Here is a 54,845-nt window from a genome sequence, read left to right as displayed (position 1 = left end):
CCTGGCTCCGCAGAAGGACTGGGAAGCCAACCAGCCGGCGCAGCTCGCCAAGGTGCTCGGTGTTCTCGAAGGCATCCAGAAGGACTTCAACGCAGCCCAGACGGGGGCTAAGAAGATCTCGCTCGCCGATCTGATCGTGCTTGCCGGTGCTGCCGGCGTCGAAAAGGCCGCGGCAGCGGGCGGCAACGCCGTCAGCGTGCCCTTCACGCCGGGCCGCATGGACGCGTCCGAAGCCCAGACCGACGCGCATTCCTTCGCGCCGCTCGAGCCCCGCATCGACGGCTTCCGCAACTATGTGAACGACAAGCGCCATCAGTTCATGAAGCCGGAAGAAGCGCTCGTCGACCGCGCCCAGCTTTTGACGCTGACCGGGCCTGAGATGACCGTCCTCGTCGGCGGCCTGCGCGTGTTGAAGGCAGGCAATCCCGAGCACGGCGTCTTCACCTCGCGCCCCGAGACACTGACGAACGACTTCTTCGTCAACCTGCTCGACATGGCCACGCAGTGGGTTCCGGCCGCCGGCAAGGACGGCGTCTATGAAGGCCGCGACCGCAAGACGGGTGCGCCTAAGTGGACCGGTACCCGCGTCGACCTGATCTTCGGCTCGCACTCGCAGCTGCGCGCCTTCGCCGAAGTCTACGGCCAGGCCGACGCCAAGCAGAAGTTCGTCAAGGACTTCGTCGCCGCCTGGAACAAGGTCATGAACGCCGACCGCTTCGACCTCGTCTGATCGGTTCAGCGAGTTTTGCCCGGGCGCGGCTTTCGGCCGCGCCCGTTTTTTTTGTGAATGTCCTGGGGCGGCTACAACCGTCCAAGCTTCCGATCCTCGCCGCACGTGATGGTTGGTGGGGCGCGGGCACCACCTATCCTTCCCTCATCCCTGTGACCTCAGGCTTAGCCCGAGGGATGTCACAGGGATCCAGCGCGCCCAAGTCCTTGGGCGCAGGAAACTCCCTTGTTTTCAAAATAGTCATTCAGCGCGCGGACGCGCGGTGGCTGGATTCCTGTGACAGGCACAGGAATGAGGAGTGTGGGGTGGGCCTCCGGCCACTTTTCCGCAGCCGTTTTCATTTTTACTCGGCGTCGTCTTCGGCCTTGTGCCGAGGATCTGCTGCCCTATCGACCGGAAGCAAGTGCTCGGGACGAGCCCGAGCATGACGGAAGAGAGTTCAGAGGCACCACCGCCCAATCGCCCAGATCATCCCCGCCACGCCGCGAACTTCTAGCCATGACCGACCCCGCATGCGATAGATGATCGACACATTTGGAGGAGTGGATATGAACGGTTTGCAAGGTAAAGTCGCGGCCATTACTGGAGCTGCCTCGGGCATTGGATTGGCGACGACCGAGGCGATCATCGCGGCGGGCGGCACGGTCGTGATGATCGATCGGGACGAGGCGGCGCTGAGTGCGGCCTGCGGCAGGCTCGGCGAGAGGGCGATCGCGCTGCCGCTCGACCTTCTGAAACCCGAGGATTGCGCCGGCCTGCTGGACGGCATTCTCTCGAAGGCCGGCCAGCTCGACATCTTCCATGCCAATGCCGGCACCTATATTGGCGGGGATCTGGCGGATGCCGACCTCGATGCGATCGACCGCATGCTCAATCTGAACGTCAACGTGGTCATCAAGAACGTCCGGACGGTCATGCCGCACATGATCGAGAGAGGGACGGGAGACATCATCGTCACCAGTTCGGTCGCGGGCCATGCCCCGGTCCCGTGGGAGCCGGTCTATTCGCCTTCGAAATGGGCGATGCATTGCTTCGTCCAGACCATGCGGCGGCAGCTCCTCAAGAACGGCATCCGCGTCGGATCCGTCTCGCCCGGCCCTGTCAGCAGCGCTCTGCTGAAAGACTGGCCTGCGGAAAACCTGCGCAAGGCAAAAGAGGCGGGCGCGCTGATCGAACCCCGCGACGTCGCCGAAGCCGTGCTCTTCATGCTGACCCGGCCGCGCAACGTGACGATCCGCGACGTGGTGATCCTGCCGAGCGCCTTCGACATCTGATGTGAGTGAAGGCAGGGTGGATTCCTCTCCGTATAAACCGGCTGCGTGAAGAGGCGGATAGTGCGTGCCGAAACGCCGGCTGAAGCTCTCCGGGGCTACCGCCCGGTCGTCCAATCCTCGACGCGCAGGCCATCCACGCGCCGGAACTCCTCGAAGTTGTTCGTAATAAGAACAAGATCCCGCGTCTTCGCCTGCGCGGCTATCAGCACATCATAAGGACCGATCGGTGTTCCCTTTGCCGCCAACGCCGCGCGGATCTCTCCAGCGGCCAGCGCATCCTCGCGCTCGAAACCGACGGTCGGGAAATCCGCCATGAACAGGCGCAGGGTTTCGAGATTGTAGGAAATTTTCGCGCTCTTGTAGGCGCCGTAATAGAGCTCGTGCATGACGATGCTCGACAGGCCGATCGATCCCTCGTCGCTGTCCATGACGTGGGCGAGCAGCATGTCGGACTTCCGGCCGATCAGAGCGATCACCGCATTGGTATCGATGAGATGAGTGATCACTTGAACAAGTCCTGAAGGCCAGTTCTCTCCTGATCTTCTGGCTGCTCACGTCCCTCCGCCATGAAATCGTCGCTGAGGCCGCGCTCCAGGGCGCTGCGCAACGAGGCCCAGCGGCCGCCGTGATCGGTCCGCGGCCGCAGAATGATCGCATCGCCTTCCCGTGTCACTTCCACCTGATCGACGTCGAAGCGAAACTCCTTCGGCAGCCGGACGGCCTGCGAATTGCCGGATTGAAAGACGCGCGCATATTGCGGCATAGAGAACGCTCCACAGATCGTATATATAGTTATGTATATACGCGGCTGGCGGCACTCGTGCAAGAAGTCGTTCCGTTAGCGAGGCAGGATGCCGAAAGGCGAGAGCGTCAGCAGATCGGGATCATCGCTCGCCGTCGCTTTCGCCACTTGGGCATGGCTCATGCTGTAGCCGTAGGAAAGGACGCGGACGCCGTCGATCATGAAGAACTGCGCCTGGTCCAAGCCGGGCCGCAGGCTGCCCGTTACGGTGACGGTCTCGTACATTCTTTCGAGGTGCAGAGGCTCCTGCGGAACGACGCGGACCAGCTGATTGGGCGGAGGGGAGGGCATGTGGCTGCAGGCTCCGGCCCAGGGGACCAGCATGAATTCGTAGACGAGATCACCATCCTGGTCGACCGGCAGCACGAAGCCCGTCAATTCTACGGGCTGGCCTTCGTCATGCCAGGCAAGCGTTTCGCCCTGCGGGCCGCTGACCGTCTTGCCCGACAGCGGCATTGTCGCCTTGGCCTGTTCGGCCGGGCGCAAAGCGCTCCAGAAGATGGGCTGGGCTGCGGCAAAGGCATCGGAAACCGGCGGTGCGGAAGCAAATGCCAGCACCCCGAACATCAGGCGAAACAGTCTGTGCTTCATCATCGCGTCTCCCGTGGCGGCCGTTTCGGCGACCTGCCGCTGCCGCGGAGGGTACTCCTGATTTCGCTCGGCCGTCCATCCGCTTTCCCTCGGCGCAAAGGATTCCCTGACCAAGCCCTTCGAGGCGATCGATGCGGTGCTGCGCATCTTCAACCTGCTCGAAACTCGCATCCTGACGCTGGAACTCACGGGCTGGCGACGCCGAAATCGGACCGCCCGGGGACGATTGATCGCCTCCGCTCAACGTCCGAAAGCGGGCCGATTTCAGGTCAGGGATTGACCCAGCGGCAAGAAGAGAGGGCGCCGGCTTCGTCATAACAGAACAGCGCGCGTCGATTGTCCTGCTTCCGCAGCTGGAACCAATCCAGCGTCCAGGCCCGGAAGATCAAGACGCCAAAGCGCGTCTTTCCCTCGGCCTCATCCGCAGGCTCTGCCGCGTCGATCGTTTCGAAGGCGCGTTCGTCCCCGGGCGGGCCGCCCGCATAGGTCATCCGCGTCCGCGCGGGCAGCCTGCCCCACGCGGCATTAGCACCTGCGCTTCCCGGCCCATGAAGCTCGACCGCCCCTTGAAGCCGAAGCTGCAGCCGGCTCTCGGCGCTAAAGCCGAGGATCGTGACGCGGGGATTGACTAAAAGTTCCAGCCATTTGGAGCTGCGCGTATCCGTATGAAATTCGAGACACCGCGCCAACCTATCGGCCGCACGCAGCACGACCATGCGCGCCTGCGGCTTCGCCTCGGTATCGATGGAGCAGAGGCTCACATAGCGGAAACCCGACTGCGGATCCGCCGCAGCCGTTTCCAGCTCCGCCCATGCCGAGGCATCGATGTCAGTCAGATCCACCGGCAGTCGCTCAGACGGAACGGGCGATGCCGCCGTCGACGCGGATGTTCTGGCCGGTGATGTAGCCCGCACCTTCCGACAGGAGGAAGGCGATGGTGGCGGCGATTTCATCGCTCGTGCCGTAGCGGCCCATCGGAACGCTGTCCCGCCGCTCGTCGGTCGCGGGCAGGCTGTCGATCCAGCCGGGCAGGACGTTGTTCATGCGGATGTTCTTGGCCGCATAGGTATCGGCGAAGATTTTGGTGAAGCTTGCCAGTCCCGCCCGGGCGACCGCAGAGGTCGGGAACATCGGCGAAGGCTCGAAGGCCCATGCCGTCGAAATGTTAACGATCGCACCGCCGCGCTGGGCTTCCATGATCGGCGTTACCAGACGGGTCGGCCGCACGGCGCTGAGGAAATAGACCTCCATGCCCTTGTGCCAGTCCTCGTCTGAAATTTCGAGGATCGGCGCACGCGGGCCGTGACCGGCGGAATTGACCAGCGCGTCGATCCGCCCCCATCGCTCCATCGCCAGATCGACGAGCCGCTTCAGGTCGTCGTTCGACTGGTTCGAGCCGGTGACGCCGACGCCGCCGAGCTCATTTGCCAGCGCCTCTCCCTTGCCGGAGGAAGAGAGAACAGCGACGCGATAGCCGTCCGCGGCGAGCCTCCTGGCGGCCGCCGCCCCCATGCCGGACCCGCCGGCGGTGATGAGAGCGACTTTTCCTTCAGACATTGAAACCTCCGATAGCTGATTTTGCGCAGCATTATGACAGATGCCTTCGGGACTTTCGCGCGAGAAAGAAAGCTGCCAGACTGTAGAAAATCTACTGGATATGCCGATGAACCCATCCCGTCGCACGCTGCCGCCCCTGAATGCCCTGCGCGCCTTCGAGGCCTCCGGCCGCAGGCTGAATTTCCGCGCCGCCGCCGAAGAATTGGGCGTCACGCAGGGCGCGGTCGCGCAGCAGGTTCGCGCGCTGGAGGATCAGCTCGGCCTCAGGCTGTTCCAACGCCTTGCCCGCGGCCTTGCGCTCACTGCCTATGGCACGGCCTATCTGGCGGACGTGACCCGCGCCTTCGATACGCTTGCCGAAGCGACCGCGCGGCTTCTCGACCGGCCGGAAATGGTAACGATCACCGCCACCCCCACGGTCGCCACCAGGCTGTTGATCCCGCGGCTCGCCGAGCTCTACGCGGCCCTTCCCGACATCGATCTGAGGACGGTCGCCACCGAGGCGCTTGCCGATTTCGACCGCGACCAAGTAGACATCGCGGTGCGCCTCACCCGCCCGCCTTTTCCGGCAAACCTGCAGGCGCAACTGCTGTTTCGCCAGGAACTTGTGGCGGTCGCAAGCCCGCATCTGGTCAAGGGCCTGACCTTGCCCTTAAGCGGCGAACAGCTTCGCAAACTGCCGCTTCTGCATGACTCGCACGATCACTGGCCGGTATTCCTGCGCACGCGCGGGAAGCTGCCCGGCGCGGCCTTCAACCATACGACCCTGGCGCTCGACGCCGCACTTGCCGGCCGGGGCGTCGTGCTCGCCTGCCGGGCTTTCGTCATGGCCGATCTCGAGGCCGGACGGCTGGTGCAGGTGACTGATGCGACGGCGACCATTGGACCCGATTACTACCTCGTACGCAAGCGCTCGTCATCGCCGCGAAAGGCTGTGGACGCGGTCTGGGACTGGTGTGCGACGCAGTTGCCGCTCTCCTGAAGCGCCGCGTCGGCCGGTTAAGAGTGGCTCGCTGCTGCTCTTTCTGCCGCTCTTTCTGCCGCTCAGACCATCGACGTGATGATGCGATCGAACATCCGGTCGCTGAGCCAGCGGCGCAGCCACAGGACCGGGCCTGCCATGTAGCCGGTATGATACCGTGTCTTCGGCCTGGCTGCGGTGATGGCTTTCAGAATGGTGGCCGCCACGACGGCGGGGTCCGACAGCCGTGAGCCGGAATAGATTTCATGCATGCTGGCCGCGGCCTTGTTGGCCCCCTTGGCATAGGCGCCGCTGCCTGACGTCTTCTTCAGATTGTCGGCGGCGATATGCCCCCATTCCGTTTTGATGCCGCCCGGCTCGACGATGACGACGTCTATCCCGAAAGGTTTGGTTTCCAGGCGAAGCGTATCCGACCAGCCTTCGAGCGCATGCTTCGTCGCATGATACCAGCCGCCGAACGGCGTGTAGATCTTGCCGCCGATCGAGGTGATGTTGACGATCTTTCCGAACTTGTTCTCGCGCATTTTGGGGAGCACGAGTTGCGTCAGCCGGGCAAGCCCGAAGAGGTTGACCTCGAACTGCCGGCGGCCTTCGTCGACCGGGACATCCTCGATCGCCCCGTAGGAGCCGTAACCGGCATTGTTGATGAGAATATCGATCGAGCCGCGTTCCGCCACGATCCGCTCGACCGCAGCCACGATCTCCTCGTCCTTGGTGAGATCCAGCGGCACGGCGACGGCGCCGCGCTGCGCGAGTTCCTGCATCTGCTCGACGCGGCGCGCGGCGACGTAGACCCGGTAACCCTCCTGCAGCAGTTTCTGGGTCGTGGCATTGCCGATGCCGGACGAGGCTCCGGTGATCAAAGCGGTTTTTTTCTTGGCGGTATTGGATGAGATAGCCATGACAGCACCTTCAGTTGATGGAATGGGGTCGGCGGGCCACGTCGGACTGACGGCCTCGCCAGTCGGTTAGTTTTGGAAGTCGGTGGAGAAGGCTCCGGGTTTGCCCGGTGTCGCCGTTACGCAATCTCCGCGGGAGCAAACCCGGATGAGCTGCCAGCCAAAGGCGGACGATGTGTCTGTGATAAGCCAGTTCTTCGACATCGCAGTTCTTTGCATCCTATTTTGAACAGTGTTAAGATGCACATATAGACGTCAATTTGAACGCTGTATAGATGTACGTACGAAAAATTTTGGAGCGCTGGAGTGTCTGAAAAGCGGGGCTATCATCACGGGGAGCTGAGGAAGGCGCTGATCACCGCCACCGACGACATCCTTAGAGAAAACGGCATAGAGGGGTTCTCATTGCGTGATGCCGCGAGACGAGCCGGCGTGTCGCCGGGAGCGCCCGCGCACCATTTCGGCAGCGCATCGGGCCTGCTGACCGAAGTGGCGATTCTGGGCTATGAGGAGCTGGCCCGCTATCTCGGTGAGGCAGTGGATGACGGAACGCCGGCCGGAAGGATGCGCGCCCTGGCCGCGGCCTATGTCGCCTTCGCGCTCGACCATCCCGGCCGGTTCCGTCTGATGTTCCGCAAGGATCTCGTCAATCGCACCAACCCCGTTTACGAAGAAACGAGCAAACGGGCTCTTTGGCCTTTCGCCGAAGCCATCGCGCGGGTCAACGGCACGACTTTGGAGGCACTATTGGAAGCGCGGAACCTCGCCCCGATCTTTGCCGCCTGGTCCACCGCCCACGGCATCGCCTATCTCGCACTCGAAGACAAGATGCACTTCGCGCTCCAGGGCAACTACGATGAGGACTTTCGTAAAAGGCTCCTGCCGGAAATACTGAAAGCTCAATGGGCATAACATGGGCCGGCGGGAGCCGGCCCCATCGACTTCAAAACATCGTGTTCTTGTTGGCCGCCTCTTTCGGAACGGCCTGAATCACGTCCCAATGCTCGACGATCTTGCCGTCCTTGACGCGGAAGATATCGACGATGGCCTGGCCGCGATCGTCGGCGCCGTTCGTCGCGTGCACATGCAGCCAGACGAGATCGCCATCGGCGGCACTGCGGACGATCTCCGCCTTCGATTGGGCATTGTCCTTGAAGAAGCCGGTGAAGAAGGAAATCAGCGGCTGCTTGCCGTCGGGAACCTGCGGATTGTGCTGCCGGTAATCCTCCGCAACGACCGAGGCGGCCGTTAGATCGTGCTTGTTGAAGAATTTGTCGTAAAATCCCACCACCAGCTTCCGGTTGGCTTCCTCGACCTTCAAGTCGCGAGCGGCCGATTCAGCAGAAGCGCCCGAAGGCGCGGCGATGCCTGCCAGAATGGCGAGCGCGAAAAGCGATTGAAATTTCATGCATCAAGCTCCTTGGTATGGATCAGCGATCTAGTCTAAAAGACAGACTATGAGAGCTGGTCTATGAAACCTCACCTTGCCCGGCAAGAAGGCAGGTTTTGGTGGCAAGGTCAGCCTGCGGTGACCGAGGAGAGGGCATGCCTGGGGAATGGAACGAGCCGAAACAACAGCCTGGAGCCGGCTGCCCGATCAGAGGTGTGCTCGATCGCATCGGTGATCAATGGAGCCTGCTCACCCTCGAAGCGCTTGAACAAGAAAAGAAACGCTTCAACGAGCTGCAGCGCGAGATCGGCGACGTTTCGAAACAGATGCTCTCCAAGACATTGCGGCATCTGAAACGGGACGGCTTCATCAGCCGCACGGTCTATCCTGAGGTTCCGCCGCGGGTGGAATATGAACTGACGGAGATGGGGCGCTCATTCCTGATCCCGATGAAAGTGCTGATCGGCTGGGCGGACCGGAACCATTCGGAAATCCTGAGGGCGCGGGAGCGGAATGAGACAGGTTAGAATTTAAGCCACCAACAGCTCAATGCTTGCCACCTGATCGAGAATTGGTATTCGTGATTTGCCTTTCGCTTGCGCTCAAGGCGTGCGTCGCTGCCGCTTCTATAAGGCGCCCCCATCACGCCAGCAACACCTTTCCCCCCGTGCGGAAGGGCAGGGCGGCGCGCAGCGCCTCGCCGATCATTTCCAGAGGATAGACCTCCCGCACCTCAGTCGCGATCACCTTGCAGGCGATCATCGCCGCCACCTCTGCATAGGCGCGCTGGACGTCGCCCATCGCCTCGGAATGGACCCATTCCCTGAGGTGGCAATAGGAGAAGGCGATGTCGGAATGGGAGGCCCAGAAGGATGGCGGGATGCTCTCTCCCGACAGCAGGCCATAATGCAGGAAGTGCCCGCCGGGCTTCAGCACATTGGCGAGGATCGAAGCGCGTGTGCCACCGACACAGTCGAGCACGGCGTCGAGCCCGGACCTGCCGGCGAGGCCGGTGGCGAGATCGCCATCCGCTCTATCGACGATGACAGCCTCCAGCCGGCCCCGCAGGCGCGCGAGGGATTCTTCGCTGCGGACGATCGCGATCGGCTCGACGCCAACGGCGTTTGCCATGCCGATCAGGATCGACCCGATCGAAGAGGCGGCGGCATTGATGGCGATACGCATGCCGGGTCTCAGCCCGATCTTCTTATGCAGCATTAGCCAGGCGGTCATCGGGTTGACATAGCTGGTCGCGGCCTCGAAATCCGAAAGCGCGTCGGGCACGCGAAGGCACCAGTTCGGATCGGTATCCTTGAACTCCTGCCATCCGCCGGCGCTGCGCACCGGCAGCACGCGTGCCCCCGGCGCAAGCCCATGAACCTCTTCGCCGCATTCTTCGACCACCCCGAAGGCTTCGAAGCCTGGGATGAAGGGCAGGGTCGTGCGGCCGGCATAGGCGCCAGAGATGGTGATGATATCGGAGGGATTAATCGAGCGCGCCAGCAGGCGAACGCGAACCTGGTCTCGCGAAAGCGGCGCCAGATCGGCGCGTTCGATGCCGACGACCTCCTCGGCCGGCCCGAATTTTCGCACGACCGCCTGATATTGCATTTGCATCCCCCACACAGTCGGTTAGAACACGCCTTCGAAATTTCGGTGATCGAATGAGCGTTGACGACAGGCCTTTAGCATCGTTCCGGGTCTCGATGCGAGACATCGACATTTATGGCCATGTCCACAATTCGGTTTACCTCGATTATTGCGAGGATGCGGTCGTGGAGTTCCTGCGCCACCGGGAGATCCTCAGCCACTTCCGCCACACCACCTCAGGTGTTGCCTATCACGTGAAGAAGGCGGAGATCACCTTTCACAACCCGATTGACGTCGACGATATCGTCGAGGCGAAGGTCAAGGTCGAGAAGATCGGGCGGTCAAGCCTCTCCTTTACGATCGAGCTCTATCGCCAGCGCGACGGCGCCCATAGCGCCTCGGCCGGCCTCGTCTGGGTCTGCGTCGGCCTTTCCGACAGCCGCCCGACGCCGATCCCCGAGGCGACGAGAGCCGCCTTGTCGCAGGGCTGACCCATGCCGATCCACGCGGAGCTTCTTCGACACGCCACAGAGAGACCGGACAAGCCGGCAGTCGTGATCGACGGTGGCTCCCTGAGCTATGGCGAACTCTATAGCCGTGCCGGCGCGATCTACCGGTTCATCCAGGCGCTTCCGCGCTCGAACGGCCGTTCATTCGATCTTCCCGGCGTCGAGAAGCTTGTAGCGGTCAGCCTCGGCAATCACATCGGTTTTGCCGAGTATTTCATTGCTGCCACCGCGCTGCCGAATGCCTGCGCTGTCATCGATCCGATGATGCCGGAAGCAACGATCGAGCGCATCGTCGAGCGCCTGGCGCCGGACGTGCTTGTCGTCGATGATGCTGCCAGCGCAAGCGCCGAGATCGGCCGCCGGCTCGGTGTTCCCGTGATCGTCGCCGGCGCGGAGCCCTTTGACCTCGCCGCGACGGGAGACGACATGCCCGTCGATGCCGAGCGGATCTTCCTGATCGGCTTCACCTCGGGCACGACAGCCGAACCGAAAGCCTATTACCGCTCGCGCGAACAGTGGCGCCGAAGCCTCGATCGGGGGCGTCTCGTGTTCGAACTCCAGGACGCGCCCTCGACCCTGTGCCCGGGAGCGCTGGCGCATGGGCTCGCGCTTTACGCACTCGTCGAAGCGCTCGATGCCGGAGCAACCTTCCATTCGATCGGGAAATGGGATGCCGGCGCGGTCGCGCGCATTCTCTCCTCAGAAAAGATAGAGCGGCTGGTTGCCGTGCCCACCCATATAGCGGGCATCGCCCGGGCATGGAGCGAGCCGATTCAATCCTTACGCGACGTGCTGACCGCCGGCGCCAAGCTGAACCTCAACGAAGTCCAATCCATGCGCCGACTTTTTCCGAAGGCGCGCATCCGAGAATATTGCGGCGCCTCCGAGATCGGTTTCATGACCGTTTCGACGCTCGTTGGCGCCGCGACCGATTTTCCGATCGACCGAGTCGGGCGAGCCTATCCCGGCGTCGAAATCTCCATTCGCGACCCGGAGGAAAACGATGTCGGCACCGATGTGCCGGGCACCATCTTCGTCAACAGCGACCTGATTGCCGACGGCTATCTCTGGGGCGACGACGGCCAGGCGTTCCGGGTCACCCCGGCGGGCGCGACTGTCGGCGATCTCGGCGAGATCGATGCAAACGGCATGCTGCGGGTGATCGGCCGGGCGGGCGGCATGATGATATCGGGCGGCAACAACGTCTATCCCGCCGAAGTCGAGAGCGCGCTCAAAACCTGCCGCGGCGTCGAAGATGCCGTCGTCTTCGGGCGGCCGGATCCCTATTACGGCCAAAGCATCGTTGCCGTCGTCTCGGGGGAGGCGATGGATGCGAAAATGCTTGCCGAGCATTGCGCCGGCAGGCTTGCAAGGTTCAAGATCCCCAGGCAGTTCTACCATATCGGCGCCTGGCCGATGACGAGCAGCGGCAAGATCGCGCGCGGGCAGGTAGAGGCATCGGTGATTTCGGGAGACGGTCTTGTCCTACGCCTATCAGCCTGACGAGGATTGGCAGCCGGTCGTGGTCGCCGCCTACCGCACGCCGATCGGCCGGGCCTTCGGCTCGCTGTCGACGGTTGCAGCCGAAGACCTGCTTACCCCCATCATCCGCCGGATCGTCGCAGAAACAGGCGTTGCGCCCGATGCCATCGACGACGTGCTGGTCGGCAATGCCGCAGGCGGCGGCGGCAATATCGGCCGGCTGGCCGCCCTGCATGCCGGCCTGCCCATGGCCGTTCCCGGTGTTGCGATCGACCGGCAATGCGGTTCCGGCCTCGAAGCGATCATCATGGCCGCTCGGCTGATCCAGGCGAAGGCCGGTTCGTGTTTCCTTGCCGGCGGCGTCGAAAGCGTCAGCACTGCGCCGTGGCGCGTGGAACGACCGAAGACGAATGGCGCCGTGCCGCGCTTTTACGGGCGGGCGCGGTTTTCACCTGAGGCGATCGGCGATCCCGAGATGGGTGGCGCCGCCGAAAATGTTGCGCGCAAATTTGACATCTCGCGCCAGAGGCAGGATGAGTTCGCCCTACGCAGCCACCGGCTCGCCGTCGCAGCGGCCGAAGCAGGCCGCTTCCGGCCGGAGATCGTCGAGATCGCCACCGCCAGCGGCCCCGTAACGCGAGACGAATGTCCGCGCCCGACGACCTCGCTCGAGGCGCTCGCAAAGCTGAAACCCGTTTTCCTGGCGGATGGCTCGGTGACGGCAGGCAATGCTTGCCCTGTGAACGACGGCGCCTGCTTGGTGCTCGCAATGAGCCGCGGCATGGCGAAGAGCCTCGGCATCGAAAAAGGCCTCGCCTTCATCGACAGCGCCGCCGCCGGCGTCGACCCCAACCTGCTCGGCATCGGTCCGGTCGCCTCGACTGACAAGCTTCTGCAGCGCCAGCCTCACCTGTCGCTTTCCGCGATCGACGCCATCGAATTCAACGAGGCTTTCGCGGCGCAGGTTCTGGCGTCGCTCGATCAGCTGGATATATCAGCCGACGCGGTCAACAAGGAGGGCGGCGCGCTGGCGCTCGGCCATCCCTTCGGCGCCTCCGGCGCGATCCTCGTGACCCGGCTCTACAGCCAGCTCATCCGCGGGGATGGTCGGAGGCCCGCCGCCACCGGTCTCGCCATGATCGGCATCGGCGGCGGCATAGGACTGACGGCGCTGTTCGAGGCAGTCAGGCTTTCCTGATAGAAAGGCAAGTCTGCCCGGTTCGGACCCGGAAGCTACCCCTCACCCAAACACTCTCCCCGTAAAAACGGGGAGTGGGGACGTGCCGTACGAGAGGTCGGTGAGGAACCGAGACGTTGCGGCATGTCCCTGCTCCCCGCGCGCGGGGAGCAATCATGTTTAATTTTTGCTGGTATCGTGGCGTCCATCGTCTTTCGAGAGAGCATGGAACTGCTCGAGACTTGCCGTGAACAACGCAATCAGCACGGCATCGAGCCGATCGTTCTTGGCCCGCTTGAGCCGGCTCTTGGCAAAGAAGCGCAATTGCGCCGGCTGCAGACGCGCCGCCGGCCGCTTGCCGGCCCGCAGATGCGCCAGCAGCCGCCATTCATAGCCGCCGGAGGCTTCGAAGCCGATGCGGCTGACGTCATGCTCTCGAAGAAAGGCGTCAAGCGCCTTCAGGCCAGCGGTGTCGTACGTGACCCTCAGCCTTGCCTTACCGGGATGGAGGGCAATGTCGAGATGGCTTTTGCCGACATCGATTCCGGCACAAATCATGCTATTATCGGTCATCTTCGTCGTCCCTGTCTTGGATACGAACCCCAAGGTTCCTGCAACCACACGGGCCAGATGAAGAGCCGGTTGCGATCCTGCTCCCCACAGCCCCAAACGGCTAAGAAGGTGACGATCCGACAACCAGCTGCCGGGCGGGCGGCCACCCGCCCGGCAGGCAGTATCCTACATTTTGCGCATCCAAGAAGGTGGCGGCAGCCGGATGAGGGGCGACACCAGCGCACCGCCCTCCATTTCCGCAAGACAATTCGATCACAGGACTAGCCGCCCTACTGCCTTGGCATAGGTCGACAGCGACCGAGAGAGAATGGTTCGGACCCGCGATCCGGCGCATTCTGCTGGCGATCAGTTCCGGCCAATGAAGCCGCCTGGCCTCGTGAAGTGCGCGGTTTCGGGACTCCGAGCAGTTCCTGCTCGCCTTCATTCAGCAATGCAGATCAACAGAGGATATTCCTCGTAAACAAGGGAGATTACCATGAAGATCATCGTTATCGGCGGGACCGGCCTCATCGGCTCGAAGACGGTGGAAAGGTTGCGCAAGAAGGGACACGACGTTTTGGCGGCCTCGCCGAATTCGGGCGTCGACACGATCACCGGCAAAGGCGTCGCCGAAGCGCTTGCCGGGGCGCAGGTGGTACTCGACCTCGCCAACTCGCCTTCCTTCGAAGACCAGGCCGTGCTGGAATTCTTCCAGACCTCGGGCCGCAACCTGCTCAAGGCCGGGGCTGCGGCCGGCGTGAGACATCACATCGCGCTGTCGATCGTCGGCATGGAGCGGCTGCAGGGCAGCGGTTACATGCGGGCCAAGATGGCGCAGGAAGAGCTGATCAAGAGCTCCGGCATTCCCTATACCATCGTGCACTCCACCCAGTTCCATGAATTTATGGCCGGCATCGCCCAGGCGAACACGGTCGGCCAGACCGTGCACCTGTCGCCGGCCTATCTGCAGCCGATCGCCTCGGACGATGTCGCCGACGTCATGGCCGAAGTGGCGCTCGCAGCACCCGTGAACGGCACGATCGAAATCGGTGGCCCGGAAAAGATCCGCCTGACCGATATCGTGACACGGCTCTTCAAGGCGACGCACGATCCGCGCCAAGTGACGGCCGATCCGCACGCCCGCTATTTCGGCGTCGAGCTCGATGACACTTCGCTCGTCGCCGGCGCTAATGCGCGGCTCGGCAAGATTCGCTTCGACGACTGGCTGCGCCAGCAGCCCCCAGAAAAAAAAGCGCGTGACGGCGAAGCGTCGCCTGTCGACCCATTCCCATCATCGGAGGAGACCAGACATGCTTAGGAAAATAGTCTCGGCGGCGGCCTTTGCGCTTGTCCTTGCCGCCGGCACTCAGGCTGACGCCGCTGGCGGCAAAGCCAAGGTGACCCTCGTCTTTGACCAGAAGCTGCCCAATGTTCCCGGCAAGAGCATGAAGGCCGTGCTGGTGGAATATGAACCGGGCGGCCAGTCGCCCGGCCATACGCACCCGAAGTCGGCCTTCATCTACGCCACCGTTCTCGAAGGGGCGATCACTAGCAAGGTGAATGACGGGCCGGAGAAGACCTACAAGGCCGGCGAGAGCTTTCCCGAATTTCCCGGCGATCATCACGCCGTCAGCAAGAATGCCAGCAAGACAAAACCGGCGCGCCTGCTTGCGGTGTTCGTGCTCAATACCGACGAGACGGATCTGACGACAGACGACAAGTAACCTCAACCTCGATGCCCGGCGCCGCCGGGCATCGATCCCGTCCGCCGCGTTCAAACAGCCTGCAGCGCCAGCTCCAGATCGGCGATCAGATCATCCGGATGCTCGATGCCGATCGACAGCCGGATTGTCGATTCCAAGACGCCAATGCGCTCCCTGACATCGGCCGGCACGCCGGAATGCGTCATGGCGGCGGGGTGGCTCGCCAGCGACTCCGTGCCACCGAGGCTGACGGCGAGCTTAAAGACCTGCAGCGCGTTCAGGAATTTGAAGGAGGCCGGCTGGCCGCCGCGGATATCGAAGGAGAAGGTCGAGCCGGCACCGGTGCATTGCGCGGCGAAGGTGCGGCCCGACGGCGAATCCGGATCGTGGTAGGGGAGATAATGAACCGTCTCGACCTTCGGATGATCCCGCAGGAAATCGGCCACCGCTCGCGCATTGCTGTTCGCCCGCTCCATGCGTAGCTGCAGCGTTTCGAGCGACCGGCCGAGCATCCAGCAGGAATGCGGATCGAGCTGCGTGCCGATCGCGCCACGCAGCGCCTTGACCTGCTTGATGACAGCCTTGCGTCCGAGGACGGCGCCGGCGATCAGATCCGAATGGCCGCCGACATATTTGGTCAGCGAATAGAGCGAGATATCGGCGCCATGCTCGATCGGCCGCTGGAAGACCGGCCCGAGCAGGGTATTGTCGCAGACGACGACCGGTACATGCCCCTGCCTTGCGCCGATTGCATCGGCCACGCGCCGGATCAGCGCGACGTCCACCAGGCTGTTGGTCGGGTTGGCGGGCGTCTCGATCAGGATCACGGACACGCGACCCTTGCCGACCGCCTCATCCGCCGCCTTCTGCACCGATGCCTCGCTGACGCCATCGGCAAAGCCGACCGCGGCGACGCCGAAATTGAGGAAGGTCTTCGCCAGTAAGGTTTCCGTGCCGCCATAGAGCGGCTGCGAATGCAGGATCGCATCCCCCGGCCGGACGAAGGCGAATAGAGTAGTGGCGATCGCCGCCATGCCGGAAGAGAAGAGCGCACCGCTTTCCGTCCGCTCGTAAACGGCGAGCCTGTCCTCCACGATCTCGCTGTTCGGATGATTGAAGCGCGAATAGACGAGGCCGGCGCCCTTGCCGGCCGGCGGCTCGCGACGGCCGGAGACATAATCGAAGAAATCGCGGCCATCCTCGGCGGAATTGAAGACGAAGGTGGAGGTCAGAAACACCGGCGGCTTGACCGCCCCTTCCGAAAGTTCGGGATCGTAGCCATAGTTCAGCATCTGCGTTTCGGGATGCAGGGCATGATTGCCGATATGGGTTTTGGAAGGATGCGGGGCGGTCATGATCGTCTCCTCTGTCGAACCTGCCGAAGGACAGGATACATCAAATCGGGGAGCAGTCATCGAGACTGCTCGATTAAGAGTGGCGATGATGTCGTCCGAAAACCGCTCACCCTTTCGGCCTCGTGCCGAGACGCTCAGCTCGCGATCTCGCCCAGAGTATCGGCGACATAGGCGCCGCGCGCACCCATTGGCAGCGGATGGCCTGTCGTCGTGTCCCGCGCCGTCTGATGCTCCAGCTCGGCATTGAGCTCCGCGCCGACAATGAGAATGACTACGGAAAGCCAAATCCAGATGAGAAAGCCGATCAACGCGCCAAGGGTGCCATAGGTCGCGTTGTAATTGGCGAAATGCTCGAGATAGAAGGAGAAGCCAAGCGACATGGCGGCCCAGGCGAGCGCAGTCAGCCCCGCGCCCCATGTCATCCACCGGATCCTGGCAGGCTCGCGGCTCGGGCCGAAACGGTAGACCAAGGTCACGGCCACCGCGGCGACGAAGAGAAGCAGCGGCCATCTCAAGAGAAGCGCCATCTGCTCCTGGAACTGGTCGAGCCAGAGATAGGAGAGCACGACAGGCATGACGCCCACGAGCGCCACCATGACGACCGCAAAAACCATCGCGCAGAGGGTAAAGCAGAGCCCGATCAGATTGAGCCGCACCAGGCTGCGCTTCTCCCTCTCCTCATAGGCGACGTTCATTGCGTCGAAGATCGCCAGCGTGCCGCTATGCGTGCTCCACAGTGCAATGCCAAGACCGACGAAAAAGGTAATGCCGAGCGTGCTCTCGCGGTTTTCGACCAGGGCCTTGATCTGATCGGCAAGAAGATCGAAGGCCCCGGGCGGCAGAAGCACGGCGAGCTCGCGAAGATGTTCGGAGATGGTGATGGGATCCGCCACCATGCCATAAAGCGAGACCAAGGCTGCCAAGGCCGGAAACAGTGCCAGGAGCAGATAGAAGGTCACGCCCGCCGCAATGAGGGTGACCCGGTCGTCGAGGACCTCATGGAAAACGCGCCAGAACACATCGCGAAGGCCGCTCATCGGAATGGCCTCGGGTGTCGCCGCGCTGCGCCCGTGATCGTCACCAGACCAGGCGACTGCCGCCGGCGGCGCCAGCGAGCTGCGCTGCCTTGCCTGCATAAACACGATCGCCCCGACGGCGGCGGCGACTATCGCAGTGGCGAGGGGATATCTCTTGAGGTGGAGCGCATCAGCCATTACCCTATCCTCCGAATTGCTTCGTGGATAACGCCGGGTGCGGCTAAAGGATGCAAGCCGTTGCTTTCCTCCGGAGATTTCGAGTGAGTGGAGGGCGCCCGCTGCCGCTCGAAGCGCCGCAAGGCAGGAACTGCCTCGGCTTAGAAAATCTTAAGTCGATGATTCTACGTGTATAATTTCTCGTACGGAAGCCAAATCGACCGTTGCTTTCGTTACTTCGGTAAAGCCATGTTCATGCGCTTTCGCGGGCATGGCATCCTTGCAGCGCCAGAAGAGCAAATTCGCGCCCGCAAACCACCGGATAGAAGGCAATTCTATTCCGGCAGGCCGGCCTTGCGCAACGCCAACGCCAGCCCATTCATTAGCTGAGGCCGCACCACGTCCATCCGGACAAACTCGCCTATCGTCCAGCCAGGCGCGACCTGCAGGAGGCGCCCGGCAGCGGCTCGAGCGGCCTCCAGCCGATCGAGATTGGCATAACTTGCCACTAGGCTGGCATGAAGGATGCTAAAACCGGGGTTCACCTGGATGCCGAGAGCTGAATACTTTACCGCGTCCTCGAACTGCGAGGTAAACAGGCTGACCCAAGCCAATGCGAGATAGGAATGGTAGTTCATTGGATCGAGTGGGCTTAGCCGAAGCGCCTTGAATGCATGGTCGCGTGAGTGGTCGTAAGTTTCGTTGAACATGTGGACCATCGCGCTTAATCCGTAAGCGAGCGACGAATTGCCGTCCAGCATCAGTGCCCTGTCAAGCGCGTTGATCGAGCGCTCGTAACCGTGGGTTATCGTGGCATGGACGAAAGCTCCGAGGCAAAGCGCCTGCGGATCGTCCCGGCCGGTCGCGAGTGCCGCGTGCGCGTGTCTAAGGGCAGCGGCTCTATCCTCGGGATGGAAGCCGCCGCGCAGGAAACGCTGCTCGTATCCCCAGGCGGCATAGCCATGTGCGCAGGCGTAGTCGGGATCAAGACGCAAGGCCTCTCTCAGCAACCGCAGGGCTTCATCGGACTCCGCCGGCGTGTTGGCATAACTGTGCGGCAACGCGCGGAGAAAAAAATCATAGGCATCCAGGCTGCCTGGCCGTTTGCGGCGCGCGCGCTCGATCTCCGCCCGCCGGATCGTCGGCTCAAGTGTACCAACGATCCGCTCGGTCAACTGATCCTGCAGATCGAAAATGTCCTCCGCTGCGCCCTCAAACCTGTCGGCCCAGATATGGGTTGCGTCCCGCCCTTCGATCAGTTGCGCAGTGATGCGCAACCGGTTCGCTGAGCGCCGGATACTGCCTTCCAGCACATAGCGGACACCAAGTTCTCTGGCGATCTGCCTGACGTCGATGGCCTTATGTTTGTATGCGAAGGTGGAGTTTCGCGCGATGACGAACAGGCTCGGAATTTTGGAAAGATTGGTGATGACATCCTCGACCAGTCCATCCGCAAAATACTCCTGTTCTGGATCGCCGCTCATGTTCTCAAAGGCCAACACGGCTATCGACGGCCTATTCGGCAGGACAGGTGGCCTCGCCAATCGCGTCTCCGGTGAAGTCCCTTCCTGCACGAGGCGATGCACCGTGATCGGCTCGGTGATATTCTTGACCTGCTGCTCCCCCATCGATTCAAATCCGAAGGCAAGTGTCTTCTCGACCTCCCGCACGACTTTGCCGGAGATGCAGATGCCACCGGGATCAGCGAGTTGCTGCAGACGCGCCGACACATTGACGCCTTCTCCATAGCGGTCATCGCCGTCGACTATGACTTCACCGAGATTGAGCCCAATCCTCAGCTCCAGCCGCTCGTTTTGCGGCACCTTCGCATTGCGCTCGTTCAGCGCGCGCTGCACCGACACCGCGCATTCCACAGCATCCACGGCGCTGCCGAACTCGGCGAGCAAGCCGTCGCCCATGAGCTTGAAGATGCAGCCGCGTCGCTTGGTGATTTCTGGTTCGATCAGCGCTTTGCGCATCGCGGTGAGACGCTCGAACGTGCCCGTCTCGTCCCGCTCCATCAGCGCCGAGTACCCGACGACGTCGGCCGCTAAGATAGCCGCGAGCTTCCTGTCCATCTACCCCCTCACATGAAGCCATGCCGAACATTAACATAGAAGCGGAAAGCCACCTAGGAGCCTTCCCGGCAGCAGCAGCAAATGCCGGCAAGATGAAGCATCACCACATCCGTTGTCCGCGGACAACCGATCCAGGAGATGCCTGCCGATCATGCCGAAAGAAGATCTTACAGAACCTGCGCGGACAGAAAGCCGTTGACCCGCCGCTGCAAAAGAGCAAACCGGCGGCAACGGCAGCCACGACGCCAACTGGCCTCATGTGGCGACAACTAGGCGGCCATCGTTCGCGGCTGATCATAGGTCGCCGCCCCCGGTTGTCCGCGGACAACGACGCAGGAGATCATCTGCGCGATATCGCTGGTAGACATCGGCTTGAATTCGCCGCATTGCGGCACTACCTCGTGACGAGCCGAAGCGCTGCCCTCCTAGCTGCTTTGGCCCGATAGACAGCACTCCTCCTCCCATGCTGTCGGTCACTATCGAAGCCCGGCGCACTCTCCCGCGCCGGGCTTCTGTCAGATCGATATCACACCCCCACGCCGTTCGAAGCCCACATGGGGCACCGCAGGGTCACGCCCTCGTGGCGCCGACACCTCCAACGCCTCTCGTCGACCGCGGCACTCACCAACGGACGTCAGCCACGGCATCCTCCGCCAACCCTCATGCTGAGGTGCGCAGCCGGCAGGGCGGAGCCTCGAAGCACTCGCAGCAACGCCGCTCCTTTCGACGCGACTCGCACCCACGCCCCTTGAAGTGCTCTTGAGCGCCGGCGCGGTAACCTCCTACACTTCTCATGGGACGCAGCGCTCTAACCGACCACGAACAAGATCAGCAAAAAGCAACCGAGGTGACGGATGAACAAGCTTGCGCAATGCCATTGCGGATCACTCCGCGCAAAGACATCAGGCGATCCGCTCATGGTGAGCATCTGCCACTGCCGCGATTGCCAGCGCAGAACCGGCGCTGTGGCCGGCAGCGGCGCGATCTTCGCGAAGGCGGAAGTGATGATCGAGGGGGATCGCAGGATCTTCGAGCGGGACGCCGCGCAGGGGCGCAAGGTGCGATTCCATTTCTGCCCGAACTGCGGCACGTCCCTATACTGGGAAGGCGATTTCAATCCCGACCTCTACATCGTCGCCGTTGGCGCGTTCGCCGACCCGGCATTTCCACCGCCCCTGGTTTCCGTCTACGAGGAGTCCAGGCACGATTGGTTTCAGCTTCCCGATGGGGTGAAGCGCGCGCAACGCGGCCTGGTTTCGGCAGCGGCTGCGGACAAGGAGCAGGGCAGCGGCTAGCGGCCTTGATGGCCGTACGCCATGAGGGCGGCTCCTCTTCGGCAGCCCGTGCGGAGCGTGCGGCAACACCGCTCCTTGTCATTTGACACCTGCGCACCCGCGCCGACCTTCGAGGCCCTTACGGGCACCTCAGGGTGAGGCTCTCTTGGGCGTCGCCCCGGTCGCCCACGACAGCGGCACCTGGCGTGGCCAGCGCCACATCGCCGGCGGCCGCGCCACCGTCCGCTGCGCCCTCTACATGGCAACGCTCTCGGCCATTCGCTGCAGTCCGGCCATCAAGGCCTTCCACAAACGACTGCGCGCTGCCGGCAAACCACCCAAGGTCGCGCTCGTCGCCGCCATGCGGAAATTCATCGTCATGATCAACACTATCATCAAAAGACGAACCCCATGGAGCGAACCGCAACAACACGGTTGCTGAGGCGCGCAGGCCGAAGGACCGTAGCCTCGAAGGACACGCCGCAGCGCCGCTCCTTGCATCAATCAACGTGCCGCGCCCGCTCCTCTCCGGGGCAACAGTCGATATCCCGACGCATTTTTGATCAGCAGCCACCGCTCAGCTTCATCCCTGCGAAAGCTCCTCGTCTCCGCTCAAAAAGTGACAGCAACTACATGTCGTGAGAAGACAGCAGAAAGTAAAGGAACTAAACCTCAATGTTACTTCCATTTCTGGATCAAAACCAAATAAATCATGGCACTAGCCCCCTATACCGTTGCAAACTCCAGCCGCTTAGCCGGCGTCACCACCCTGGTGTCCCGGCATTAAATTTGGGAAAATTCGCTTCGATGCCATCTCTGAAGATGATGCCGCGTTCAGGCATCTCGGAAAACGATGGCGAGCGGCTGATCCCCGGGAGACGATGGCGGTTACCAACATGGTAGGCATGTGATGAGCCTTTGAGACGACCAAAGGAGCGACGGCTTTTCGAAGCCGCGCTACGATTTATGATCTTATGAGCCCGACCAAATCGGTCACCGGCTCTTAATCGTCGATTGCAGTGACTGAGAGGTTCGAGAAGTCAGCTGTGAATAAGGAAGACAGCCCATGAAACTATTTATTCTTCTCTTGGGCTTTCCCGGCGTCGGAAAGCTGACGATCGCGAGAGAACTAAGCCCGCTCCTGACTGCAAAGGTCATTGACAATCATTGGTTCAACAACCCGATACTGCGTCTGCTCGACGACGACGGATTGACGCCTCTCCCGAATGGAGTATGGGCATATACCGCAAGAGTCCGGCAAGCCGTCCTAGAAGCGATTGTCGCTTATGGCCCTGCTTCGGCGAATTTCATTTTCACGCATGCCGGCATAGAAGGTGATGAACGTAGCAATCGCACCTTTCAGCAGATTGCTGGCGCGGCCCAACAACGCGGGGCGGTGCTGGTGCCCGTGAGATTGCTCTGCGACGAGGAAGAGTTGGCGCGTCGCGTGACCACACCGGCGCGTCGCGAGCGGTTAAAGTCCGTTGACGTGCAGGCTGCCAGGGAGAAAAGCAGACGAGCCCAGGTCCTCCACCCCCAACACCCGTTTACGCTGAATTTGGATGTCACTTCGAAGACGGCGGAAGCAAGCGCAGCAGAGATTTACGATTATATCTTAAAGGTAACAGCCGGCGATCTCGGTTCGCTCCAGGACACCGGTGTCATTACCCTACCATAACCATCCGAACCTCAGCTTTCTCACACCACCAGCATCCCCTGCCGCTCAGCCAGCGTCACCTCCGCCCGCGTGCCGGCGTTGAACTCCAGAAAATCCGCCTCGATGCCGTCGCTGAAGATGACGCCGTGTTCCGGCATTTCGGAGACGATGGTGAGCGGCTGGTCCTGAGAGACGATGCCGGCGACGATGGTGGTGCCCGTGGTGCGGCTGGGGAAGGGTTCGCGTACGAAGTAACGCAGGTAATCCGCATCCCAGGCGAAGGACATGTCGATCGTCCGGTTGGCGGGTTCGAGGCCGAGCGCGCTTGCGGCTCCGAGCCAGCCGGAGTAGAGGCTCTTCAGCCAGCCGGTCGAGCCCATGCCTGTCGAGACGATGATGCCGCTGGAGGACTGGCGTTCCTCGCGCTCCTCTGCGTGAAGGATATAGCGCGCCGAGACGTGGCTTTGCGGCCCGATGAAGAGGTCGTTGACGGCGTGGATGACGGCGCCGGTGTTGAGCGTCGCCTTGGCCATGCTGACGTGTTTGATCGGCCGTTTGTTCTTCAGCGCCTCGCCGATCACTCTCGGAAGGCTCTTCGGGTTGAAAGGCAGCAGCAGGCCGTCCCAGCGCCTGGGATCGGGGTTGACCCCGAGCACCGGCTGCCCGTCGAGATATTTCAGCGTATTGGCGACCAGGCCATCCTGGCCGAGCACCACGACAACATCGTCGGGAGCGAAGACGAAGCTCGCGAGGTAGCGGCGGTCGAGGCGCTGGACGCGGGCGACGGCGCGCAGGCTTGCTTCCACCTCTGATATAGCCGTTTCGTATCGCTTCTTCTCCGCGAGGTAGTCGCTGAAGTCGGCGCCGAGATGTTCGACATAGAACTGCGCTTGCTGCACCGTGTTGAACCGGGCGATGAGTTCGTCGAGCCGGGTCGGCCTGACGACAAGGATGATCTTGCGCTCGTCAGAGACCGGCACGGTCCTTGCCCTCCTGCGGCTGCAAGATCTCCCTGAGAAGATCGGGCGAGACGTTCAGCTGGCCGATCTTCGTCGCATTGTCGGCAAGGTCGCGGAAGGCGAGCGCCATCAGCTGGCCCGGCTGCATACCGACCGAGGCGAGTGCCTGCAGCACTTTCGGATCGGCCTCTTCGAAGGATTTCATCATCGCCGTCAGCGCATAGGCCTGCGCGTCGGCCTCGGCCCGAGCATTGGTCGCCGCCAGCGTCACCAGCTCGCGGTTCTGCTCTTCGAGCGCGATCTTGCCGGCCATTTCTTCCCGGCGGATTTGCAGCTGCCGTTCCTGCACGGCGCGTTCGGCCTCCATCTGGGCTTCGCGCACCTGCCGCCTCTTGTTCTCCAGGGTAATCTCGGTGGCGATCTCGTTTTCCTTGATCATCCGCTCCTGCTCGATCGCCGCGTTGCGCCTGCTATAGATGGCCTCGTCGGCCTGCCGCAGCAGGGCTTCACGGGCATGTGCTTCCAGCGCCTTTGATGTCTCGGCCTTCGGCATCACGGCAAGCAGCGACAGGCCGAGAATCTCCAAGCCGAGCGCTTCGATCGTCGGATGCACCTTGAGCGCCTCGGCCACGCGGGCGACGAGCGCCTCGCCCGAAGCAAGAACCTCCTTCAGCGACAGCGTCTGCACCTCGGCGCGCATCGCCACCTGAACGCGGTCGATCACGCGGGTCGAAAGCTTCTGCGGATCCTCCGAGACATAGTGGCCCCTGCGGTCGAGCGTGAAATTCAAAAGTGCCGCCGTGCGGCGCGGCTCGGCGATGCGGTAGGTGATCTGCCCCTGCACCGTCACTTCCTGGAAGTCTGATGTCACCAGAGGAAAGATGAAAGGATCGTTGACGCTGGCCGTCGGCACGAGCACGAGAGAGCTCGAAGGCGAGAAATGCCAGAAGGCAAGACCGGCGCCCTCGCGGACGGCCTTGCCGTTCTGATATTGGATGACGTATTGCGTGGGTTCCGTCTTGATGAAGCGCAGTCCGAACATATCCGTTTTCCTGTTCTTGGCGCGAGCCCCTCGCTCGTGTTGAAAAAGAGAAACATGACTTAGTGACAAATGTCAACTAACTTAGTTGAAGATTTACACTAAGGCTCACACCTGCTATGTTCCCATCATGACGACACACGATAATGACGCCTTCAAACCAATCGCCACCGTCGATCTCGCCATCTTCTCGCTGTCGCCGGCGGGCCTCTCCGTGCTTCTGGTGCGACGCGCGAACGCGCCCTTCACCGGCGACTGGGCCCTGCCTGGCGGCTGGATCCATATCGACGAGGATGCGGATCTGGAGGGCGCAGCGCGGCGGGTTCTGAAGGAAAAGACCGGTGTCGAAACACCCTATCTCGAACAGCTGCAAACGACGGGGAACCGCGATCGAGACCCGAGGGGCTGGAGCATCAGCATCGTCTATATCGCGCTGCTTTCGGCCGACGACGTCGCCGAACGGCAGGATGCGCTGGCCGAGGAGGCCGAATGGCGGCCGATAGAAGGCGACGGCGTCGGCTTGTCCCTTGCCTTCGACCATGCGTCCCTCCTCAAGGAGGCGCTCGGCCGCATCCGCAGCAAGGTCGAATATTCGAGCCTGCCCGGCCATCTGCTGCCTGTCCGTTTCACATTAAGCGAGCTGCAATCGGTCTACGAAACCCTTCTCGGCCGCAAGCTGGACAAATCGGCTTTTCGAAAGCGCATGGCGGAGGCCGATTTCCTGGAGCCGGTCGAAGGCGAGATGCGCCGGGCGAGCAACCGGCCCGCCCAGATGTTCCGCTTGAAGGACGCCCAGTCGCTGGTGCTGTTCGACCGAAGGATCTGAGCCGTCCGCGCCCAGCGGGGCGCCAGATTAGGCATTCAGACGCTGCTGCTTCTGCCGGTCGAAGAAATCAACCCGTGGAGCGGTCTGCCGCTCATCCTCCCGCTTGCTGCCTGCAATCCGGGTCGCAGGCCTATGGATGCATTTGTCTTCCACGGAAGCGGAACAATGATCTGCCGGCGAGGTTGTGAATAGGCCTAGCATGCAAAGATCCCCAAGGAGGACAATAGAATGCATATGAAACTCGTAGCAGCTTCACTTTTCGCTCTCGGCATGGCCACGTCGGCTTTCGCCCAGTCCAACCCGGCACCGGCCGGCGCCACGATCGACAAGAACCAGGCCGATCAGGGCGGCGGCGCCACGACCGACACGAAGGCCAAGAAGCCGATGGCCACTGATACCACCACGACCGGCTCAACGACCAGCGGCACGATGAAAATGGACAAGACCAAGTGCCCGAACCCGGTAAACAACTCCGCCAATCTCCAGACGCAGGGCGGCACGAGCAACGCCACGCCGATGGACGAAGCCTGCGCAGCGCATAACAACTGAGCGGCTTGCCTGCTCAATGAACCCCGCTTCGGCGGGGTTCATTCCGAGGGAAGGTATATCTGCCATCCTTCCATCGCTCACTTTATCCATTTCCACAGCCTCCCGTTTATAGACATTCAGCAACATTCTAGTTGAGATTGCAGGCGCGAGATGGTCCAATCGTACCTGCGAAGCCCTGAGTCCGCGCTCTCCTTCCGATATTTGAACCCGAGCGGCCCATGTCGATTTCAGATGCGATCTATCGTCCTTTCGAAACCCTGATCCGGCCGCTGGACATACCCTACCGGCCGCTGCCGTCGAAAGGGCCGGGGACGGTGCTCCTGCATTTCATCGGCATGTTTCGTGGCGTGCTGATTGCGCTGGCGCTTTGCTCCATGGTGTTCGAGGTGATCAACCTGACGATCGTCTGGGGGCTTTCGGTCATCGTTGACGGTGTGACTGAGCTAGGTGCTGCCGCCTTCCTGCAGAGTGAATGGCGGCTGCTGACCGTTCTCGGCCTCCTGATCTTTCCCGTAATGCCGATCGTGTCCTTCATGCTCAACACGCTGAACTCGCACACATTGGGCATAGCAATGCCGGCCGCCATCCAGTGGCAGGGGCACAAGGCGGTGGAGCGGCAGGATCTCGCCTTCTTCCACGATGTCTATGCCGGCCAGGTTTCCTCGCGGCTGCAGCAGGTCTCGTCTGCCGTCCAGCAGCAGATCCTCGCCGCTTTCCAGTCCATTCCGCGCTTCCTGATGCAGCTGGTGGGCTCGGTTATCCTGCTGAGCGCGCTTGCCTGGCAGCTTGCGCTGCCGGTCGTCGTCTGGATCGTGCTGAACGTCGCCTTCACCGCCAAGATCGTGCCCGTCTTCGTCGAGCGCTCGCGCCGCACCGCCAAGCAGCGCAGCCTGGTCGCCGGCGCCATCACCGATCTCTATACCAACATGCAGATGATCAAGCAGTTTGCGGCCGAAGACAGCGAGGCGGGCGCCATCCGCCGCATCATCGGCAAGGCGGTGCAGACGCAGCACAGCGAACAGCGCATCTACCGCTCGTCGGAAGTGACCGTCGTCATTTTCAATACGCTGCTGTGGCTGAGCATGCTGGCGATCGGATTTTCCGGCCTCGTCAAAGGCTTCCTCACGGTCGGCGAGTTCGTCGGGGCGATCTATATCCTCCACCGGCTGTCGTCGCAGATCTTCGTCTTCCTGCAGATGGGCCAGCAGATCTTCCAGGCGATCGGCACGATCAAGGACGCCATGCCTGTCATGACGACGCCACCCACAATCATCGACCGGCCGGATGCGACCAATCTCACGGTGCAACAAGGCGAAATCCGCTTCGAAAGCGTCCGCTTCGCCTACAAGTCCGGCAAACCCGTCATCGACAATCTGTCGCTGACGATCCGGCCAGGCGAGAAGGTCGGTCTCGTCGGTCTGTCAGGCGCCGGCAAGACGACGCTGGCAAATCTGCTCCTGCGATTCTACGACATCAACGAGGGCGCGATCCTGATCGATGCGCAGGATATCCGCGCGGTCACCCAGGCCAGCCTTCGCCGGGCGATCGGCGTCATCGCCCAGGATGTCGCGCTGCTGCATCGCTCGGTCGGCGACAATATCCGTTACGGCCGGCCGGAGGCGACGCGGGAAGAGATCGAGCGGGTGGCGAAGATGGCGAGCGCCGATGCCTTCATCGCCGATCTTGCCGACAGCGAAGGCCGCAAGGGCTACGATGCCTTCGTCGGCGATCGCGGCATCAAACTGTCGGGCGGCCAGCGCCAGCGCGTCGCAATCGCCCGCGTGCTCCTGAAGGACGCGCCGATCCTGGTCCTCGACGAGGCGACCTCGGCCCTCGACAGCGAATCCGAAGCCATCATCCAGGAGCGGTTGAACTTCGTCATGGAGGGAAAGACGGTGATCGCCATCGCCCACCGCCTCTCGACGATCGCCAGAATGGACCGCATCGTCGTGCTCGATCACGGACGGATTGTGGAAGAAGGCCGGCCGGAAGAACTGGTCGAACGCGATGGGCTGTTTGCACGGCTCTGGAGGCGCCAGACCGGTGGCTTCATCCCTGAGGAGATCGATTGAGCGGGGCAGGGGACTGTCACCGCTTGACTCATCGGAAAGGGATTGATACTGATATGGGTAATCGATAACCCAAAGCGAACCCGTGACTGCCTCACTCAACGACATAGCCGCCCGCGCAGGCGTTTCCGTCAAGACCGTGTCAGGCGCTCTGCATGGCGGTTCGGCGCGCATGTCGGAGGAAACGCGCCAGCGGATCAAGGGGATCGCCGAGGAACTCGGCTACGTCACCAACTTCGCCGCTCGCAGCATGCGGCAGGGCTGGATGCCGCTTGTCGGCCTCGTCGCCGATGACCTGATCACCTCGCCTTTCGCGACGGAGATCATCAGGGGGCTCGACGGCGCCGTGCGTGCTTCCGACATGGCAGTCTTCGCCATGACGCTCGGCGGACATCGCAGCGTCGGATCGATCCTCGACGAGATGCGGCGCTTTCGCCCGCGCGCGATTGCCTATGCCGCCATGTATCACAAAAGCGTCGATCTGCCGCGTGAATTTGCCGATACCGTCGGGGTGATGATCAACTGCCGGGACGCCAATGATCTGGTGACCTCTCTGGTGCCTGATGAAACCGGCGCGGCGATCGAAATCACGCAGTACCTGATCGAGGCAGGCCGTCGCAATATCGCCTTCATCAACCTGCCCGGCATTCTCGCTGGCGAACTGCGCGAACTCGGTTTTCGCCAGGCGCTCGATCATGCCGGCATCAACGGAGCCGGCGCGGTGGTCTTGCCGGCCGTCGGCAAGGCTGTTTACAGCGACCGGGCGCCTAGCCTCGTGGCAACGCATGTGCATGAGTTGATGAAAGGTCCCCGGCCACCCGATGCCATCCTGTGCGGCAATGACCGCGTGGCGATGGAGGTCTATGCCGCACTGCGCCGCTCGGGCGCGACCATTCCCGATGACGTTGCCGTTGCAAGCTTCGACAACCAGGTCGAGATCGCCTCGCGTCTCGATCCGCCGCTCACCACCATGGCGCTGCCGCACCGCGCCATGGGCCATCAGGCCGCGCACATCCTGCTTGCCGAAGACCGGCCTCCGGTCGGGGTGCAGAAACTACCGTTCCAGTTGGTGGAACGGGCATCCGTGTAAATTGAGGAAGGCCCATTCAATTGAGGAGGAATTCTAATGGGTAAACGTTTACTTTGGTCTCTCGTCCTGTCTTCGGGACTGGCCGCCACTTGGGCTGACGCAGCCGAAAAGACCGCGATCCAGGTCATGCATCAGGGCGATCCAGGCTTCGTCGCCGCCTATGGCAAGGTCGCCGAGCGCTTCGAAGCCGCCAATCCCGATGTCGACGTCCAGTTCATCTATGCGCCGCACGACGCCTATAACGAGAAGTTCAGCGCGGCCGTCATGGCCAAGCAACTGCCCGACGTCATGGAGCTCGATGCGCCGTTCCTCGCCAATTACGTCTGGTCGGGATATCTTCAGCCGATCAAGCCGCTGATCGACAAGGACGTCCTCGACGACATGACGGAGTCCAACATCGCGCAGGGCACATATCCGATCGACAAGGATCTCTATGCGATCGGCCTGACGGACTCTTCCGTCGTTCTTTACGGCAACAAGAAATATCTCGAAGCGATCGGCGCCCGCATCCCGAAATCCGTCGACGATGCCTGGACGCGGGAGGAGTTCGAAACCTATCTCGAGAAGCTCTCGAAGCTCGATGGCGTGAAATGGCCGATTGACACCTTCCGCGGCTACGGCATCAAGACCGAATGGATAACCTATGCCTACGGCCCCATCCTGCAATCGGCCGGCTGCGATCTGATCGACCGCAAAGTCTGGAAATCCGAGGGCACGCTCGACAGCGACGCCTGCGTCGATGCACTCGCGATGATGCAGAAATGGGTTAAGAACGGCTGGGTCGTGCCACAGTCGGCCGGCACCAACCAGTTCTACGCCGAAGGCAATCCGGCGGCCCTGGCGCTCGGCGGACATTGGGTCTATGCGGAGGCGGTAGCCGCCATGAAGGACAACCTCGTCGTCCTGCCGCTTCCGAAGTTCGGCGCAAAGAGCGTAAGCCCCAATGGCACCTGGATCTGGGCGATCACCAAGACATCGAAACATCCCGATATCGCGGCTAAGTTCATCAGCTTCCTGCTGAAGGACAAGGAATACCGGGCCTATGTCGCAAGCCAATCCGGCTACCCCGGATTGAAGAGCTTCGCTTCCGAGTCTCCGCTCTATGCCGATGGCGGTCCGATGGCGATCGCCTTCGAACAGGCATCGAAGACCGCCGTCGCACGTCCGCCGCATCCAGCCTATCCCACAATCACGTCGGCCTTCATGCAAGCCGTCGACGAGGTGTTCAATGGCGGCGATCCCAAGGAGGCGCTCACAACAGCCGCCAAGAAGATCGACCAGGACATCGAGGACAATGATGGATACCCGCCGTTCGGTGACGAGCAATAATCGCCCTCGCCGACCAATCGGAGCCTTGCGATGTGTCCGTGTGACATCGCAAGGCGGAACCGACATCACGCCTGGAGAGGAGGAGCTGTATGGCCATGCAACAATCGACATCGTCGCGATCCGCTCGAATAACGCTCCGGCGTGACAAGGGACGGCTGATGCAGGAAGCGGCCATGCTCGCGCCGGCCGTGATTCTGTTGACCGTCTTTCTGATCGTGCCGTTCCTCCTGTCTTTCTGGACGGCGATGACCAACCAGCCTCTCGTGCCCCGGCCGACGCCCGTCCGCTTCGTCTGGTTCAACAATTTCATCCGCATCTTCCAGGACGATCTCTTCTGGACGGCTCTCTGGAACGTCTCGCGCTTCACCTTCTGGATCATTCCGGTGCAATGCGGCCTCGCCTTTGCGACGGCACTGCTGCTGCATCAGAAGCTGCCGTTGCGCAATCTGCTGCGCGGCATGTTCTTCCTTCCGGCGATCACCTCTATGGTGGTGGTCTGCGTCATCTGGGGCACCCTGTTCCAATATCCGACGGGACCGTTCAACCAGATCCTCGGGTTTCTCTCCGGCGGAGCGATCCAGCCGATCGATTGGCTCGGCGATCCCGAATGGGCGATGTTTTCCATCGTCCTGCTCTCGGCCTGGCAGGCCTATGGCTTCCAGATGATCGTCTATCTCGCCGGCCTCCAGGGCATTCCCGACGAACTCTACGATGCCGCCAAGATCGACGGCGCCAACGCCTTCCGCCGATTCTGGCATGTCACGATGCCAGGCCTGCGGCCGACCCATGTCTTCGTCCTCGTGATCACGACCATCCAAGCGTTCAAGCTTTACACCCAGGTCGCCATCCTCACGCAGGGCGGGCCGAAGAGCAGCACCGAGACGGTAGTGCATTACATGGTCCGCGCCGGCTTCGAAGAGCAGAAGATGGGCTATGCCTCGGCCGTTTCGGTCATCCTGTTCGTCATCGTTCTCATCATCGCGCTGATCCAGCGCCAGCTCCTGAGGCGCTTCGATGTCTGATATCGCTCTCTCGATCCCACAGGCCCGCGCGGCGCGGCCGCGCTCCGCCGCAAGAGTTCTGCGCACCATTCAGACGGTCTCTATCTTCATCATCGCCCTGGTGATCGTCTCCCCGTTGCTGCTCCTCGTCGTGGCGAGCCTGAAGGATGACCGGTTCCAGATCCTGGCCGATATGGGCAGTTTCCGCGCCTTCTGGGTTTCGAAACCGACGCTCTCCAACTATGCGGAGGTCGGCCACCTCTCAGGCGAACTCGCCTTCGGCCGTTACCTCATCAACTCGCTGATCATCCTGATCACAACGGTCTGTTCCGGCCTGATCGTCAATTCGATGGCCGGCTTCGTTCTGGCCTGGGGATCGCTCAAGGGCCGCGCCGTCATCCTGTCGATCGTGATTGCGCTTTATGTGATCCCGCAGGAAAGCATCATCATGCCCCTCGTGATCATGGTTTCGCGCGCCGGAATGGCCGATACCTTCGCAGTGCAGATCGTACCCTGGGTCGCGAGCCCTCTCTACATCTTCTTGTTCTATCAGTTCTTCACGCAATTGCCGAAGGAACTGCTGGAAGCCGCCGAGATCGACGGCGCGTCCTTCTTCCGGGCCTATCGCTCGATTTTCCTGCCCCTCAGCCTGCCCGCACTGGCCACCGTCTCGATCCTGATGGGCATCGAGACCTGGAACCAGTATCTCTGGCCGATCCTCGTGACGCAGACGGATTATGCCCGGCCGATCGCCGTCGCCATCGCGACCTTCTTCGGCCAGGACAGCATCTACTGGGATCGCGCGATGGCCGCCTCCGTATTGATGATGATCCCGATCCTGGGGCTCTACCTCGTTTTCCAGCGCTGGTTCGTGAGTTCCTTCATCGGCTCCGCCGTGAAAGGTTGAATTGATGACAAGCCAAGCGATGACTCCGTCCCATGAACGCGGGCCGGAGACGATCAGCGCCGTCCTGCCCGCGGGAGCGACGATCCACGCGTGGATCAAGGCCCGGCATGGCGGCGCCGTGGGAAGATTGGCCGCCCATGTCGATGGCGATCCGGCCATCACTGTGGAAACGTCAAATCGCCATGAATTCGAGTTTCGGGTGCTGACGCTGGAAAGCGGTGGAGAAACCGCCTTCTCCTACGATCCCGTGACGACGCAGGTCTCGGTTCTCTACGCCTTCCTTCAGCCCGGCGTTCTCGAAAAAGGCATCCGGATGCTGCATGTCGGGTCTTCCAACGTCGCACCCGAAATCTCCGGCGGTTATCATTTCCGCCCACCCTTCGGTTGGATGAACGATCCCAACGGTTTTGGTAGATTCGGCGGCAGGCTGCACCTGTTCTACCAGCACTATCCCCACAGTCTGCGGTGGAACAACATGCATTGGGGTCACGCGGTCTCGGACGATTATCTTCACTGGACGCATCTTCCGGTCTTTCTTCCGCCTTCGGACGAACTCGCCGCACGGGCCGATGGACGCGGCGGCGCATTTTCCGGCTCCGCCATCGCGCTCGATGGCGCGGGAATCCGTATCTTCTTCACTGAGCATATGAAGGGCCGGGAGCCGGAGGAACAGGTTCAGTTCACAGCCATCAGCCACGATCTTGTCAACGTCGAGCCGGCGAGCCTGATCCTGCCCGCGCGGCCCGCGGGCCTCGGCCTGACGACCGACTTCCGCGATCCCTATGTCTTCATGGGGCCCGATGACAAATGGAAGATGCTGCTCGGGACGCGAGACCGCGAGGGCGGCGTCATCCTGCTCTATGAAACCGATGATCCGGCCGCGGCGACGGGATGGACTTTCCTCGGGGTGCTTCATCGCGAGAACCGCTTCGGAATGACGGCCGCGGAATGCCCCTGCCTGGTGCCCCTCGACGGTCCCGCAAACGACCCATCGACGCGCTGGGCCCTGATCTTCGGTCTTCTCACAAGCCGCGATCCGGCAACCGGCCGGCGCAACATGACGATTGCGACGGTCGGCCGCTTCGATGGCCGCAGCTTCTCCGTGGAATTCGAACAGGAACTGGATTTCGGCACCGACGCCTACGCGTTCCAGGCCTTCGTCGATGGCGGCGGCCCCGTCGGCATTGCATGGCTGGCGAACTGGACCGACGTCTCAAAGGATATCGACATGGCGACGGCGATGACGCTGCCGCGCCGGCTGGCATTGCACGAGGGGGCTCTGATCACCCCGCCGGTCGCCGGTGTGGAAAGCCTGCGGCAGCGGCGGCTGGATGCCGATGGCCTTCTGAACGGCCGGACTGTCGATCTCGCTAACGGCGCCGTCGAAATCCTGCTCACCCTCCAGCAGGCGGGCAACGCGTTCCGCCTGACGTTCGAACATCCGGAGGCGGCGGTAGAGGTCCTCTTGAACGACGATGGGCTGAGCATTCCCTTTTCGGTGGCGAATGCCAAGGTGTCGCCACGCTACATCGCCGCTGGCGCGCGCCCGTCGACCATCCGGATATTCCTCGATGCAGGTTCGATCGAGGTCTTCGCCGACGATGGCCGCTGGACCGGAACCAAGCGGCTGCCCGGCTTCAGCGGGGTAAGCTCGGTGCGTCTCATCGCGCCCCAAGGGAATCTGCTTACCGCCGAAATCTGGCAGCTCGGTCTTTGATCTCAGGGGCAATCCGGGCAAAAGCACGGCCGCCGGGACGGCGGCCGTTGCGAAGGAGCATAGCGCATCGAGCGGCTTAGGCCGCCTTGCCCTTACCCTTGATGTTGGCTGAAGACTCCGCGAGCCGCGTGAGCTTCTTGTCGGTTGCCTCTTCTTCGGCAAGCGTAGCCTGCAGCAGTGGCACTGCATCCTTGAGGCCGAGCTGTTTTGCCCAGGCGATCAGCGTGCCGTAGCGGGCGATTTCATAATGCTCGACGGCCTGTGCGGACGAAATCAGACCAGCATCGAGGGCGACCGTGCCCTTAAATTCGTCCATGATCTCCTCGGCTTCGGCGATGATGCCCTGAATGGCCTCGCAGGTCTTGCCGCGTGCCGGTTTGCCGACCATCTCGAAAACCTGTTCGAGGCGCTCGACCTGCGCCTGGGTCTCGTCGCGATGCTGCAGAAAACCGGCCTTGCCCTCTTCCGATTGCGCGGCGCGGGCCATCTTCGGCAGGGCCTTCAGGATCTGCTTTTCGGCGTAATAGATGTCCTTGAGAGTATCGAGAAACAGATCGTTAAGAGTCTTCTCGGTTGCCATTTAATCCTCCTGTGGCGTGTCGTGACGACAATCAACTCTCGCATCGGTCGGATGTTCCGATCGGAAATATGACGCCCCCTTGGGCGGGGGCGTCATCTCTGTCCGGCCAAGGAAGAGACCGCCCGATCGAGAGTACCGGGACGGCGATCACCGAACGATTGCGGGAGGCCGTTGTTCCCGTCCTCGAGCCGGCGAGCAGTCGCCGGCCAAGCCGGGACTTTTGTCCGGTATCGTACGGCAACGAATAGGGAGCCAGCGACTTTCCTTCTCATCCCAGGAGAGAAAAATGGCTTCCTCGTCTTCAGTACGCCCCGCATCGCATTGCAAAGAAAAATCCGCGATCGAGCGGGAGATCGTCGAGCTGACACCAGCATTGCGCGCCTTTGCCCGAAGGTTCCTGCGCAGCGATGATGACATCGACGACCTTGTTCAGGAAACCCTGCTGAAGGCGCTGAACTCGCTTCACCTCTACCAGCCCGGCACCTCGCTCAAATCCTGGCTTTTCACCATTCTGCGAAACACCTTTTGCACCAATTATCGCCGGAAGAAGCGCGAGCCGGCCGGAATGGACGCGGCGATGGAACAGGTGGCGATCGCCCCGACCCAGGAGTGGGTACTGCGGGAACATGAATTGCAGCGGGCGTTGACGCGTCTTTCCGACGACAGGCGCCGGGCTCTGACATTGGTGGCTGCCGGAACGAGCTATGAAGACGCCGCCAAAATGTGCGGGTGCCGGATCGGCACCTTGAAAAGCCGGGTTAGCCGCGCCCGCGAGTGCCTGATTGCGATGCTCGGAAACCATCTCGTCGATTGAGCGGCTTGCGCCGGTCCGCTTCGCCTTGAGCGGAACAAACGGTCGTGGTCCTGGGTCCAAACCAAATCGATAGGATCGGCAGATCGAATCGATATGGGCCAACCGCCGGGCCAGGCTGAAGAGTCATGAACGCGCGAAGCCACGCCATCTTTCTCAGAGTTAATCGCGCCGGGTGGCTCGATACGCTCCGCGTATTGACGGCGGTCGTGGCCCCAACGGTTGCCAAGGGCATCATCATTCGCCGCCCGACAATGGAGCGTCTGGCGGAGCGGCAAGGCTTCGACAGAACCGCCGTGGAACAGATGCAGCGGCTGAGAAACAAATACGGGCCGGCTCCTCTTCTGCTGCCCATCCCATTGCGACCACAGCTGCTGATCCTCGATCCGGCCGATGTCGCCGCGGTGCTTCAATCCTCGCCCGAACCGTTTGCCGCGGCGACGACGGAAAAGCATGCCGCCCTTGTTCACTTCGAGCCGAAAAACGTCCTTATCTCATCGGACTCTCGGCGCGCCGAGCTTCGGCCTGCCCATGAGCACGCTTTGGCAGCGGCAGACCGGCTGCATCCATATGCGATGCATTTCAAAAATATCGTCGACGAAGAATTCCTGCAGGTCCTGAACTTACCCCGTGAGCTCGATTGGCCGGCCTTTTCTCAGGCCTGGTTCCGGATCGTCCGGCGAATTGTCCTCGGCGAGCGAGCGCGCAACGACGTCACATTGACCGAGACCTTGAACGAACTTCGAGGCCGGGCGAACTGGGCATTTGCCGCCCCGGTCGATCAGCGCAAGCTTGCTCGGTTTCACGACCAGGTCGGCCGCTATCTTCGAGAGCCGGAGAAGCACAGTCTTGTCAATCGGTTTCCCAGAGGCGATGAGCTTGCTCCGGAAAACCAGGTGGCCCAATGGCTGTTCGCCTTTGATGCAGCCGGAATTGCCGTTATGAGGACGCTCGCCTTACTGGCCTGCCATGTGAGCTACTGGGGCAAAGCCGTGGAAGAGGCCGTCGGCGGGGATCTCGATCGCCCCTTCACACGCAGTTGTCTGCTGGAGGTTTTGCGTCTCTGGCCGACGACGCCCGCCATCCTCAGGCAGCTGACCAGGGACATCCAGTCAGGCGACAGGGTCATCGCTCGCGGCACTGGCGTCATCATCTTCGTCCCCTTTTTCCATCGAGACCCCGCGCTCCTCTATGCCAATCGGATGGAACCGAGCATCTGGGGACAGAACGATGCGTTGCCGGCCGCAGGGCTGGTGCCTTTCAGCGCCGGTCCTGTCATATGCCCGGCACATAATCTCGTGCCGACGATTGCAAGCCTTGCCGTGGGCACATTCTTGTCGGCCGCCGAGATTGTGCTGCTGCATCCCTCTTTAGACGTCGCCAATCTTCCCGGCACTCTCAATCACTACGGCATCCGGCTCAAGCTGATTGCGCGGCGCAGGGAGAAATAGATGCTGCCTCAATGGCCGCGGCACATTTCAGGTCGCGCCGGCTCACAGCCTTTGCATGACCCCGTAAACGAGGATCAAGACGTAGAGCAGAAAGGCGATAGCGATCACGGTCGCGATCACGGCGATGACCTGCCACAAGGTTTTCAGCGCATCCCGCTGCCCTTCGTCGCTCGGCCGATCCAAGCGGATCGGGTCACCTTTCGGCCCTTTCATCAGGGGTTGGCTTCCCTTGAATATTGCGTGGGCTGATCGCTTATGTTGATCGAGTTCCACGAGAGCGTAGCGCCGAAAACGATCACGAGCCCGACTAACAGGATGGCTCCCAAATAGATCATGAAAGCGCGACGGTCCGATTCCTGGCTCATCTTCTCTCCTTCGGTACTCGAACCAAGGGAAACCCGGAATGTTCCAGATCAAGAAATCGAGAAGGGTCACCAGCGTAGCAGGCGGGGTCCGGTCACGGCGCCGACAGCGCCGATGAGCAGGATGCCGAGCGTGTACCAGATCAACACGAAAGGCATGCCATTTTCGGTGCAGAACCAGGAATAGACCCAGGCGCCGGCTGCTCCCGCGGCAATGCCGGCGACGAAGCCGGTCAGCCGCAGATCCACCGGCGCTGCACGGCGCAGTGCCCAGACCGTACCGGCATAGACCGGGATCGCAAAGCCTGCGATGAGCGGCGGGCAATGCAGCGCCGAGGAGCCGAGGATCAGCAATCGATAGCTCTCGCTCGGTGCCATCAGAAGCTGAATGGCCGCGACGGCCGTCATGGCAGCGAAAATCATCGCGAGCAGACCGAAAAAGCGTCCCTCCGAGCCATCGGGGCGGGAAAGCCGAAAAACGGCGGCAAAGGCGGCCGCCGCAATCAAGGCATTATAGGCCGACTTGATCCAGAAGACCGGCAGCATCAGCACGTCTGAGATATCGACCCGGGGGCCGAGAATGATCAGCATCAGCAGCAGGGAAAATGCGAGGGCGGGCGCTATGCCGAGCGCAAAGCGGCGCCATAGCGCGTTGCGCGGCACCGGCTTCAGGTCGCTTGTCAATCGTTCGATTATATCGTCCGTCTTTGTCACGATGTGCCTCGCAATCTCTCTCCGAGCGCCTTGAGCGCCCGATGGATGCTGACTTTCACCGCCGATTCGGACTGGCCGGTGCGATTTGCGGCGTCGGCGACCGAGCCGCCCTCGAGCTTCACCTGGCGGATCAGTTCCTGCTGTCTGAGCGGCAAGGCGTCGAGCAACCGCTCGACATCCATGCGGGCAGACAGCCTATCCTCGCTGAAGTCGCTTTCGATCTCGTCATCAAGCTCGGTCTCCGCCAGCCTGCGTCCGCCGCGGCCGCGATGATGGTCGATCAGCTTGTAGCGGGCGATCGAGAAAAACCAGGCGGTAAAAGGTCTGTTCCGGTCATAGGTAGACCGTCGGGAATGCAGTGCCAGCAACGTCTCCTGCACCAGATCTTCCATGTCCGCTCTCGTCGCCGCAGCCATTCTGCGGCTGTAATAGCCGACAAGCAGCACACGCAAAGCCGTCAGCAAACGCCGATAGGCAGCCTCGTCCCCGTCAAGGGACAGAAGCATCAATGCTTTCAGGGCTTCTTCCGAATGGGCGGTGGTCATGCTGTCAAAGAGCTCATTCGTAAAAGCGGGCAATTGGTTACAGGGAAACGAAAGATTTTTGCAATACAGTTCTATAGCATATGAACGTGAAGCTGTAACGAATTGCGACTCGCAGCTGAAAGCATCGTGGTGGCGCATGCAGATCGACCGAAACGATTGCGTCGAGCTGACCCCCAATGGGCGGTCGTGGATCTCCCGGCAGGCGGCAATGACGAACTCTGGGAGTTGTGGCGAAGACCGGTGTACCGGATACGGCTGCCGCTGTTTCAACCAGAGCCCTACAAAGTCTGTCGCTTCGATTTTCTCAGAGGCCCGATCAACCGCTCGTATTCCTCCTCCGCCCTGCCATAGGCGTCGGCGGCGAATTCCTCGAGGCCGGCGCGATCTCTGACGATCACCAGGCCGCGGACCGAGCGGATAAAATGGTTGCCCTCGAGCAGATGGAGAGCCGTGGTGACGCTTGGCCGCCTGACCGCCAGCATCAGAGCGATAAACTCATGCGTCAGGGCGAGCTTGTCGCCATCAATGCGGTCGTGGCACATCAAGATCCAGCGAGCCAGCCGCTCATCGATCCCGTGGATCGCATTGGAGAGCGCTGTGAACCCGGCCTGGGTCGCAAGGATGTGCGTGCTCTTGTGCAGCAGGCTGGTAAACACCGGCTGCGTTTTCATCAGATCCACAAGCTTGTCCTGCCGCAGCCGGTAGGCGAAACCCGGCACCTGGACGGCGACCTCGGTGACGCTGATTCCTCCGTCTATCGCTGCCGCCGTGGGTGCAAACCCGTCACGGCCGAACAATCCGGCCTCGACGCGGTTTCCCTCCGGCGAAACATTGATGATCGAACCTACGCCCGAGCACGGGAAATAAGCATAGTCGATCGTTGCGCCTGCTTTAGCCATGAGAAAGCCGCGAGGGGTGTCGCAGGGTTCCAGATCAGCAACGACAGCTGAAAGCTCCTCCTGAGGCAAGAGGGCGAATAACCGGTTTTCCCTGGTCGGTGTCGTTGCTGCCAATGCTCGCCCTCCGGAAGTGTGGGTTGGGCGCAGTCTGATGGTTTCAGGTGCGAAATACTGACTCGCTAGGCGGCTCTCCCACACAACTCACCAGCCCGCCCTTGGTTCCGGATTTGCGCGGAATGGACGAAAGGATTGTTGCCGGACTTGCCGGCTGGTCTCGATCTCCGGAAAGTTGTCGATCCGCTTCAACTTCCCCTCCGCGCGTATGCAGCTCAATCTGTCCTCGTTTCGGGAACCGACTCTCGGTCCGGTCGTTCGGGCGCAATCGCCTGCTTCAACCGAATAAACACGGAGAACGATGATGCGGCTGATGCTCAACCTTTCCCTTCTCTTCCTGGCCGCGACGCCTGCCTTTGCTGCCGATGAAGCCTGACAGCGAAGTGAAGGACATGACCCCTCGAACAGCATCGGGCCTGCGGCCGGCACCGTTCACGTCCCGCGAGATCGGCGCCGCCCGCAGGCTCAATGCCCTGCTGCGCTTCCTTCCCAGCTATCATACCGATCGGCGCTGGAACGCCAAAATCGTGCAGACCTCAATTCGCGTCGCGCAACTGCTGGCTCCAGACAGGCTGCTGCGCCGCAGGCACGTTGTCACCCGCATTGTCACAGCCGACGGCAGACGGATCAGCTTGAGGTTGATGCTTCCGAACGGAGCCCCGCGCGGCCTTTACGTCCATTTCCACGGCGGCGCCTGGGTGATGGGCAACGCCCGCTTTGACGACGGCATCACCTGCCCGATCGCAAGAGACTGTCGGATGGTAGCGGCCGGCGTCGATTTTCACAATGCCGCCGACGACCGGCTGGACCTCGCTCTTCTGGACAGCAAAGCGTCGATCGAATGGCTGGCCGACCATCTTGCCGAGTTTGCGGTCGAGCGGATGATCCTCGGCGGCGAGTCCTCGGGTGCACATCTCGCCGCGGAAGCACTTCTTCATCTTCGAGCGCGCAGTAAGGCGGAGGCCGTTGCCGGCTTCGTTTCCATGTGCGGCGCATTCGATCTCGGCGGGTCGCAAAGCCTGCGCCGCTCCACCGGCAGAAGCCTGGTGATCGACGGGCCATCGGCGTTGCGCAATATGCAGCGACTGACGCCAAGCCTTTCCGGGCGTGAGGCGAAGGGTCCGTTGTTTGCCGATCTCTCTGGCCTGTCCCCCGCCCTGCTGGTCGCCGGAGCGCTCGATCCGATCCTCGACGACAGCATCTCGATGCATGAGCGATGGCAGAGCCAAAGCGGCAATTCCGACTGCGTCATCTTCCCCGAGGCCCCGCACGGCTTCAACCGATTGCCGACCAGGCTGGCGGCCCGAGCGAACAGCCTTGTCAGAGCCTGGATTTCGCAGAGGCTTGATCGCCCTGGCGCGAATAGTGGCTGATCCTGCGCAGACCTTCGATTCTGTACGCTATTGCACAATGTATTGCTCAATGATTCGAGATGGTTAGGTTCGCCCGCAGCAAGGGTCGGAATAACACCGATGCGCGGACGGACATGGATGACCAACAATTGATTTTTCGGAATGAACTTTTGCGCGTCATGGGCCCGCAGGAGCAGCAACTCCTGCTGCCGCATATGGAGCCCGTCGACCTTGAGGTGCCCACGATCCTCGAAATGGAGAATAGCCCGGTCAGCGACGTATATATTCTCGAATCAGGACTCGCCTCGATCGTGGCGAGATTTCCAGGCGGGCGCGACATCGAAGTGGGCATCGTCGGCCGCGAGGGCATGACGGGTGCGGCTGTCATTCTGGGCGGCAATCAATCCGCTAACCGGACGTTCATGCAAGTTTCCGGCCATGGCTTCAAATTGCCGGCATCGACCCTTTCCGCGGCGATGGAGGAAAGCCGTCCCTTACGCAGCCTGCTTCTCGCCTATGTCCAGGCGCTGCTCGCGCAGACGACGTCGACGGTGCTCGCCAACGGCCATGCCAAGCTCGAGGAGCGGCTGGCGCGCTGGCTGCTGATGGTCCATGACAGGACCGACGGCGCGACCATCTGGCTGACGCATGAGTTTCTGGCGGTGATGCTGGGCGTGCGCCGCGCCGGCGTTACGGTCGCGCTGCACCTGCTGGAAGGCAAAGGGCTGATCCGGTCCACCCGACGGCAGATCGTCATCCTCAACCGGCGGGGATTGATCGAAGAGGCGCACGGATCTTACGGCGCTGCCGAAGAAGAATATCGGCGGCTGATCGGCAAGGATCTCGCCCGCTGAAAAGCATGCCGCCGCGTGAGCGCCTCAGGACCGCTCCCTCCGCTCCTTCTCGGAGGCATGCCAGGCTCTGTCGATACTGCCTTCCTCCGCCTTGTGAAAGAATTGCGAGCAGACGAGCCAGCCTTTCAGCGGCCTCAGAATGAGAATGCAGGCGATGACGCTGAGGGGCAGGCTGACGATGAGATGCACCCAGATCGCCGGCTCGAACGTGAATTGGAACCAGAGGGCAAAGGCGAGCGCCGGAACGGCGACGATCGACATCGCGAAGAAGGCCGGCCCATCCGCCGGATCGGCGAATGAATAATCCAGGCCGCAGACTTCGCAGCCTCGGGCGAGCGTAAGATATCCGGAAAACAGATGACCCCGCTGGCACCGCGGGCAGCGTCCCAAAAGTCCCGTGAGGGCAGGGTTCGTCGTTACCTGATAATTGGTGGGAACTTCATCTTCGGGTTCCATTCCCCTCAAACCGCGCCCGAAGGTGCAGGTTCCGCAGCCGACGGTGTTTTCGGGGGACCGGCGGTGGATCAGCCTGATCCTGGCGTGATGCTCTGGTCGTCCTTCTCGGACAGCGCGCCGGCGCCGGGCGTTTTGCTTTCGTCTATGAGATGATCCTTGGCGTGAGGACCGGCGGGCGGGCTTTTCCTCGCATCGGCGGTTTCCTTTTCGGTTCCTTCGACGTCGGTTCGCGCTTTTTCACCGTCATTCATGAGCTGCTCCTCGTCAGATTGAGATGACCGAGCGGCCGTTTCGATCTCCGCCCCCCGTGATCGCAGCAGTTCGGGAGAGCCCCTTTTTTACCGAGGCCAGACGGCCGACCGACAGCAGCTTGACCTCGTCAGTCAAACCGTGGCGATAAAGGCGAATGAGCAGAGCGGCGACCTCCTGCATTTCAGGCGAACGCACGGCTTTGCCGGCCTCGCGGCAGATCACATCCAAGACGATTTGCAGACGCTGAAGATCGGCTGAATCGAGCGCTTTCAAATGGATGGACTGAGAATCGAGCATGACCCTGGTCCCTAAGCTTTTCACCGTGCGTTTTTGAATAATGGGACTCTATTGCAGCCGAAACAACTCCTCGTCCTCCATTGTACGGAAGCGAACACCCACCGCATCGCGCGCCCGAAGAGACGCGAGGCGCTTTAGTGATAATAGGACGAGTCCCCTCCGAACAGAGCGGCGATCATCGCGTCCACGTCGGAAGCACGCCCACTGACAACAAAGCCGCCCGGCGGTGTTTCGGATCGCTCGTCATAGGCAAAGATGAAAGGAATCCGCCGTGTCTCCAACCAATCATTTATCCAGAGCATGGCTTCGTCGGAAATCGTCACATCGATGATCACCGCATCGAACAGGAGGCCCTCGCTCAAGCATTCCATGGCGCTGGAGATGACAACGGGGCCGGCGAGCACCGCCTGGCGCGCGATCAACGCCTTTCTTGCACCGTCCGAAAGGAAGCCGGCTTCACCAATGATAAGGATCGTCTTGCCGGCGACCGGACTGAGCGACTTCATGGCGGACGCCTACTGTAATCCAGGTTTTAGGGTGATCATGCTGTTCAATGGCGGTTAGAAACATAGGCGGGTCCGCGCCTGTATCGTGCCTACCATATTCGAGCCTGTCATGCGACGTTCATTTTGCCCTGACCGCCGAACCCTTGCCGGGCCGCCTTGTTCCCCGGCGGTTGGGATCGGGGCGCCGGCCGTGCGATCCGTACGTTTTCGCACCAGCTGTTGAAATCGATGACCCTAAGTTTAGGATCGTCGCATACAAGCGGAGGAACGCGGATGATGCAGCACGCGGGAATCACGAAGCCGCCGTTACAGCCCGACGACGTGGCAATGCTGACCGCGGTCCTTGAAGACTGGTGCCAGGAAAAATCATGCGGGATCGCCAGCCCGGCAGCCGGACATATTGCCAGAGAACTCGTATCCTGGTTCGAATGCGGCATTCGAGACAAGCATAGGCTCGCAGGCCTGATGCGGCATGTGTATCTGGATCCAGAGGACCTGCTCGTCACCCAGGATGCACCGGCCTGCGCACATGTGCGCGAGAATGCCGGACGGGCGGATGGGCACGATGGATAGAACCCGGCAAAGTGCTCCTGCCCCGGCAGGTCATTCCGAACTCGGTTTTGTCGATCGGCAGATCGCTCTGCGACAGATCGTTGCCGATCTTAGAAACCTGCGCGATGGAGTGCCGGACAACTTCGGTCGAGCTCCGGCTCTCGATCGTCTGCTTCGCATGATCGACGCTTCGGTCATATCGATTGCCAAAGCGGATGACGAGGAATGGGAGATCATTCTTATGGAGCTCCTCGATCTTCGCGCGACGATGACGCGTCTTGCCACTGGCGGCGCCGAAACGTCCCACTGATTTCGACAGCAGGATTTGAAACGAGGAAATTGTCGCCGTTTTAAAGGGCGCCCTGGTTCTTTTCCCGGAACCTTAAGACAGGCTATGGCATTGATTCTGCAACGATGGGGCGGCTGATGCCAAGATTTTATTTTAATGTCGTTTCAGACACCGGCACGGTCGTTGATCCCGATGGTTCGGAACTGGCAACCATTGAAGACGCCAGGCGCGAAGCCGTTCAGGATGCAAGAGCCCTCATGAGTCAGGCAATTCTTTCGGGAAAAGACATCTCAGCGAGAAAGATCTACATCTGCGACGAACAGGGGAGCCTGCTTCTGATCGTGCCTTTCGCCGATACGATCAGGAGTGCCGATTAGTGGGGCGCCGGATCGGCAGACCGATCAAACGTTGATATTCGCGCTCCGGAACGCCGTAGCAGCCGGCTGCGATTTCTTCCAGCCGGTCCCTGTCGAGGATCCTGACATTGGCGCGCGTCGACCTGATCGCTCGAAGACCTTCGATGACGTGCAATTCGTTGGTGACGCCTGCGCGGCGCACGCCGAGCATGATGGCCAGCAGTTCATGCGTCAGCGGCAGGTCACTGCCATTCAGCCGGTCGTGGCACATCAGCAGCCAGCGGGCGAGCCGCTCGTGCATGTTGTAGCGCCCGTTGGCAAGGGCTGACTGGGCCAGCTGAATGTCGCAGTAATGCACGTATTTGAGGAACAATTCGTTGGCGACCGGAAATTCCGCCAGCACCTGCTTGAAGCTTTTCACCGACACCTGCACGCCGGAGCCGGCGACCTGAACGAAGGTGCGGTTGGGTGTCGTATCCGTTCTCAGCAGGACATGGAGGCCGGACATGCCGTCATGTCCGATGTGACCGACCTCAACGGCTTCGTCATCGCCATTGGCGGCCACCATTGAGGCAAGACCGCCTTCGATGAAACAGACATACTCGTTCGGCTGATCGGCTTCGACCAAAACATGTCTGGCCGGAAGTTCGATCAGACTGCCATCGCCGGTGAGCTTTTGGAATGCCTCGGCCGGCAGGGCCTTCAACAGCAGATTCCGAATATCGCTTTGGTCCGGTACGCGCATGCGCTTCTCCTGGCGGGAGACAGCCCGTGCTCATACCGACGCCTCTTTGGCGGTAATGAGAGGTATATGGGTCACGCGCGCAATGATGACCATCTTCATATAAGTTTTGTACGGTTCTGACAAAAGCCGAGCCATAGTCCCAGGCGCACCGCTTCTGGGATAATTTCCTGCCCGACACGGAACGCTCTCAAACCTCCCTCGGCAGCCTGATCACGAACCCCGTGCCGGGCTCCCGGTTTTCGATGTGAAGCTCGGCCCTCAGTTGCTGCACCAACGCCCGCACGATCTTCATTCCGAGGCTTTTTCCGCCGTTCTCGCCGGACAGCACTTCCGGCGGCAGTCCTCGTCCGTCGTCGGCGATCTCGAGGCAGATCTCGTCGGCAATGCTCCGGGCGCTGACCGTGACGGCGCCTGCTACCTCGGCATAAGCGTGTTTGAAAGCATTGGTTACCAGTTCGTTGACGAGGAGGGCGATCTGAATCGCACGGTCGGCATCGATCATGCATGGATCGGCGACGACCGACACCGTGTGGCCGGAGGTCGATTGCTGCAGGCGTTGGCAAAGGCTGGACAGGAAATCGGCCAGATCCACAGTTTCGATATCAGGCTGGCGCCACAATTGGTCGTGCACCTGGGCAATGGTTCCGACTCGCGCTTCAGCATCCCGAAGCGCCTGTCCGACCTCCTCCTGTTTGGTCGAACGGGCCTGCATGGCGAGCATGGCCGCAACCAGAGCCAGGCTGTTCTTGACGCGATGGCTCATCTCCCGCAGCATGATCTGCTGATGCTCGTCGGCGAAATGCCGCTCGGTATCGTCCCGGAGCACCTTGAGAAAACCGGCGCGCTGGGCGCGCAGCGGCATGGTCAAGCCGCTGCCCCAGAATGTCGAGCCGTCCTTACGCAAGTGAAACCGCTCGTTCTCGGCGCGACCGCGCTCGGCCGCCGCCTCCATCTCGCGCTCCAGCGCGCCCTCTTCGCGGTCCTCGGGAACGAACAGGATGCGGGCGTCGCGACCGAGGATCTCGCTCTCCTCGTAGCCGAAGATGCGGCAGGCGCCGGTGTTCCAGCTGATGATCCGCCCATCGCGGCCGAAGGCGAAGATCGCATAGTCGATCGCGCTTTTGAGAATAAGCTGGAGGCGCTCTTCGCTGGCGCGCCGAGCTTCGTCCTCATGCAGCATCTGCGTTCGGTCGCGGACGATTTTCAGAAGGCCATAGGTCTCGCCGGCATCGTTGCGAAGCGGCATCATCAGTCCCGAAGCCCAGAACGAACTGCCGTCCTTTCTCACATGCCAGCGATTGTCGTCGGCGCGGCCGGTGGTCAAGGCAAGCCTGATCTCCTTAAGCATTGCCCCGGCAAGCTGATCTTCGAACGTAAAGATCACGGCACCGCTCTGTCCGATGATTTCGGATCCCGAATAGCCGAAGATTTTTTCGGCACCCGCGCTCCACGTCATGACAGTGCCATTGCGATCCATTGCAAAAATTGCATAATCCCGGGCGCTCTCAACGATGTGCCGATAGATTTCAGTCTCGTTGCTCGGGAGGGGATATTGATCCATGCCAGCGCGCGCCCCGCTATTGCCGTCGACTACATTAGCACCTGCTACAGGAAATTTCTCGGGCGCGTGCGGTTGCGTACAAAACTCCTCCACGAAGCCTTCTGCCGATCATGAGAGATAAGCCTCAGCGCCTTGCAATCGGCCATTCCGGCGTTCATAATTTTGCGTAGGGCTGAGCGCATCTGTGGTGCTGACGGCCGAGAGACAGTGTCCTCTTGCCAAACAAAGGGCAGAGTGATGCGAGCGTTCGAAAGCGAAAATCTCATTCTGTCGCAGTTGGCGGATCCGGAGCTTATGGCTCTGGAGCGCATGCTGGAACCGCTTCTTCTTCCGCGCGACTTCGAGCTCGTGCATTTGGGCATGCCGGTCAGCCATTATTATTTCCTCGAAACCGGCATTGCTTCCATGGTGGCGACGAGCCCCGAGGGCAGGAAGGCCGAGATCGGCGTGCTCGGCAGGGACGGGATGTCGCCGCCGCCCCTGACGGTGGACGCGGAGCAGTTTTCATTCGACGTCATGATGCAAGTTGGCGGTCACGGCGCCGTGTGGAAGCCGGCGCCCTGGCATGCTTCCTCGCCGACCGGCCCACCGTCCGCCGGCTGCTTTTGCGTTTTCTCCATAGTTTTTTCGCGCAGGTCGCCAACACCGCACTGTCCAACGCCGTTCACAAGATCGACGTTCGTCTGGGGAGATGGCTTCTGCTGTGCCATGACCGCCTCGATTGCGAAGAGATTGAAATCACGCATGAATATATGGGCCACGATGCTGGGAATCCGCCGCTCCAGCGTCACTGATGCCTTACACATCCTGGAGGGCGAGCATCTCATTTATTCCACCCGCGGCCTGGTAATCATCCGCAACCGCGCATCCCTCGAAGCCTTCGCTGCAGACGCCTACGATGCCCCTGGCATCACAGGACGCAGCTGGCCGGGCCCGGCTGAGGCGCTGAAGCGCGTCTCGCACCGGAATCGACGATCTCTCAAGCGTCACTTTCCCGGCAGATCCTTTTCGGTCGTCGCAGCCGCCGGAAGGTTGTTCTGCGACCCCTCTCTATCGGACGCGCGCAAAGGAGCCGTGGGCGCCTTCTGAACATAGATGCCGAGTCCGAGTGCGCCGATGGCCACCACAAAAGCGCCAGCGATGGCTGCAACCGATCGTCGCCCATCCTGCTTGATCATTCCGAAAGCAAGAGCAATTCCGAGAAGGGCAGCCCCTCCCGATACCGCAAAAAGCCAGAGAAAATTCATCATCATGCTCCCTATGTCGGGCCCGAACCCGTGACGGGGTTGAAGGTTCCCACGGTCGTTGACGCGGGAACGATGCCAGTTGGAATTTCATGCGGCGCATTGACGCACAACTCCCACGGTGCTACCTCTAAAATTGGTCAGGCCAGTTGACCAGCTGCGCGCTTGAGGAGAAGCCGCCGGGGAGGCCAGAATGTTTTCGCCCGTTGAATCGCGCCGCCTCTACAGGCAGGTAGCGGATCAGATTCGCTCGATGATTGCCGGTGGCGAGCTTGCCGTCGGTCAGAAGCTGCCGGCCGAGCGCGATCTCGCGGAGCAGCTGTCGGTCTCACGCCCGACCGTGCGCGAAGCCCTGATCGTCCTGGAGGTCGAGGGCCTCGTCAACATCCGCATGGGCTCAGGCATCTATGTGGTCCGCCGGCAGGGCGTCAGCATGGCGACAAGCGAAAGCGAGCCGGTGGAGGGGCCTTTCGAATTGCTGCAGGCGCGCGCCGTGATCGAATGCGCCATAGCCGAAGAGGCGGCAACCCGGGCCAGGTCTGAAGACATCGCCGTGCTCGACGAGGCGCTGATGCGCATGAGCGGCGGCGTCAACGATGCGGCGACGGTGCTCGCCGCCGACCGCGCCTTTCACACCGGCATTGCCGCCATCATCGGCAACGCCACCCTGATCCGCGTGACGGGCGAGATGTTCGACATGCGCATGACTCCCTATTTCGCCAAGCTCGCCAGCCATTTCGAGGGGCCGACGACATGGCGCAGCGCCGTCGATGAGCACCGGGCCATCCGCGATGCAATCGCCGCCGGCGATGCCGCCGGCGCGAAGGCTGCAATGCGCAGCCATCTCACCCTATCGCAGAAGAGATTTTCCGAGAGCTTCGGGGAGGAGTTCTCGGGAGAGGAGGAGCGCGGCCGCGACAAGGCGCCCGCGAAAGGAAGCACCAAGACTTAAACCCGAGCACGGGAGGAGAGCGCAATGAAGAGCAGACTAGCAACGATACTGTGCACCGCAGCCGCGATCATGGCGACGACGGCGGTCGCGCATGCCCAGACCGTACTGAAATGGGCACATGTCTATGAAACCTCGGAGCCCTTCCACACTGATTCCGTCTGGGCCGCGGAAGAGATCGCCAAGCGTACCGACGGGCGCTACAAGATCGAGGTCTATCCGGCTTCGCAGCTCGGCAAGGAAGCCGACATCAACCAAGGGCTCAAGCTCGGTACGGTTGACATCATCATTTCTGGATCGAGCTTTGCCGCACGCGACTACAAGCCGATCGGCGTCACCTACTTCCCCTATATCTTCCGCAACCCCGATCATCTGATCGCCTATACCAAGAGCGACGTCTTCAAGCGTCTTGCCAAGGGTTATGAGGACAAGACCGGGAACCATATCGCCGCCGTCAGCTATTACGGCACGCGCCACACCACCTCCAATAAACCGATTGCCAAATGCGCCGACATGCAGGGCCTGAAGATCCGCGTGCCCGACGTTCCGGCCTATCTCGCCATGCCGCGAGCATGCGGCGCCAACACCACGCCGATTGCCTTTGCCGAGGTCTATCTCGCTCTACAGAACGGGACGGTCGAGGCGCAGGAAAACCCGCTGACGACGATCGAGGCGAAGAAGTTCTACGAGGTCCAGAAAAACATCATCCTCACCGGCCATATCGTCGATCACCTGAACACCGTGATCTCGAAGCAGCTGTGGGCCAAGCTCTCCGACGAGGACAAGAAGATATTCGGTGAAGTGATGCAGCAGGCAGCCGAGCGCACGAGCAAGACGATCGCCGGCAAGGAAAACAGCCTAGTTGCGACCTTCAAGGAGAAGGGGCTCAACGTCGCCGAGGTCGACAAGAGCGATTTCGAGAAGAATGTGATGGAAAAGGTGAAGTTCGAAGACTTCGGCTACGAGAAGGCCGATTGGGAAGCGATCCGGGCGATTCAGTAGGAGCCTGAGAGCGCGGCCAGCCCCTCATCCGGCTGCCGCCACCTTCTCCCCGCGCGCGGGGAGAAGGGACAAGCCGCACCCTTCCGCTTCCCCCTTACGCCTCGCAGGGCAAGTCCCCTCTCCCCGCCGGCGGGAAGAGGGTTAGGGTGAGGGGCAGCCTTCGGCACGAACAGGGCAGCAGCGGCACCGGGCTTGCCAACAATATGAAGGTCGCGCCGCCACACGCCGCGCCCATCTTCTCCAACCGGAACAAGGCCGATCATGTCGCAAGAAATTCATACGCCAATCACGGCCGAGGAAATCGGCCACGAATTCGAAGGGCACGCGCCGACCGCACATGTCGCAGACTATGCTGTCGAGGACTGGATCACGTTGATCGTCTTCTGGCTGATGGCGGGCTGCGTCTTCCTGCAGTTCTTCACGCGTTATGTGCTGAATGACAGCTATGCCTGGACCGAGGAAATCGCCATCAACTGCCTGATCGGCGTCGTCTTTCTCGGCGCGGTCATGTGCGTGCGCACCTCGCGGCATATTCAGGTGGATGTGTTCTATCACTATATGCCGGCAGGGCTGGCGCGCGTGCTCGCAACCTTCGTCGATATCGTCCGCATCGGTTTCTTCGCCTATGGCTGCTATTTGATGTGGCGTTACGTCGACATCGTCGCCGACGAACAGATGGTCACCATCGACCTGCCGCGCAACATCGTCTTTTACTCCGTTCTCGTCGCCTTCGTGCTGATGCTGATCCGCGCCGTGATCGTCTTCATCGCCAATCTGCGCCGTGGCTACTCCGTCCTGGAGCGCCCGGAAGAATTTCAATCCGTCGAAGGATGACCCGATGCTGCTGCTTCTTGGCTCATTTCTGCTGCTGATGCTGGTCGGCGTGCCCGTCGCCATCTCGATGGCCGTCGCCTCCGTGCTTTACATCGTCCTTTACGGCGTGGCGCCAGACATCATCGTCGCCCAGCGCATGATCGCCGGCGTCGAGAGTTTTCCGCTGCTCGCCGTGCCCTTCTTCATCCTGGCCGGCAATCTGATGAATTCCGCCGGCGTTACCGGCCGTATCTATTCCTTCGCGGTCGCTCTCGTCGGCTGGATGAAGGGCGGGCTGGCGCAAGTCAACATCATCGGCTCCGTCATCTTCTCCGGCATGTCCGGCACCGCGCTTGCCGATGCGGCCGGCATCGGCACGATCGAAATTAAGGCGATGAAGGACCATGGCTATCCCGTCGAGGCCGCTGTCGGTGTCACGGCGGCCTCGGCGACACTCGGGCCGATCTTCCCACCGTCGCTGCCCTTCGTCATCTACGGCATGATGGCGAACGTCTCGATCGGCGCCCTCTTCATGGCCGGCATCCTGCCCGGCGTCGTCATGACGCTACTGATGATGATCACGGTCGCCGCCTTCGCCTACCGCAAGCGCTGGGGTTCGGACGCGCCGTTCGATGTGCGCCAGCTCCTGTCGGCCGGCATGGAAATCCTGGTGGTGCTGATGGTGCCTGTGGCGATCTATCTGATGATGCGCGCCGGTCTCTCGATGAATGCCGCGGCGGGTATAGCCCTTCTGGTGCTCCTGACGCTCGACTGGTATTTCGGCTTCTCCGCCGTCATGGCGCTGATGACGCCGGTCATCCTGATCGGCGGCATGACGATGGGCTGGTTCACGCCGACGGAGGCCGCTGTCGCGGCCGTGCTCTGGTCGCTGTTCCTCGGCCTCGTACGCTACCGCACGATGACGCTCTCGACGCTTGCCAAAGCCAGCTTCGATACGATCGAAACGACGGCGTCGGTGCTCTTCATCGTCACGGCGGCTTCGGTTTTCGCGTGGCTCTTGACGGTCAGCCAGGCCGCGCAGCTGCTCTCCGATGCGATCCTGTCGATCACCGACAATAAATGGGTGTTCCTGATCCTGGTGAACCTGCTGATGCTCTTCGTCGGCTGCTTCCTCGATACGATCGCCGCAATCACCATCCTCGTGCCGATCCTTCTGCCGATTGTCGCGAAGTTCGGCATCGATCCCGTTCAGTTCGGCCTGATCATGACGCTGAACCTGATGATCGGCTTGCTTCACCCGCCGCTCGGCATGGTGTTGTTCGTGCTGTCGCGGGTCGCGAAGCTTTCCGTCGAACGCACGACGATGGCGATCGTGCCGTGGCTCGTGCCGCTGTTCCTGGCGCTGATCCTGATCACCTTCATTCCCGCCGTATCGCTCTGGCTGCCGCAGCAGCTCGGACTGTTGAGATAGGAGGATAGGATGCAGACGCGTCTGGCGCGGCTTTACCGGAAGGGCGATCTCAGGGTCGAAATGGACACGGTTCCGGCTCTCGGTCCAGGCGAGGTGCTTCTCAAGATGGCGGCCGCGGGCATCTGCGGCTCCGACCTGCATTATTATCAGGACGGCGGCTTCGGGCCGGTCAGGGTGCGCGAGCCGATCATCCCCGGCCACGAGGCTTCGGGGAGGGCGAACCAAACGGGCGAGGGGGTCGATCTCAAAGCCGGCACACTGGTCGCAGTCAATCCAAGCCAGCCTTGCGGCCATTGCGAATACTGCGTGACGGGGCTGCCGATCCATTGCCTCGATATGCGCTTCATGGGCAGTGCGATGCGCCTGCCGCATGAGCAGGGCATGTTCCGGGAGTGGCTGGTGGTGCCGGCCCGGCAATGTTTCGAAATGGGAGCCGAGACGACGGCCGCGGAAGCGGCCTGCACCGAGCCGCTTGCCGTCTGCCTGCATGCCGCATCGCGCGCCGGCGAGATATCGGGCAAACGCGCCCTCGTCACCGGCGCCGGCCCGATCGGCTGTCTGATGGTTGCCGCCGCGCGGCATCACGGTGCGGCCGAGATCGTCGTGACCGATCTCGCCGATGCGGCGCTGGAGCGGGCGAAAGCGATGGGCGCCAACCGCACGATCAATGTTTCCGGGGATGCGGCAGCGCTTGGCAAATTCGAGGCGGGCAAGGGCTATTTCGATCTCGTCTTCGAATGCTCGGCCGCCGCACCCGCGATCCGGAGCGCAATCGCCGCCATCCGGCCGCGCGGCACCCTCGTGCAGGTCGGCGTCACGGGCGAGATCCCGGTCCCGCTCAACGCCATTGTCAGCAAGGAGCTGCATATCCACGGCACGCAGAGGTTCCACGAGGAATTCGCCACTGCCGCGAGGCTGATCGCAAGCCGCAAGATCGATGTCCGGTCGATCATCAGCCACAGTCTACCCTTGGAAGAAGCCGCCGCCGCCTTCACCCTTGCCGGCGACCGTACGGCCGCTTGTAAGGTACAGCTTACGTTTTAGCCGCGTGATACTCGCCGTAGATTGTCACCGTGATTCAACCATTCCTTCTCGGCAGTCGCTTGCGCGGTCATATCCCAATCAAAAGAAGATACAAATCCTGTCCTGTCGCAAACATGTCCCATAACAGATGATGTTTTAATCAACCGAAATGGTGAGGCGTCGGTTCGAATCGGCTCAACTGCAAAAAAGGCTGTGAGAGCTTTGCGTCAACATTTCCGCCATTCGGTCACTGAGGTCAGATACCTGCAGCCGGTCCGTTTTTTTCTTGGACTTCTCACCGCAAGGCAAAACAAGGGACGGCGCCTCGATGATTTCCTCCGTGCCCAGCTCCACCACATGAAACCAGACTTTTCTGTTGGATATCTATGCCGCACTTCTATCGACCGACCCACCACCATCAACGAACAGGATTTGGCCGGTGATGAAGCCAGCATCCTCGGACAGAAGGAAGGCGATGGCGGCTGCGATTTCTTCCGGTTTGCCAAGGCGGCCCATTGGAATCATCGAAAGGAACCGTGTCTCGGCCGTGCTCCCGGCCGGCGTGTTGCGGCGGAACATTTGGGTTTCGGCCGGACCCGGCGCAACGGCATTAACGGTTATGCCGCTGCTGGCGAGCTCCATCGCCCATGTCCGTGTGAGGCTGTTTACCGCAGCCTTCGCTGCTGCATATCCGCTCCTGAGCGGTGTGCCGGTCGTCACCATGCTACCGACGTTCACGATCCGGCCCCAGCCTTTTGCCTTCATCACTGGTAAGAGAGCCTGGACGGTCTGGATCATGGGGTGAAGGTTGACACGAAGCATGTCCTCCAGATCATGAAGATCGATTTCTCCGACTGCGTGGAGCCGTGCCAATCCGACATTGTTGACCACGCCGTCGAAGGAATAGAGTTGCGCCAATTCCTGAGAGCTTCCTCCGAAGCCTGCGTATCGTTGAGATCGAGCGAGACCAAGGCGCCAGGGAAGTCAGGATCCTTTCCACGGCGATGCCGACCACCTGATGGCCTGCGGCGACGAGGCGATGTGATAGTGCGCGACCGATGCCCTTGCTTGCACCAGTCACCAGGAAAGTTCGTTCAGTCATGTCCGTACCTGTCATTATAGAATATCATGTTGTGGGCGAACCGCTCGAGGGACACGACTGACGGTGCGCCTGTTGTATCGTCGCCGCAGATGGTTCATGCGGTAAGTGAGGAGGTTCCTGTCTGGCCGTTCTTCGAAGGCCGGCGAGCGCCTAATGCGAGCCGCCTAGAGCCTGCTGCTTTCATACGGAAGCATATCCTGAGTTTGTAAGGTAGTTTGCGCATTCTGCTGGCGAGAAGCAGTCGAGCATTTCACCAGCCTTGCGCCATGTCGCTTCGACTGTGCGAGGCTGTTCTCTCCTAAT

59 protein-coding genes and 3 pseudogenes (1 of these 62 running past the window's edge) are annotated in these 54,845 nt (G+C 61.5%); 35 read left to right on the top strand and 27 right to left on the bottom strand.

The window, feature by feature from the left end; all coding sequences use genetic code 11:
- Both katG and FHT70_RS22670 read left to right on the top strand, forming a co-directional pair.
- On the top strand, positions 1-730 hold the final stretch of the coding sequence (gene katG / locus FHT70_RS22675) for a catalase/peroxidase HPI (RefSeq protein WP_183705006.1). Its footprint begins 1,457 nt before the window's first position; 730 of the gene's 2,187 nt are visible here — the last part of the coding sequence; its start codon lies off the left edge, out of view; it ends in the stop codon at positions 728-730.
- A gap of 548 nt (positions 731-1,278) precedes the next feature.
- The gene (locus tag FHT70_RS22670; RefSeq protein ID WP_183705005.1) at positions 1,279-2,004 is read left to right on the top strand and encodes an SDR family oxidoreductase; all 726 of its coding nucleotides are present in this window, start codon (positions 1,279-1,281) and stop codon (positions 2,002-2,004) included.
- A 95-nt stretch (positions 2,005-2,099) separates the two neighbouring features.
- Here the strand turns inward: FHT70_RS22670 and FHT70_RS22665 are convergent, their stop codons facing one another.
- The 3 genes from FHT70_RS22665 to FHT70_RS22655 all read right to left on the bottom strand — a co-directional run bounded on the left by FHT70_RS22665 (position 2,100) and on the right by FHT70_RS22655 (position 3,400).
- On the bottom strand, positions 2,100-2,510 hold the full coding sequence (locus tag FHT70_RS22665) for a type II toxin-antitoxin system VapC family toxin (RefSeq protein ID WP_183705004.1): 411 nt from the start codon (positions 2,508-2,510) through the stop codon (positions 2,100-2,102).
- A complete protein-coding gene (vapB, locus tag FHT70_RS22660; protein WP_085781307.1) occupies positions 2,507-2,767 on the bottom strand; it encodes a type II toxin-antitoxin system VapB family antitoxin in 261 nt (86 codons plus the stop codon). Before vapB ends, FHT70_RS22665 begins: the two co-directional genes overlap by 4 nt.
- 75 nt (positions 2,768-2,842) lie before the next feature.
- Positions 2,843-3,400, bottom strand: coding sequence for a DUF3299 domain-containing protein (locus FHT70_RS22655; RefSeq protein WP_183705003.1), 558 nt, complete (start codon positions 3,398-3,400; stop codon positions 2,843-2,845).
- A 79-nt stretch (positions 3,401-3,479) separates the two neighbouring features.
- On the opposite strand from FHT70_RS22655, the pseudogene FHT70_RS30740 reads away from it, so the two are divergent.
- Positions 3,480-3,628: pseudogene (locus FHT70_RS30740) on the top strand (response regulator); the annotation flags it as partial.
- A gap of 38 nt (positions 3,629-3,666) precedes the next feature.
- Here the strand turns inward: FHT70_RS30740 and FHT70_RS22650 are convergent.
- Positions 3,667-4,239: a pyridoxamine 5'-phosphate oxidase family protein gene (locus FHT70_RS22650; RefSeq protein WP_183705002.1), complete on the bottom strand. Its 573-nt coding sequence runs from the start codon at positions 4,237-4,239 to the stop codon at positions 3,667-3,669.
- A 10-nt stretch (positions 4,240-4,249) separates the two neighbouring features.
- The gene (locus tag FHT70_RS22645; protein WP_183705001.1) at positions 4,250-4,954 is read right to left on the bottom strand and encodes an SDR family oxidoreductase; all 705 of its coding nucleotides are present in this window, start codon (positions 4,952-4,954) and stop codon (positions 4,250-4,252) included.
- Positions 4,955-5,060: 106 nt separating this feature from the next.
- On the opposite strand from FHT70_RS22645, the gene FHT70_RS22640 reads away from it, so the two are divergent.
- On the top strand, positions 5,061-5,936 hold the full coding sequence (locus FHT70_RS22640; RefSeq protein WP_183705000.1) for a LysR substrate-binding domain-containing protein: 876 nt from the start codon (positions 5,061-5,063) through the stop codon (positions 5,934-5,936).
- 62 nt (positions 5,937-5,998) lie between these two features.
- Here the strand turns inward: FHT70_RS22640 and FHT70_RS22635 are convergent, their stop codons facing one another.
- Positions 5,999-6,838 carry an oxidoreductase gene (locus FHT70_RS22635; RefSeq protein WP_183704999.1) on the bottom strand — a complete coding sequence of 280 codons (840 nt, stop codon included), beginning with the start codon at positions 6,836-6,838 and terminating at the stop codon, positions 5,999-6,001.
- 303 nt (positions 6,839-7,141) lie between these two features.
- Between FHT70_RS22635 and FHT70_RS22630 the strand changes: the two genes are divergently transcribed.
- Positions 7,142-7,747, top strand: a complete 606-nt coding sequence (locus FHT70_RS22630; RefSeq protein WP_183704998.1) for a TetR/AcrR family transcriptional regulator — start codon at positions 7,142-7,144, stop codon at positions 7,745-7,747.
- A 31-nt stretch (positions 7,748-7,778) separates the two neighbouring features.
- Here FHT70_RS22630 and FHT70_RS22625 read toward each other — a convergent pair whose 3' ends face one another.
- Positions 7,779-8,243 (bottom strand): nuclear transport factor 2 family protein, encoded by a 465-nt coding sequence (locus tag FHT70_RS22625; protein ID WP_183704997.1) that lies wholly within the window; start codon positions 8,241-8,243, stop codon positions 7,779-7,781.
- A 137-nt stretch (positions 8,244-8,380) separates the two neighbouring features.
- Between FHT70_RS22625 and FHT70_RS22620 the strand changes: the two genes are divergently transcribed.
- On the top strand, positions 8,381-8,752 hold the full coding sequence (locus tag FHT70_RS22620; protein WP_183704996.1) for a helix-turn-helix domain-containing protein: 372 nt from the start codon (positions 8,381-8,383) through the stop codon (positions 8,750-8,752).
- Between the two features lie 115 nt (positions 8,753-8,867).
- Here FHT70_RS22620 and FHT70_RS22615 read toward each other — a convergent pair whose 3' ends face one another.
- A complete protein-coding gene (locus tag FHT70_RS22615) occupies positions 8,868-9,836 on the bottom strand; it encodes a zinc-dependent alcohol dehydrogenase family protein (RefSeq protein ID WP_183704995.1) in 969 nt (322 codons plus the stop codon).
- A gap of 53 nt (positions 9,837-9,889) precedes the next feature.
- Between FHT70_RS22615 and FHT70_RS22610 the strand changes: the two genes are divergently transcribed.
- From FHT70_RS22610 to FHT70_RS22600, 3 genes are read left to right on the top strand one after another with little or no spacing between them, the layout of a single operon-like run.
- Entirely contained in the window at positions 9,890-10,306 is a 417-nt protein-coding gene (locus tag FHT70_RS22610) for a thioesterase family protein (RefSeq protein ID WP_183704994.1), read from the top strand.
- Between the two features lie 3 nt (positions 10,307-10,309).
- Positions 10,310-11,827 (top strand): AMP-binding protein, encoded by a 1,518-nt coding sequence (locus FHT70_RS22605; protein ID WP_183704993.1) that lies wholly within the window; start codon positions 10,310-10,312, stop codon positions 11,825-11,827.
- Positions 11,805-13,004: a thiolase family protein gene (locus FHT70_RS22600; RefSeq protein WP_183704992.1), complete on the top strand. Its 1,200-nt coding sequence runs from the start codon at positions 11,805-11,807 to the stop codon at positions 13,002-13,004. Before FHT70_RS22605 ends, FHT70_RS22600 begins: the two co-directional genes overlap by 23 nt.
- A gap of 159 nt (positions 13,005-13,163) precedes the next feature.
- Here FHT70_RS22600 and FHT70_RS22595 read toward each other — a convergent pair whose 3' ends face one another.
- Entirely contained in the window at positions 13,164-13,556 is a 393-nt protein-coding gene (locus FHT70_RS22595) for a transposase (protein WP_245421386.1), read from the bottom strand.
- A gap of 475 nt (positions 13,557-14,031) precedes the next feature.
- Here FHT70_RS22595 and FHT70_RS22590 point away from each other — a divergent pair.
- Positions 14,032-14,790: pseudogene (locus FHT70_RS22590) on the top strand (SDR family oxidoreductase); the annotation flags it as partial.
- A 55-nt stretch (positions 14,791-14,845) separates the two neighbouring features.
- Positions 14,846-15,259 (top strand): cupin domain-containing protein, encoded by a 414-nt coding sequence (locus FHT70_RS22585; RefSeq protein ID WP_183704991.1) that lies wholly within the window; start codon positions 14,846-14,848, stop codon positions 15,257-15,259.
- 50 nt (positions 15,260-15,309) lie between these two features.
- Here the strand turns inward: FHT70_RS22585 and FHT70_RS22580 are convergent, their stop codons facing one another.
- The 3 genes from FHT70_RS22580 to FHT70_RS22570 form a co-directional block, all read right to left on the bottom strand.
- Complete coding sequence (locus tag FHT70_RS22580; protein WP_183704989.1) at positions 15,310-16,593, bottom strand: cystathionine gamma-synthase family protein; 1,284 nt, start codon at positions 16,591-16,593, stop codon at positions 15,310-15,312.
- A gap of 134 nt (positions 16,594-16,727) precedes the next feature.
- Positions 16,728-17,807 (bottom strand): YihY/virulence factor BrkB family protein, encoded by a 1,080-nt coding sequence (locus FHT70_RS22575; RefSeq protein WP_183704987.1) that lies wholly within the window; start codon positions 17,805-17,807, stop codon positions 16,728-16,730.
- A gap of 314 nt (positions 17,808-18,121) precedes the next feature.
- The gene (locus FHT70_RS22570) at positions 18,122-19,864 is read right to left on the bottom strand and encodes an adenylate/guanylate cyclase domain-containing protein (protein WP_183704985.1); all 1,743 of its coding nucleotides are present in this window, start codon (positions 19,862-19,864) and stop codon (positions 18,122-18,124) included.
- An 854-nt stretch (positions 19,865-20,718) separates the two neighbouring features.
- On the opposite strand from FHT70_RS22570, the gene FHT70_RS22565 reads away from it, so the two are divergent.
- The 3 genes and pseudogenes from FHT70_RS22565 to FHT70_RS22555 all read left to right on the top strand — a co-directional run bounded on the left by FHT70_RS22565 (position 20,719) and on the right by FHT70_RS22555 (position 22,816).
- The gene (locus FHT70_RS22565; protein WP_183704983.1) at positions 20,719-21,159 is read left to right on the top strand and encodes a GFA family protein; all 441 of its coding nucleotides are present in this window, start codon (positions 20,719-20,721) and stop codon (positions 21,157-21,159) included.
- A 139-nt stretch (positions 21,160-21,298) separates the two neighbouring features.
- Positions 21,299-21,580: pseudogene (locus FHT70_RS22560) on the top strand (transposase); the annotation flags it as partial.
- Between the two features lie 624 nt (positions 21,581-22,204).
- Entirely contained in the window at positions 22,205-22,816 is a 612-nt protein-coding gene (locus FHT70_RS22555; protein WP_183704982.1) for an AAA family ATPase, read from the top strand.
- 20 nt (positions 22,817-22,836) lie between these two features.
- Here FHT70_RS22555 and FHT70_RS22550 read toward each other — a convergent pair whose 3' ends face one another.
- Positions 22,837-23,775: a sugar kinase gene (locus FHT70_RS22550; RefSeq protein ID WP_183704981.1), complete on the bottom strand. Its 939-nt coding sequence runs from the start codon at positions 23,773-23,775 to the stop codon at positions 22,837-22,839.
- Positions 23,762-24,796 carry an SPFH domain-containing protein gene (locus FHT70_RS22545; RefSeq protein ID WP_183704980.1) on the bottom strand — a complete coding sequence of 345 codons (1,035 nt, stop codon included), beginning with the start codon at positions 24,794-24,796 and terminating at the stop codon, positions 23,762-23,764. The genes FHT70_RS22550 and FHT70_RS22545 overlap by 14 nt, the downstream gene beginning before the upstream one ends.
- Positions 24,797-24,923: 127 nt before the next feature.
- Between FHT70_RS22545 and FHT70_RS22540 the strand changes: the two genes are divergently transcribed.
- From FHT70_RS22540 to FHT70_RS22505, 8 genes are all read left to right on the top strand, one after another.
- Complete coding sequence (locus FHT70_RS22540) at positions 24,924-25,619, top strand: NUDIX domain-containing protein (RefSeq protein WP_183704979.1); 696 nt, start codon at positions 24,924-24,926, stop codon at positions 25,617-25,619.
- A 228-nt stretch (positions 25,620-25,847) separates the two neighbouring features.
- Positions 25,848-26,168: a hypothetical protein gene (locus tag FHT70_RS22535; protein ID WP_183704978.1), complete on the top strand. Its 321-nt coding sequence runs from the start codon at positions 25,848-25,850 to the stop codon at positions 26,166-26,168.
- A 218-nt stretch (positions 26,169-26,386) separates the two neighbouring features.
- Positions 26,387-28,240 carry an ABC transporter ATP-binding protein gene (locus tag FHT70_RS22530; protein WP_183704977.1) on the top strand — a complete coding sequence of 618 codons (1,854 nt, stop codon included), beginning with the start codon at positions 26,387-26,389 and terminating at the stop codon, positions 28,238-28,240.
- Between the two features lie 82 nt (positions 28,241-28,322).
- Positions 28,323-29,327, top strand: a complete 1,005-nt coding sequence (locus FHT70_RS22525) for a LacI family DNA-binding transcriptional regulator (protein WP_183704975.1) — start codon at positions 28,323-28,325, stop codon at positions 29,325-29,327.
- Between the two features lie 36 nt (positions 29,328-29,363).
- Positions 29,364-30,656 carry a sugar ABC transporter substrate-binding protein gene (locus FHT70_RS22520; protein ID WP_183704973.1) on the top strand — a complete coding sequence of 431 codons (1,293 nt, stop codon included), beginning with the start codon at positions 29,364-29,366 and terminating at the stop codon, positions 30,654-30,656.
- Between the two features lie 89 nt (positions 30,657-30,745).
- The gene (locus FHT70_RS22515) at positions 30,746-31,678 is read left to right on the top strand and encodes a sugar ABC transporter permease (protein ID WP_183704971.1); all 933 of its coding nucleotides are present in this window, start codon (positions 30,746-30,748) and stop codon (positions 31,676-31,678) included.
- Positions 31,671-32,564, top strand: a complete 894-nt coding sequence (locus FHT70_RS22510) for a carbohydrate ABC transporter permease (RefSeq protein WP_097601679.1) — start codon at positions 31,671-31,673, stop codon at positions 32,562-32,564. Before FHT70_RS22515 ends, FHT70_RS22510 begins: the two co-directional genes overlap by 8 nt.
- A gap of 4 nt (positions 32,565-32,568) precedes the next feature.
- Positions 32,569-34,281, top strand: coding sequence for a glycoside hydrolase family 32 protein (locus tag FHT70_RS22505; RefSeq protein WP_183704969.1), 1,713 nt, complete (start codon positions 32,569-32,571; stop codon positions 34,279-34,281).
- Between the two features lie 76 nt (positions 34,282-34,357).
- Here FHT70_RS22505 and FHT70_RS22500 read toward each other — a convergent pair whose 3' ends face one another.
- A complete protein-coding gene (locus FHT70_RS22500) occupies positions 34,358-34,861 on the bottom strand; it encodes a ferritin-like domain-containing protein (RefSeq protein ID WP_183704967.1) in 504 nt (167 codons plus the stop codon).
- 286 nt (positions 34,862-35,147) lie between these two features.
- Here FHT70_RS22500 and FHT70_RS22495 point away from each other — a divergent pair, with 286 nt between their 5' ends.
- Positions 35,148-35,675: a sigma-70 family RNA polymerase sigma factor gene (locus tag FHT70_RS22495; protein WP_183704965.1), complete on the top strand. Its 528-nt coding sequence runs from the start codon at positions 35,148-35,150 to the stop codon at positions 35,673-35,675.
- Between the two features lie 125 nt (positions 35,676-35,800).
- Positions 35,801-37,123: a cytochrome P450 gene (locus FHT70_RS22490; protein WP_183704963.1), complete on the top strand. Its 1,323-nt coding sequence runs from the start codon at positions 35,801-35,803 to the stop codon at positions 37,121-37,123.
- 42 nt (positions 37,124-37,165) lie between these two features.
- On the opposite strand, the gene FHT70_RS22485 is transcribed toward FHT70_RS22490, so the two are convergent.
- The 5 genes from FHT70_RS22485 to FHT70_RS22465 form a co-directional block, all read right to left on the bottom strand.
- Positions 37,166-37,336, bottom strand: coding sequence for a hypothetical protein (locus tag FHT70_RS22485; protein WP_183704958.1), 171 nt, complete (start codon positions 37,334-37,336; stop codon positions 37,166-37,168).
- On the bottom strand, positions 37,336-37,488 hold the full coding sequence (locus FHT70_RS22480; protein ID WP_183704957.1) for a hypothetical protein: 153 nt from the start codon (positions 37,486-37,488) through the stop codon (positions 37,336-37,338). Before FHT70_RS22480 ends, FHT70_RS22485 begins: the two co-directional genes overlap by 1 nt.
- Before the next feature lie 66 nt (positions 37,489-37,554).
- Positions 37,555-38,199: a DUF1109 domain-containing protein gene (locus FHT70_RS22475; RefSeq protein WP_183704956.1), complete on the bottom strand. Its 645-nt coding sequence runs from the start codon at positions 38,197-38,199 to the stop codon at positions 37,555-37,557.
- Positions 38,196-38,744 (bottom strand): sigma-70 family RNA polymerase sigma factor, encoded by a 549-nt coding sequence (locus FHT70_RS22470; protein ID WP_183704955.1) that lies wholly within the window; start codon positions 38,742-38,744, stop codon positions 38,196-38,198. The genes FHT70_RS22475 and FHT70_RS22470 overlap by 4 nt, the downstream gene beginning before the upstream one ends.
- A 278-nt stretch (positions 38,745-39,022) precedes the next feature.
- Positions 39,023-39,643: a Crp/Fnr family transcriptional regulator gene (locus FHT70_RS22465; protein ID WP_246721928.1), complete on the bottom strand. Its 621-nt coding sequence runs from the start codon at positions 39,641-39,643 to the stop codon at positions 39,023-39,025.
- A gap of 506 nt (positions 39,644-40,149) precedes the next feature.
- Between FHT70_RS22465 and FHT70_RS22460 the strand changes: the two genes are divergently transcribed.
- Positions 40,150-41,130, top strand: a complete 981-nt coding sequence (locus FHT70_RS22460; protein WP_183704951.1) for an alpha/beta hydrolase — start codon at positions 40,150-40,152, stop codon at positions 41,128-41,130.
- A 113-nt stretch (positions 41,131-41,243) separates the two neighbouring features.
- Complete coding sequence (locus FHT70_RS22455) at positions 41,244-41,963, top strand: Crp/Fnr family transcriptional regulator (protein WP_183704949.1); 720 nt, start codon at positions 41,244-41,246, stop codon at positions 41,961-41,963.
- Between the two features lie 24 nt (positions 41,964-41,987).
- Here the strand turns inward: FHT70_RS22455 and FHT70_RS22450 are convergent, their stop codons facing one another.
- The 4 genes from FHT70_RS22450 to FHT70_RS22435 all read right to left on the bottom strand — a co-directional run bounded on the left by FHT70_RS22450 (position 41,988) and on the right by FHT70_RS22435 (position 43,474).
- Positions 41,988-42,419: a DUF983 domain-containing protein gene (locus FHT70_RS22450; RefSeq protein ID WP_183704948.1), complete on the bottom strand. Its 432-nt coding sequence runs from the start codon at positions 42,417-42,419 to the stop codon at positions 41,988-41,990.
- A 68-nt stretch (positions 42,420-42,487) separates the two neighbouring features.
- Positions 42,488-42,670, bottom strand: coding sequence for a hypothetical protein (locus tag FHT70_RS22445; protein WP_183704946.1), 183 nt, complete (start codon positions 42,668-42,670; stop codon positions 42,488-42,490).
- 13 nt (positions 42,671-42,683) lie between these two features.
- Entirely contained in the window at positions 42,684-42,944 is a 261-nt protein-coding gene (locus tag FHT70_RS22440; protein ID WP_246721927.1) for a hypothetical protein, read from the bottom strand.
- A gap of 158 nt (positions 42,945-43,102) precedes the next feature.
- Entirely contained in the window at positions 43,103-43,474 is a 372-nt protein-coding gene (locus FHT70_RS22435) for a hypothetical protein (RefSeq protein WP_183704942.1), read from the bottom strand.
- Positions 43,475-43,747: 273 nt separating this feature from the next.
- On the opposite strand from FHT70_RS22435, the gene FHT70_RS22430 reads away from it, so the two are divergent.
- From FHT70_RS22430 to FHT70_RS22420, 3 genes are all read left to right on the top strand, one after another.
- Complete coding sequence (locus FHT70_RS22430; protein WP_183704940.1) at positions 43,748-44,047, top strand: hypothetical protein; 300 nt, start codon at positions 43,748-43,750, stop codon at positions 44,045-44,047.
- Positions 44,040-44,336: a hypothetical protein gene (locus FHT70_RS22425; protein WP_183704938.1), complete on the top strand. Its 297-nt coding sequence runs from the start codon at positions 44,040-44,042 to the stop codon at positions 44,334-44,336. Before FHT70_RS22430 ends, FHT70_RS22425 begins: the two co-directional genes overlap by 8 nt.
- A gap of 104 nt (positions 44,337-44,440) precedes the next feature.
- Positions 44,441-44,692 carry a hypothetical protein gene (locus tag FHT70_RS22420; protein ID WP_246721925.1) on the top strand — a complete coding sequence of 84 codons (252 nt, stop codon included), beginning with the start codon at positions 44,441-44,443 and terminating at the stop codon, positions 44,690-44,692.
- On the opposite strand, the gene FHT70_RS22415 is transcribed toward FHT70_RS22420, so the two are convergent.
- Positions 44,676-45,416, bottom strand: a complete 741-nt coding sequence (locus tag FHT70_RS22415; RefSeq protein WP_183704936.1) for a Crp/Fnr family transcriptional regulator — start codon at positions 45,414-45,416, stop codon at positions 44,676-44,678. The two genes, FHT70_RS22420 and FHT70_RS22415, sit on opposite strands and share 17 nt — an antisense overlap.
- A 187-nt stretch (positions 45,417-45,603) precedes the next feature.
- The gene (locus FHT70_RS22410) at positions 45,604-46,977 is read right to left on the bottom strand and encodes a PAS domain S-box protein (RefSeq protein ID WP_183704934.1); all 1,374 of its coding nucleotides are present in this window, start codon (positions 46,975-46,977) and stop codon (positions 45,604-45,606) included.
- Positions 46,978-47,109: 132 nt separating this feature from the next.
- Between FHT70_RS22410 and FHT70_RS22405 the strand changes: the two genes are divergently transcribed.
- From FHT70_RS22405 to FHT70_RS22380, 6 genes are all read left to right on the top strand, one after another.
- Entirely contained in the window at positions 47,110-48,066 is a 957-nt protein-coding gene (locus tag FHT70_RS22405) for a Crp/Fnr family transcriptional regulator (RefSeq protein WP_246721923.1), read from the top strand.
- A gap of 348 nt (positions 48,067-48,414) precedes the next feature.
- Complete coding sequence (locus tag FHT70_RS22400) at positions 48,415-49,173, top strand: FadR/GntR family transcriptional regulator (RefSeq protein WP_183704933.1); 759 nt, start codon at positions 48,415-48,417, stop codon at positions 49,171-49,173.
- A gap of 24 nt (positions 49,174-49,197) precedes the next feature.
- Positions 49,198-50,172 carry a sialic acid TRAP transporter substrate-binding protein SiaP gene (locus tag FHT70_RS22395; RefSeq protein WP_183704932.1) on the top strand — a complete coding sequence of 325 codons (975 nt, stop codon included), beginning with the start codon at positions 49,198-49,200 and terminating at the stop codon, positions 50,170-50,172.
- A gap of 261 nt (positions 50,173-50,433) precedes the next feature.
- Positions 50,434-51,006 carry a TRAP transporter small permease gene (locus FHT70_RS22390; RefSeq protein WP_097601694.1) on the top strand — a complete coding sequence of 191 codons (573 nt, stop codon included), beginning with the start codon at positions 50,434-50,436 and terminating at the stop codon, positions 51,004-51,006.
- Positions 51,007-51,010: 4 nt separating this feature from the next.
- Entirely contained in the window at positions 51,011-52,417 is a 1,407-nt protein-coding gene (locus FHT70_RS22385; protein WP_183704931.1) for a TRAP transporter large permease, read from the top strand.
- A gap of 9 nt (positions 52,418-52,426) precedes the next feature.
- The gene (locus FHT70_RS22380; RefSeq protein ID WP_183704930.1) at positions 52,427-53,461 is read left to right on the top strand and encodes an L-idonate 5-dehydrogenase; all 1,035 of its coding nucleotides are present in this window, start codon (positions 52,427-52,429) and stop codon (positions 53,459-53,461) included.
- A 363-nt stretch (positions 53,462-53,824) separates the two neighbouring features.
- On the opposite strand, the gene FHT70_RS22375 is transcribed toward FHT70_RS22380, so the two are convergent.
- Complete coding sequence (locus tag FHT70_RS22375; RefSeq protein WP_246721921.1) at positions 53,825-54,358, bottom strand: SDR family oxidoreductase; 534 nt, start codon at positions 54,356-54,358, stop codon at positions 53,825-53,827.
- Between the last annotated feature and the right edge of the window lie 487 nt (positions 54,359-54,845).

Origin of the sequence: Rhizobium sp. BK049, assembly GCF_014193135.1 — a bacterium.
In the GTDB taxonomy this organism is placed as follows: domain Bacteria; phylum Pseudomonadota; class Alphaproteobacteria; order Rhizobiales; family Rhizobiaceae; genus Rhizobium.
The sequence above is the reverse complement of the archived record's forward strand: the minus strand, read 5'-3'. Positions and strand labels throughout refer to the sequence as shown.

Excerpts from the sequence above, each read along its gene's own strand:
- FHT70_RS22490 (WP_183704963.1), top strand. The coding sequence starts at position 35,801 with ATGAACGCGCGAAGCCACGCCATCTTTCTCAGAGTTAATCGCGCCGGG.
- FHT70_RS22610 (WP_183704994.1), top strand. The coding sequence starts at position 9,890 with ATGAGCGTTGACGACAGGCCTTTAGCATCGTTCCGGGTCTCGATGCGA.
- FHT70_RS22400 (WP_183704933.1), top strand. The coding sequence starts at position 48,415 with ATGTTTTCGCCCGTTGAATCGCGCCGCCTCTACAGGCAGGTAGCGGAT.
- FHT70_RS22455 (WP_183704949.1), top strand. The coding sequence starts at position 41,244 with ATGGATGACCAACAATTGATTTTTCGGAATGAACTTTTGCGCGTCATG.
- FHT70_RS22445 (WP_183704946.1), bottom strand. The coding sequence starts at position 42,670 with ATGAATGACGGTGAAAAAGCGCGAACCGACGTCGAAGGAACCGAAAAG.
- FHT70_RS22480 (WP_183704957.1), bottom strand. The coding sequence starts at position 37,488 with ATGAGCCAGGAATCGGACCGTCGCGCTTTCATGATCTATTTGGGAGCC.
- FHT70_RS22425 (WP_183704938.1), top strand. The coding sequence starts at position 44,040 with ATGGATAGAACCCGGCAAAGTGCTCCTGCCCCGGCAGGTCATTCCGAA.
- FHT70_RS22635 (WP_183704999.1), bottom strand. The coding sequence starts at position 6,838 with ATGGCTATCTCATCCAATACCGCCAAGAAAAAAACCGCTTTGATCACC.
- FHT70_RS22565 (WP_183704983.1), top strand. The coding sequence starts at position 20,719 with ATGAACAAGCTTGCGCAATGCCATTGCGGATCACTCCGCGCAAAGACA.
- FHT70_RS22520 (WP_183704973.1), top strand. The coding sequence starts at position 29,364 with ATGGGTAAACGTTTACTTTGGTCTCTCGTCCTGTCTTCGGGACTGGCC.
- FHT70_RS22535 (WP_183704978.1), top strand. The coding sequence starts at position 25,848 with ATGCATATGAAACTCGTAGCAGCTTCACTTTTCGCTCTCGGCATGGCC.
- FHT70_RS22620 (WP_183704996.1), top strand. The coding sequence starts at position 8,381 with ATGCCTGGGGAATGGAACGAGCCGAAACAACAGCCTGGAGCCGGCTGC.
- FHT70_RS22670 (WP_183705005.1), top strand. The coding sequence starts at position 1,279 with ATGAACGGTTTGCAAGGTAAAGTCGCGGCCATTACTGGAGCTGCCTCG.
- FHT70_RS22500 (WP_183704967.1), bottom strand. The coding sequence starts at position 34,861 with ATGGCAACCGAGAAGACTCTTAACGATCTGTTTCTCGATACTCTCAAG.
- FHT70_RS22385 (WP_183704931.1), top strand. The coding sequence starts at position 51,011 with ATGCTGCTGCTTCTTGGCTCATTTCTGCTGCTGATGCTGGTCGGCGTG.
- FHT70_RS22485 (WP_183704958.1), bottom strand. The coding sequence starts at position 37,336 with ATGAAAGGGCCGAAAGGTGACCCGATCCGCTTGGATCGGCCGAGCGAC.
- FHT70_RS22595 (WP_245421386.1), bottom strand. The coding sequence starts at position 13,556 with ATGACCGATAATAGCATGATTTGTGCCGGAATCGATGTCGGCAAAAGC.
- FHT70_RS22585 (WP_183704991.1), top strand. The coding sequence starts at position 14,846 with ATGCTTAGGAAAATAGTCTCGGCGGCGGCCTTTGCGCTTGTCCTTGCC.
- FHT70_RS22450 (WP_183704948.1), bottom strand. The coding sequence starts at position 42,419 with ATGGAACCCGAAGATGAAGTTCCCACCAATTATCAGGTAACGACGAAC.
- FHT70_RS22580 (WP_183704989.1), bottom strand. The coding sequence starts at position 16,593 with ATGACCGCCCCGCATCCTTCCAAAACCCATATCGGCAATCATGCCCTG.
- FHT70_RS22380 (WP_183704930.1), top strand. The coding sequence starts at position 52,427 with ATGCAGACGCGTCTGGCGCGGCTTTACCGGAAGGGCGATCTCAGGGTC.
- FHT70_RS22465 (WP_246721928.1), bottom strand. The coding sequence starts at position 39,643 with ATGGCTAAAGCAGGCGCAACGATCGACTATGCTTATTTCCCGTGCTCG.
- FHT70_RS22555 (WP_183704982.1), top strand. The coding sequence starts at position 22,205 with ATGAAACTATTTATTCTTCTCTTGGGCTTTCCCGGCGTCGGAAAGCTG.
- FHT70_RS22420 (WP_246721925.1), top strand. The coding sequence starts at position 44,441 with ATGGGGCGGCTGATGCCAAGATTTTATTTTAATGTCGTTTCAGACACC.
- FHT70_RS22605 (WP_183704993.1), top strand. The coding sequence starts at position 10,310 with ATGCCGATCCACGCGGAGCTTCTTCGACACGCCACAGAGAGACCGGAC.
- FHT70_RS22615 (WP_183704995.1), bottom strand. The coding sequence starts at position 9,836 with ATGCAATATCAGGCGGTCGTGCGAAAATTCGGGCCGGCCGAGGAGGTC.
- FHT70_RS22510 (WP_097601679.1), top strand. The coding sequence starts at position 31,671 with ATGTCTGATATCGCTCTCTCGATCCCACAGGCCCGCGCGGCGCGGCCG.
- FHT70_RS22530 (WP_183704977.1), top strand. The coding sequence starts at position 26,387 with ATGTCGATTTCAGATGCGATCTATCGTCCTTTCGAAACCCTGATCCGG.
- FHT70_RS22390 (WP_097601694.1), top strand. The coding sequence starts at position 50,434 with ATGTCGCAAGAAATTCATACGCCAATCACGGCCGAGGAAATCGGCCAC.
- FHT70_RS22415 (WP_183704936.1), bottom strand. The coding sequence starts at position 45,416 with ATGCGCGTACCGGACCAAAGCGATATTCGGAATCTGCTGTTGAAGGCC.
- FHT70_RS22640 (WP_183705000.1), top strand. The coding sequence starts at position 5,061 with ATGAACCCATCCCGTCGCACGCTGCCGCCCCTGAATGCCCTGCGCGCC.
- FHT70_RS22570 (WP_183704985.1), bottom strand. The coding sequence starts at position 19,864 with ATGGACAGGAAGCTCGCGGCTATCTTAGCGGCCGACGTCGTCGGGTAC.
- FHT70_RS22430 (WP_183704940.1), top strand. The coding sequence starts at position 43,748 with ATGATGCAGCACGCGGGAATCACGAAGCCGCCGTTACAGCCCGACGAC.
- FHT70_RS22625 (WP_183704997.1), bottom strand. The coding sequence starts at position 8,243 with ATGAAATTTCAATCGCTTTTCGCGCTCGCCATTCTGGCAGGCATCGCC.
- FHT70_RS22460 (WP_183704951.1), top strand. The coding sequence starts at position 40,150 with ATGACCCCTCGAACAGCATCGGGCCTGCGGCCGGCACCGTTCACGTCC.
- FHT70_RS22495 (WP_183704965.1), top strand. The coding sequence starts at position 35,148 with ATGGCTTCCTCGTCTTCAGTACGCCCCGCATCGCATTGCAAAGAAAAA.
- FHT70_RS22575 (WP_183704987.1), bottom strand. The coding sequence starts at position 17,807 with ATGGCTGATGCGCTCCACCTCAAGAGATATCCCCTCGCCACTGCGATA.
- FHT70_RS22395 (WP_183704932.1), top strand. The coding sequence starts at position 49,198 with ATGAAGAGCAGACTAGCAACGATACTGTGCACCGCAGCCGCGATCATG.
- FHT70_RS22655 (WP_183705003.1), bottom strand. The coding sequence starts at position 3,400 with ATGATGAAGCACAGACTGTTTCGCCTGATGTTCGGGGTGCTGGCATTT.
- FHT70_RS22540 (WP_183704979.1), top strand. The coding sequence starts at position 24,924 with ATGACGACACACGATAATGACGCCTTCAAACCAATCGCCACCGTCGAT.
- vapB (WP_085781307.1), bottom strand. The coding sequence starts at position 2,767 with ATGCCGCAATATGCGCGCGTCTTTCAATCCGGCAATTCGCAGGCCGTC.
- FHT70_RS22515 (WP_183704971.1), top strand. The coding sequence starts at position 30,746 with ATGGCCATGCAACAATCGACATCGTCGCGATCCGCTCGAATAACGCTC.
- FHT70_RS22545 (WP_183704980.1), bottom strand. The coding sequence starts at position 24,796 with ATGTTCGGACTGCGCTTCATCAAGACGGAACCCACGCAATACGTCATC.
- FHT70_RS22435 (WP_183704942.1), bottom strand. The coding sequence starts at position 43,474 with ATGAAGTCGCTCAGTCCGGTCGCCGGCAAGACGATCCTTATCATTGGT.
- FHT70_RS22410 (WP_183704934.1), bottom strand. The coding sequence starts at position 46,977 with ATGGATCAATATCCCCTCCCGAGCAACGAGACTGAAATCTATCGGCAC.
- FHT70_RS22645 (WP_183705001.1), bottom strand. The coding sequence starts at position 4,954 with ATGTCTGAAGGAAAAGTCGCTCTCATCACCGCCGGCGGGTCCGGCATG.
- FHT70_RS22470 (WP_183704955.1), bottom strand. The coding sequence starts at position 38,744 with ATGACCACCGCCCATTCGGAAGAAGCCCTGAAAGCATTGATGCTTCTG.
- FHT70_RS22505 (WP_183704969.1), top strand. The coding sequence starts at position 32,569 with ATGACAAGCCAAGCGATGACTCCGTCCCATGAACGCGGGCCGGAGACG.